General features: G+C 62.9%; 47 protein-coding genes (1 of these 47 running past the window's edge). 37 read left to right on the top strand and 10 right to left on the bottom strand.

Going from position 1 to position 57,671, the window contains the following annotated elements; genetic code table 11:
* From ACE3PP_RS16310 to ACE3PP_RS16265, 10 genes are all read left to right on the top strand, one after another.
* Nucleotides 1-213, top strand: the 3' end of a protein-coding gene (locus tag ACE3PP_RS16310; RefSeq protein WP_374384199.1) for a hypothetical protein. Its footprint begins 843 nt before the window's first position; 213 of the gene's 1,056 nt are visible here — the last part of the coding sequence; its start codon lies beyond the left edge, outside the window; the stop codon is at nt 211-213.
* A complete protein-coding gene (locus ACE3PP_RS16305; RefSeq protein ID WP_374384196.1) occupies nt 210-1,739 on the top strand; it encodes a sugar ABC transporter ATP-binding protein in 1,530 nt (509 codons plus the stop codon). Before ACE3PP_RS16310 ends, ACE3PP_RS16305 begins: the two co-directional genes overlap by 4 nt.
* A gap of 25 nt (nt 1,740-1,764) precedes the next feature.
* Nucleotides 1,765-2,895 carry a zinc-dependent alcohol dehydrogenase family protein gene (locus ACE3PP_RS16300; RefSeq protein WP_374384194.1) on the top strand — a complete coding sequence of 377 codons (1,131 nt, stop codon included), beginning with the start codon at nt 1,765-1,767 and terminating at the stop codon, nt 2,893-2,895.
* A 3-nt stretch (nt 2,896-2,898) separates the two neighbouring features.
* Nucleotides 2,899-4,398: an aldehyde dehydrogenase gene (locus tag ACE3PP_RS16295; RefSeq protein WP_374384192.1), complete on the top strand. Its 1,500-nt coding sequence runs from the start codon at nt 2,899-2,901 to the stop codon at nt 4,396-4,398.
* A gap of 111 nt (nt 4,399-4,509) precedes the next feature.
* Entirely contained in the window at nt 4,510-5,472 is a 963-nt protein-coding gene (locus ACE3PP_RS16290) for a LysR family transcriptional regulator (protein ID WP_374384190.1), read from the top strand.
* 149 nt (nt 5,473-5,621) lie between these two features.
* A complete protein-coding gene (locus ACE3PP_RS16285) occupies nt 5,622-6,764 on the top strand; it encodes a CaiB/BaiF CoA transferase family protein (protein ID WP_374384188.1) in 1,143 nt (380 codons plus the stop codon).
* Between the two features lie 24 nt (nt 6,765-6,788).
* Entirely contained in the window at nt 6,789-8,096 is a 1,308-nt protein-coding gene (locus ACE3PP_RS16280) for an MmgE/PrpD family protein (RefSeq protein ID WP_374384186.1), read from the top strand.
* Between the two features lie 41 nt (nt 8,097-8,137).
* A complete protein-coding gene (locus ACE3PP_RS16275) occupies nt 8,138-9,295 on the top strand; it encodes an acyl-CoA dehydrogenase family protein (protein ID WP_374384184.1) in 1,158 nt (385 codons plus the stop codon).
* Between the two features lie 26 nt (nt 9,296-9,321).
* Nucleotides 9,322-10,170, top strand: a complete 849-nt coding sequence (locus tag ACE3PP_RS16270; RefSeq protein ID WP_374384182.1) for a MaoC family dehydratase N-terminal domain-containing protein — start codon at nt 9,322-9,324, stop codon at nt 10,168-10,170.
* The gene (locus tag ACE3PP_RS16265; protein ID WP_374384180.1) at nt 10,164-10,988 is read left to right on the top strand and encodes a CoA ester lyase; all 825 of its coding nucleotides are present in this window, start codon (nt 10,164-10,166) and stop codon (nt 10,986-10,988) included. The genes ACE3PP_RS16270 and ACE3PP_RS16265 overlap by 7 nt, the downstream gene beginning before the upstream one ends.
* Before the next feature lie 23 nt (nt 10,989-11,011).
* Here the strand turns inward: ACE3PP_RS16265 and ACE3PP_RS16260 are convergent, their stop codons facing one another.
* Entirely contained in the window at nt 11,012-12,253 is a 1,242-nt protein-coding gene (locus tag ACE3PP_RS16260) for an ROK family protein (RefSeq protein WP_374384178.1), read from the bottom strand.
* A 212-nt stretch (nt 12,254-12,465) separates the two neighbouring features.
* Here ACE3PP_RS16260 and ACE3PP_RS16255 point away from each other — a divergent pair, with 212 nt between their 5' ends.
* Genes ACE3PP_RS16255 through ACE3PP_RS16230 form a run of 6 tightly spaced genes read left to right on the top strand, consistent with a single transcriptional unit; the run spans nt 12,466 to nt 18,663 of the window.
* Nucleotides 12,466-13,740, top strand: coding sequence for an extracellular solute-binding protein (locus ACE3PP_RS16255; protein ID WP_374384176.1), 1,275 nt, complete (start codon nt 12,466-12,468; stop codon nt 13,738-13,740).
* A 54-nt stretch (nt 13,741-13,794) separates the two neighbouring features.
* Nucleotides 13,795-14,661, top strand: a complete 867-nt coding sequence (locus ACE3PP_RS16250) for a carbohydrate ABC transporter permease (protein WP_374384174.1) — start codon at nt 13,795-13,797, stop codon at nt 14,659-14,661.
* A gap of 10 nt (nt 14,662-14,671) precedes the next feature.
* A complete protein-coding gene (locus ACE3PP_RS16245) occupies nt 14,672-15,520 on the top strand; it encodes a carbohydrate ABC transporter permease (RefSeq protein ID WP_374384172.1) in 849 nt (282 codons plus the stop codon).
* A gap of 5 nt (nt 15,521-15,525) precedes the next feature.
* On the top strand, nt 15,526-16,557 hold the full coding sequence (locus ACE3PP_RS16240; protein WP_374384170.1) for an SIS domain-containing protein: 1,032 nt from the start codon (nt 15,526-15,528) through the stop codon (nt 16,555-16,557).
* A complete protein-coding gene (locus tag ACE3PP_RS16235; RefSeq protein ID WP_374384167.1) occupies nt 16,554-17,501 on the top strand; it encodes a carbohydrate kinase family protein in 948 nt (315 codons plus the stop codon). The genes ACE3PP_RS16240 and ACE3PP_RS16235 overlap by 4 nt, the downstream gene beginning before the upstream one ends.
* A 46-nt stretch (nt 17,502-17,547) precedes the next feature.
* Nucleotides 17,548-18,663, top strand: a complete 1,116-nt coding sequence (locus ACE3PP_RS16230) for an ABC transporter ATP-binding protein (RefSeq protein ID WP_374384165.1) — start codon at nt 17,548-17,550, stop codon at nt 18,661-18,663.
* Nucleotides 18,664-18,669: 6 nt separating this feature from the next.
* Here ACE3PP_RS16230 and ACE3PP_RS16225 read toward each other — a convergent pair whose 3' ends face one another.
* On the bottom strand, nt 18,670-19,722 hold the full coding sequence (locus ACE3PP_RS16225; protein WP_374384163.1) for an isopenicillin N synthase family dioxygenase: 1,053 nt from the start codon (nt 19,720-19,722) through the stop codon (nt 18,670-18,672).
* 272 nt (nt 19,723-19,994) lie between these two features.
* On the opposite strand from ACE3PP_RS16225, the gene ACE3PP_RS16220 reads away from it, so the two are divergent.
* Nucleotides 19,995-20,435: a hypothetical protein gene (locus ACE3PP_RS16220; protein ID WP_374384161.1), complete on the top strand. Its 441-nt coding sequence runs from the start codon at nt 19,995-19,997 to the stop codon at nt 20,433-20,435.
* Nucleotides 20,436-20,453: 18 nt separating this feature from the next.
* Here ACE3PP_RS16220 and ACE3PP_RS16215 read toward each other — a convergent pair whose 3' ends face one another.
* From ACE3PP_RS16215 to ACE3PP_RS16205, 3 genes are all read right to left on the bottom strand, one after another.
* Nucleotides 20,454-20,966: a hypothetical protein gene (locus ACE3PP_RS16215; RefSeq protein WP_374384159.1), complete on the bottom strand. Its 513-nt coding sequence runs from the start codon at nt 20,964-20,966 to the stop codon at nt 20,454-20,456.
* Between the two features lie 232 nt (nt 20,967-21,198).
* Nucleotides 21,199-28,638, bottom strand: a complete 7,440-nt coding sequence (locus ACE3PP_RS16210) for a DUF5801 repeats-in-toxin domain-containing protein (protein WP_374384157.1) — start codon at nt 28,636-28,638, stop codon at nt 21,199-21,201.
* Nucleotides 28,639-28,766: 128 nt separating this feature from the next.
* A complete protein-coding gene (locus ACE3PP_RS16205) occupies nt 28,767-29,711 on the bottom strand; it encodes a DUF5801 repeats-in-toxin domain-containing protein (protein WP_374384155.1) in 945 nt (314 codons plus the stop codon).
* A 349-nt stretch (nt 29,712-30,060) separates the two neighbouring features.
* On the opposite strand from ACE3PP_RS16205, the gene ACE3PP_RS16200 reads away from it, so the two are divergent.
* Genes ACE3PP_RS16200 through ACE3PP_RS16190 form a run of 3 tightly spaced genes read left to right on the top strand, consistent with a single transcriptional unit; the run spans nt 30,061 to nt 32,821 of the window.
* The gene (locus tag ACE3PP_RS16200; protein WP_374384153.1) at nt 30,061-30,567 is read left to right on the top strand and encodes an RNA polymerase sigma factor; all 507 of its coding nucleotides are present in this window, start codon (nt 30,061-30,063) and stop codon (nt 30,565-30,567) included.
* Nucleotides 30,568-30,596: 29 nt separating this feature from the next.
* Entirely contained in the window at nt 30,597-31,253 is a 657-nt protein-coding gene (locus ACE3PP_RS16195; RefSeq protein ID WP_374384151.1) for a hypothetical protein, read from the top strand.
* Nucleotides 31,254-31,309: 56 nt separating this feature from the next.
* Nucleotides 31,310-32,821: a S8 family serine peptidase gene (locus ACE3PP_RS16190; RefSeq protein ID WP_374384149.1), complete on the top strand. Its 1,512-nt coding sequence runs from the start codon at nt 31,310-31,312 to the stop codon at nt 32,819-32,821.
* A 15-nt stretch (nt 32,822-32,836) separates the two neighbouring features.
* Here the strand turns inward: ACE3PP_RS16190 and ACE3PP_RS16185 are convergent, their stop codons facing one another.
* Nucleotides 32,837-33,760 carry a FecR domain-containing protein gene (locus tag ACE3PP_RS16185; protein WP_374384147.1) on the bottom strand — a complete coding sequence of 308 codons (924 nt, stop codon included), beginning with the start codon at nt 33,758-33,760 and terminating at the stop codon, nt 32,837-32,839.
* 220 nt (nt 33,761-33,980) lie between these two features.
* Here ACE3PP_RS16185 and ACE3PP_RS16180 point away from each other — a divergent pair, with 220 nt between their 5' ends.
* The 4 genes from ACE3PP_RS16180 to ACE3PP_RS16165 all read left to right on the top strand — a co-directional run bounded on the left by ACE3PP_RS16180 (nt 33,981) and on the right by ACE3PP_RS16165 (nt 38,510).
* Nucleotides 33,981-36,188: a CHASE2 domain-containing protein gene (locus ACE3PP_RS16180; RefSeq protein ID WP_374384145.1), complete on the top strand. Its 2,208-nt coding sequence runs from the start codon at nt 33,981-33,983 to the stop codon at nt 36,186-36,188.
* 116 nt (nt 36,189-36,304) lie between these two features.
* Nucleotides 36,305-37,654 (top strand): pilus assembly protein TadG-related protein, encoded by a 1,350-nt coding sequence (locus tag ACE3PP_RS16175; protein ID WP_374384143.1) that lies wholly within the window; start codon nt 36,305-36,307, stop codon nt 37,652-37,654.
* 5 nt (nt 37,655-37,659) lie between these two features.
* Entirely contained in the window at nt 37,660-38,139 is a 480-nt protein-coding gene (locus ACE3PP_RS16170; RefSeq protein WP_374384141.1) for a TadE/TadG family type IV pilus assembly protein, read from the top strand.
* Entirely contained in the window at nt 38,136-38,510 is a 375-nt protein-coding gene (locus tag ACE3PP_RS16165) for a TadE/TadG family type IV pilus assembly protein (RefSeq protein ID WP_374384139.1), read from the top strand. The genes ACE3PP_RS16170 and ACE3PP_RS16165 overlap by 4 nt, the downstream gene beginning before the upstream one ends.
* Before the next feature lie 12 nt (nt 38,511-38,522).
* Here the strand turns inward: ACE3PP_RS16165 and ACE3PP_RS16160 are convergent, their stop codons facing one another.
* The 3 genes from ACE3PP_RS16160 to ACE3PP_RS16150 all read right to left on the bottom strand — a co-directional run bounded on the left by ACE3PP_RS16160 (nt 38,523) and on the right by ACE3PP_RS16150 (nt 41,766).
* On the bottom strand, nt 38,523-39,695 hold the full coding sequence (locus ACE3PP_RS16160; RefSeq protein ID WP_374384137.1) for a Gfo/Idh/MocA family protein: 1,173 nt from the start codon (nt 39,693-39,695) through the stop codon (nt 38,523-38,525).
* A gap of 93 nt (nt 39,696-39,788) precedes the next feature.
* On the bottom strand, nt 39,789-40,754 hold the full coding sequence (locus ACE3PP_RS16155; RefSeq protein ID WP_374384135.1) for a sugar ABC transporter substrate-binding protein: 966 nt from the start codon (nt 40,752-40,754) through the stop codon (nt 39,789-39,791).
* A gap of 121 nt (nt 40,755-40,875) precedes the next feature.
* Complete coding sequence (locus ACE3PP_RS16150) at nt 40,876-41,766, bottom strand: polysaccharide deacetylase family protein (protein ID WP_374384133.1); 891 nt, start codon at nt 41,764-41,766, stop codon at nt 40,876-40,878.
* Between the two features lie 235 nt (nt 41,767-42,001).
* Here ACE3PP_RS16150 and ACE3PP_RS16145 point away from each other — a divergent pair, with 235 nt between their 5' ends.
* Complete coding sequence (locus tag ACE3PP_RS16145) at nt 42,002-42,850, top strand: MurR/RpiR family transcriptional regulator (protein WP_374384131.1); 849 nt, start codon at nt 42,002-42,004, stop codon at nt 42,848-42,850.
* Here the strand turns inward: ACE3PP_RS16145 and ACE3PP_RS16140 are convergent.
* Nucleotides 42,816-43,907, bottom strand: a complete 1,092-nt coding sequence (locus ACE3PP_RS16140; RefSeq protein ID WP_374384129.1) for a Gfo/Idh/MocA family protein — start codon at nt 43,905-43,907, stop codon at nt 42,816-42,818. The two genes, ACE3PP_RS16145 and ACE3PP_RS16140, sit on opposite strands and share 35 nt — an antisense overlap.
* A gap of 146 nt (nt 43,908-44,053) precedes the next feature.
* Here ACE3PP_RS16140 and ACE3PP_RS16135 point away from each other — a divergent pair, with 146 nt between their 5' ends.
* From ACE3PP_RS16135 to ACE3PP_RS16080, 12 genes are all read left to right on the top strand, one after another.
* On the top strand, nt 44,054-45,229 hold the full coding sequence (locus ACE3PP_RS16135) for an ABC transporter permease (protein ID WP_374384127.1): 1,176 nt from the start codon (nt 44,054-44,056) through the stop codon (nt 45,227-45,229).
* An 8-nt stretch (nt 45,230-45,237) separates the two neighbouring features.
* A complete protein-coding gene (locus ACE3PP_RS16130; protein ID WP_374384125.1) occupies nt 45,238-46,041 on the top strand; it encodes an ATP-binding cassette domain-containing protein in 804 nt (267 codons plus the stop codon).
* Nucleotides 46,038-47,972, top strand: a complete 1,935-nt coding sequence (gene iolC, locus ACE3PP_RS16125; RefSeq protein ID WP_374384123.1) for a 5-dehydro-2-deoxygluconokinase — start codon at nt 46,038-46,040, stop codon at nt 47,970-47,972. Before ACE3PP_RS16130 ends, iolC begins: the two co-directional genes overlap by 4 nt.
* A gap of 14 nt (nt 47,973-47,986) precedes the next feature.
* On the top strand, nt 47,987-49,831 hold the full coding sequence (iolD, locus tag ACE3PP_RS16120) for a 3D-(3,5/4)-trihydroxycyclohexane-1,2-dione acylhydrolase (decyclizing) (protein ID WP_374384121.1): 1,845 nt from the start codon (nt 47,987-47,989) through the stop codon (nt 49,829-49,831).
* A 29-nt stretch (nt 49,832-49,860) separates the two neighbouring features.
* Nucleotides 49,861-50,763, top strand: a complete 903-nt coding sequence (gene iolE / locus ACE3PP_RS16115; RefSeq protein ID WP_374384119.1) for a myo-inosose-2 dehydratase — start codon at nt 49,861-49,863, stop codon at nt 50,761-50,763.
* Between the two features lie 15 nt (nt 50,764-50,778).
* On the top strand, nt 50,779-51,591 hold the full coding sequence (gene iolB, locus ACE3PP_RS16110; protein WP_374384118.1) for a 5-deoxy-glucuronate isomerase: 813 nt from the start codon (nt 50,779-50,781) through the stop codon (nt 51,589-51,591).
* 221 nt (nt 51,592-51,812) lie between these two features.
* Entirely contained in the window at nt 51,813-52,760 is a 948-nt protein-coding gene (locus ACE3PP_RS16105) for a Gfo/Idh/MocA family oxidoreductase (RefSeq protein ID WP_374384116.1), read from the top strand.
* Nucleotides 52,757-53,452 carry a cytidylyltransferase domain-containing protein gene (locus tag ACE3PP_RS16100; RefSeq protein WP_374384114.1) on the top strand — a complete coding sequence of 232 codons (696 nt, stop codon included), beginning with the start codon at nt 52,757-52,759 and terminating at the stop codon, nt 53,450-53,452. The genes ACE3PP_RS16105 and ACE3PP_RS16100 overlap by 4 nt, the downstream gene beginning before the upstream one ends.
* 9 nt (nt 53,453-53,461) lie before the next feature.
* Nucleotides 53,462-54,748, top strand: coding sequence for a hypothetical protein (locus tag ACE3PP_RS16095; RefSeq protein ID WP_374384112.1), 1,287 nt, complete (start codon nt 53,462-53,464; stop codon nt 54,746-54,748).
* Nucleotides 54,749-54,756: 8 nt separating this feature from the next.
* Nucleotides 54,757-55,752, top strand: a complete 996-nt coding sequence (locus tag ACE3PP_RS16090) for a Gfo/Idh/MocA family protein (RefSeq protein WP_374384110.1) — start codon at nt 54,757-54,759, stop codon at nt 55,750-55,752.
* 73 nt (nt 55,753-55,825) lie between these two features.
* Complete coding sequence (locus tag ACE3PP_RS16085) at nt 55,826-56,497, top strand: HAD family hydrolase (protein ID WP_374384108.1); 672 nt, start codon at nt 55,826-55,828, stop codon at nt 56,495-56,497.
* 2 nt (nt 56,498-56,499) lie between these two features.
* Nucleotides 56,500-57,450, top strand: a complete 951-nt coding sequence (locus tag ACE3PP_RS16080; protein ID WP_374384106.1) for a sugar-binding transcriptional regulator — start codon at nt 56,500-56,502, stop codon at nt 57,448-57,450.
* Nucleotides 57,451-57,671 lie beyond the last annotated feature (221 nt).

Here is a 57,671-nt window from a genome sequence, read left to right as displayed (position 1 = left end):
GGCATTCTGAAGCCCTGGGCGCCGACGCGGTCATACGGTCTTGTGGTGGAACTCGATCGCTCCTTCACACCCATTCAAAGCTTCCACTCGCGCGCCGGCGGGCGGCGTCATGGCGTCACCAGCGTCGTCGAATTGGATGGCACGCTGTGGGCCACGTCCAAGGGCGGCGACGAAGTTCTGAAGATTGCGCTCGGGCGGGGGATGGCGGCATGAACCAGATGGCAACCGTTATGACCCCGACTTCGCCACAACCGATCATCGAGTTGCGCGGCGTCACCAAGGAATTCCACAGCGTTCCGGCCTTGACCGATGTCAGCTTCACGCTGATGCCGGGCGAGATCCATGCGTTGCTGGGTGAGAACGGGGCCGGCAAGTCGACGCTGACCAAGATCATCGCCGGTGTGCATCCGCCGACCCGGGGCGAGGTTCTGCTGAAGGGGGCGAAGCTTGCCTTTGCCAGGCCGGCCGACGCGCTCCACAACGGCATCGCGATGGTTTTCCAGGAAACCTCGCTGGTTCCTTCGTTGACCGTGGCGCAGAACATCTATCTCGGCAACGAGAAGTTTCTCAACCGGTTGCGCGGCATCTATATCGCCGCCCAGCAATTCCTGCAGTCGCTCAACTTCAATGTCGATCCGACGATGTATGTGAGCCAGCTGGGGGCTGCGCAAAAGCAGATGGTCGAGATCGCGCGGGCCGTTCATCACAAGGCGCGGGTGATCATTTTCGATGAGCCGACGGCCACGTTGACGCCGGAGGAAAAGCACCATTTCTTCGAACTGGTGAAGCGGTTGAAGGCCGACGGCGTCTCGATCATCTTCATCAGCCATGCGCTGGAGGAGGCGCTCGCCATCTCCGACCGGATCACGATCCTGCGCGACGGCCGGCATGTCATCACCGACGATGCCCGCGCCTTCGACCGGGACAAGATCATCAGCCATATGGTGGGCCGCACGCTGACCGAGGAGATCTACGCCAAGGGCGCGCGCAAGGCGCGACCCTATGGCCGGAAGATCCTGTCGGTGCAGAATCTCTCCATGGGTCGCATGGTGCGTAACACATCCTTCTCAATCTATTCCGGGCAGGTGACGGGCATCTTCGGTCTCATCGGATCGGGCCGGACCGAAACGGCGAAGATCATCTCCGGTGTCGTGAAGCGCGACTTCCTGCACGGTGGCGAAATCCGCCTGGAAGGCCAGTCAAAGCGCTACCGGACGCCGCGGCCGGCGGTGAAGGACGGCATCGTCTACGTGACCGAGGACCGCAAGCTGGAAGGTTTCTTCGAAACAAAATCGATCGCGGAGAACATCTATCTCGGCCTGCTGGGCGCCGATCTCAACCAGGCGCCGGTCATTTCCTACAGCGAGATGATGAACCTGTCGAAGCAGTGGACGCAGCAGCTCAACGTCCGCGCAATCGACGGAAATGCCCGCGTGATCGAGCTTTCCGGCGGCAACCAGCAGAAAGTGGTGATCGCCAAATCACTGGTGCAGAAGCCCAAGATCATCATTTTCGACGAGCCGACGCGCGGTGTCGATGTCGGCGCCATCGCCGAAATTCATGCTGCCATCAATGAACTGGCTGAGGCAGGATTGGCGGTCGTCGTCATTTCCTCCTACCTGCCGGAAGTCATGAACCTTGCGGACCGGGTGCTGGTGGCCCGCCAGGGGCGCGTTGTCGAGGAATTCGGCATCGAGGAAGCGACCGAAGAAAAGATCATGTACGCGGCCGTCCATTGAGGCGGCGGCGAAGGAGATGCGTTCGATGAAGATCAGAGCTGCCGTGCTGGAAGAAATCGGCCGGCCCGGCCCCTATGCCGAGACGCGCCCGCTGACGGTGGGTGAAATCGATCTCGCGCCACCCCAGACGGGCGAAGTGCTGGTCAAGATCGCTGCGGCGGGCCTCTGCCATTCCGACCTGTCCGTCATCAATGGCGACCGGCCGCGTCCCGTGCCGATGGTGCTGGGGCATGAGGGCGCCGGCATCGTGGAAAAAGTGGGCGAGGGTGTCACCGACCTAGTGCCGGGCGATCACGTCGTCTTCGTCTTCGTGCCGTCCTGCGGTCATTGCGGTCCCTGCGGCACGGGCCGGCCGGCCTTGTGCGAGCCGGGTGCGGCCTCGAACGGCAAGGGTGAGATGTTGGCCGGCGGCACGCGGCTCAGCCGCAACGGCCAGCCCGTTCATCACATGACCGGCGTCGCTTCTTATGCGACCCATGCGGTGATTTCCCGCCGCTCGCTGGTGAAGATCGACCGCGAGTTGCCGCTGAATGTCGCGGCCTTGATGGGCTGCGCGGTGCTGACCGGTGCCGGCGCCGTCTTCAACATGGGCGCCGTGCAGCCCGGCAGCCGCACCGCGGTGGTGGGGCTCGGCGGGGTCGGTCTCGCCGCGATCCTCGGCGCCGTGGCGGCCGGGGCGGAGACCATCGTTGCCATCGACACGCTGGAATCGAAGCTGGGCCTGGCGCGTGAACTGGGCGCGACGCACGCCTATCTCGCGACCGATCCGGATCTTGTCGCCAAGGTAAAGGAAGCGACATCGGGCGGTGTCGATGCGGCGCTGGAATTTGCCGGTTCGGCGCGTGCGCTCGAAGGCGCCTATGCGATGACGCGGCGTGGCGGCACCACCATCACGGCGGGCCTGCCCAACCCGAAGGCGGTCCTTAACATCTCGCCCCTCTCCCTGGTCGCCGAGGAACGCACCTTGCGCGGCTCCTATCTCGGTTCCGGCGTGCCGCAGCGTGATATTCCGCGCTTCCTGGGATTGCATCGGCGCGGGCGGCTGCCGGTTGAGAAATTGATGACCCACAGCATCACATTGGATGAGATCAACGAAGGGTTCGATCGCCTGCATCGCGGCGAAGCCATCCGCCAGGTCATCGAGTTCAAGGATTGAGACATGCGTCAAAGAGACCAGCAGGTTAAGGACTATCAGGTTTTCATCGACGGTAAATGGTCGCCGGCCGTCAGCGGTGGCCTGTTCGACAGCGTCGATCCCTTCACGGCCAAGACCTGGGCGCGCATCCCCCGCTGCGATGCGGCCGATGTCGACCGCGCCGTGCAGGCGGCGCGCGCGGCACTGGAATCGGGCCCTTGGGCCACCATGCACCCCACCCAGCGCGGGGCCTTGTTGCGGCGCCTCGGCGATCTCATCGCGCGCGATGCCGATCATCTCGCCTTCACCGAAGTGCGCGACAATGGCAAGCTCTGGGCCGAGATGCGCGGCCAATGTGGCTACATCCCGCAATGGTTCTATTATTTCGGCGGTCTTGCCGACAAGATCGAAGGGGCCGTCCTGCCCATCGACAAGCCGGACATGTTCACCTACACGCGGCACGAGCCGGTGGGTGTCGTGGCCGCCATCACGCCGTGGAACTCGCCTCTCTTGCTCCTCACCTGGAAGATGGCGCCGGCGCTCGCGGCCGGCTGCACGATGGTGATCAAGCCGTCCGAATTCACCTCCGCCTCGACTTTGGAACTCATGCGACTCGTCGAGGAGGCCGGCATTCCGCCGGGCGTCATCAATGTCGTGACCGGCTTCGGACCGGAGGCTGGTTCGGCGCTTGTCTCCCATCCGGGCGTCGACAAGATTGCCTTCACCGGCGGCGAAGGATCGGGCCGGGCCATCGCCAAGACGGCCGCCGACACGTTCAAGCGGCTGACCCTGGAGCTCGGCGGCAAGTCCGCACAAGTCATCTTCCCCGATGCCAAGCTTGAAAGCGCCGTGCGCGGTGTCGTCTCCGGTATCTTCGCGGCGTCGGGACAGACCTGCATCGCCGGTTCGCGCGTCATCGTCCATGAATCGATTCATGATCGCTTCGTCGAGGAATTCGTGAAGCTGGCTTCGACGGCGCGGATGGGCGATCCGCTCGATACGGCGACCCAGGTGGGGCCGGTGACGACCCCGCCGCAATTCCAGCGCATCCTCGATTGCATCGACATGGCGCAGAGCGGCGGTGCCACCTGTGTCATGGGCGGCGGTCGCGCCACACGCGCCGAATGCGGCGACGGCTGGTTCATCGAACCCACTGTCTTTACCGGCGTGACGGCGGAAATGGCCATCGCCAAGACGGAAGTCTTTGGCCCGGTTCTCTCGATCATGAAGTTCCGCGACGATGACGAAGCCTGGCGCCTCGCCAACGACACGCCCTATGGGCTGGCGGCGGGTGTCTGGACGCAGGATCAGAAGCGCATGTTCACGGCGGCCAAAAAGCTGCGTGCCGGCATGATCTGGACCAATTGCTACCGGACCGTGAGCTACATGTCGCCCTTCGGCGGATTCAAGGCATCCGGTCAGGGGCGCGAGAGCGGGCAGGAGGCCATTCACGAATATCTCGAAACCAAGGCGGTATGGATCGATTACGGCGCCGAGCAGGCCAATCCTTTCGTTCTGCGTTGAACCTCGTTTCCCGGCCGGGTGTGCTTGCGCGCACCGGAATAATCGCGGATAAGAAACGCGAAGATTTTGTTCTCGCGCTGCGGTATGCGGCGCCGGGACCGGGAGATGTGAATGGATTTGCGCCAGCTGCGCTATTTCGTGGCGATTGTCGAACACGGTTCTTTCTCCAAGGCGGCCAATCAATTGCGCGTGGCGCAGCCGGCCTTGAGCCAGCATCTGCGGCACATGGAGGAGGAACTCGGCATCACGCTCCTCCATCGCGGTACGCGCGGCGTGTTGCCGACAGAGGCCGGTGAAAGGCTGTTGCAGCGCGCGAAGACGATCCTCACAGAATTCGGTGAGCTGCGCGACACGGTGCGCGGTGAAAAGAGTGTGCCGGTGGGCGAAGTCCGCTTCGGCATACCGGGGACCGTCAGTGAACTCCTCAGCGTGCCGCTCATCGAAGCGGCGCAGGCGCGCTATCCGACGGTTCGCATCCGCATTGCCGAGGCGATGAGCGGCTATATCCTCGACTGGCTGCGGCGTGGCGAGATCGACCTCGCCATGATCTATGGCGCCGCCAATGTCAGCGGCCTTGCCGTGCACCATGTCCTCACCGAGGAATTGTGTCTTTTCGGCGCGCCCCAGCTGACGGCCTGCGCGGTTCCCAAGGGCCAGCCGGTGACATTGTCCGAGGCCAGCAAGCTGGATCTCATCCTGCCGGGTCCGGCGCATGGCTTGCGCGATCTCATCGAAGAGGCGGCTTTGTCCGTCAATGCGCCGATCTGGCCGGCGATCGAGATCGATTCCTACGCGCAGATCAAGCGTTTGGTCCTGCATGGCCGTGGCTATGGCATTCTTCCCCGCACGGCCATCGCGCGCGAGGAGCAGGATGGGTTCGTGATCAGTTGGCCGCTTACCGCACCGCAACTGACCCGCCGCGTATTTCTCGCTTATTCGACCGAACGGCCGCTGCCGGCGGCGGTGCGTGCGATTGGTCAGCTCGCCTGGGATACGCTGCGGGCGCTGGTGGATGACGGTGTCTGGGCTGCCAATCTGACTGAGGAAAGCAATCGCCCGTCGCTCTATCTTTGAAGTGCAGTGCGGCGCGTTTCAAAGCCATCCGCCATATCGCATTGCAGTACCGGCGATTGAACCTTTCCCTATATGATTTATCGCGAAAACATATTTGACTTAAAGGTGGGATCAGCGAGTTTCAGAGGCGACAAAATTGCGGATCTGAAATGTCTCACGCCCTCAAAGATGTTCTCGTCGTTGCGCTCGAACAGGCGGTTGCCGCCCCCATCGCAACATCGCGTCTGGCCGATGCTGGTGCCCGCGTCATAAAGCTGGAACGGCCCGACGGCGACTTCGCGCGCGGCTATGACGATTTTGCTCTGGGACAGTCTTCGTATTTTGTCTGGATGAATCGCGGCAAGGAATCCTGCCGCGTCGATCTCAACACAGCAGAAGATCGCGCACTGGTCGAAACGATGATCGCCAAGGCGGATGTCTTCATTCAGAATCTGGCGCCGGGCGCCACCGATCGTCTGGGTATCGGCAGCAAGGCGCTGCGCGCGCGCTATCCGCGCCTCATCGTCTGCGATGTCAGCGGCTATGCGCCGGGCACGCCGAGCTATTACCGCAAGGCCTACGATCTGCTGATCCAGGCCGAAGTGGGTCTCGCCCACATCACCGGCACGGATCTTTCCGGCCCCAGCCGCGTCGGCATTTCGATCTGTGACATCACAACCGGACAGGCGGCGTATGGCGCCATCCTTGAAGCGATCATCCGGCGCGACCGCACCGGTGAAGGGTCGCATCTCCAGGTATCGCTGTTCGACACGATTGCCGACTACATGAACGTCCCCTACCTGACGCGCCGCTATGGCGGTCGCGAACCGTCGCGTCTCGGTCTCGCTCATCCTTCAATCGCACCCTATGGCAGCTTTACGCTGAAGGATGGCTCCATCCTGATCGCCGTGCAAAGTGAACGGGAGTGGCAGATCCTTTGCGCTGACGTGCTACACGATCCAGCCCTGGCAAAGGACGAACGCTTCGACAGTAACGTCAAGCGTGTGCGCAACCGCGCCGCTGTCGATGCCTGCGTCCAGAAGATCCTTGCGGAACGGGCGGCGGCGGACGTCACCCAGGATCTCAACAATGCCAAGATCGCCTTCGGCATGGTGTCGACGATGGGCGATCTGCTGCAACATCAAAGTGCCGTGTTCCTGCCGATTGAGACGGAAGCGGGCACGGTCGAAGTCTTGGCCCCACCCGTCATCATCGACGGTGAGCGCCCCGCCCTCGGTCGTGTTCCGCGTCTTGGCGAGCACGATGAAGCCTTGCGTCGTGAATTCGCGCCAGCGGCAGCAACGGCTTCTTGAAAGCTTGATGGGAGCCATTCATTCATGCCGCCGCAGACACTGACAGAAGGCCTCAATGCGCTCATCCGAGGTAAGGCGATTGCGCCGGCCGATCTGGAAAGCGCCGCCCTCTTTGTCCTCGATACGCTGGCCTGTGCCATCGGTGCCCGGCAGACGAAGCCAGCCCAGATTCTCGGCCGCATATCGCCGCCCAAGGTCGACGATGTGGATAAGAGCTCCTTCTATGTGGGTGGCGTCGCTCACATCCTCGAGATGGACGATCTCCACCGCGCCTCGGTAACGCATCCGGGCAGTGTCGTGATTCCGGCAGCCTGGGCCTTTGCGCATCTCAAAGACCTTGGCGGCAAAGCATTCCTGCAGGCCGTGCTTGCCGGGTACGAAGCCTGTACCCGCGTCGGCATGGCGGTCGGCAAGGAGCATTACCGCGTCTGGCACAATACGGCGACATGCGGTCCGTTCGGCTCGGCGATGGCTGTCGCCATACTGGGCGAACTCGACGACCGCGAAACGGTGTGGGCGCTTGGCAATGCCGGCACGCAATCGGCTGGCCTCTGGGAGTTTCTCGCGGCGGGCGCCATGAGCAAACATCTGCACACGGCGCGCGGTGCCCAGGCGGGGCTGATGGCGGCGCGGCTGGCCAAGGAAGGCTTTACCGGCCCGGCGCTCATCCTTGAGGGCGAGAAGGGCTTCTTCAAGGGCTTGTGTCCCGATCCCGATCCCGGCGCGGTGCTGCGCGATGCTGACGCTCCCTGGCAGCTGGTGCAAACTTCCATCAAACCCTGGCCCTGCTGCCGCCATACGCATCCGACGATCGATGCGGCGATTGAGTTGCATCATGTTCTGGGTGGCGAAGAAATCACGCAGATCGAGGTTGGCACCTATCAGGCGGCTATCGATGTTTGCGACCGGCCGGATCCGACCGAACCCTATGGCGCGCGCTTCTCATTGCAGCATTGCGTGGCGGCGGCACTGGCGACCGGTCGTGTCATCTCGGACTCCTTCGAGAGTGCCGCCCGCGCTGACCTTGCCGATCTGCGTGGACGCGTTTCGGTCGGCGTCGATCTGCAGGTCAATGCCGGCTATCCCGATGCGTGGGGAACGGTCGTGACCGTCGAGACAAAGAGCGGTCGCCGCCTGCGGGCGCAACGGCGCGAATGCAAGGGCGATCCCGGCAACCCAGTGACGCCAAACGATCTCCGCGAGAAGTCAGCACAGCTGATGCAGGCGGCCGGCATCTCGGCGGCCGAAGTGGCACGCTTCACCGATGCCGTCTTCGCCCTTCTCGACGACCGGCCGGTCCGTGACCTGCGCCTCGAGCATCTGGTCGTCTAAGCCCAATCAACAGACAGCGTGCCTGGAAGGAACCCGACGTGGTGCAGGAAGAATTGAATTACGCCGATATCAGGGCGTCCGTCCGCAAGCTCTGCGAACAGTTCCCTGGCGAATATTGGCGCAAACTCGACCGCGAGAGCGCCTATCCGCAGGCTTTCATTGATGCGCTGACCGAGTCCGGCTTCCTTGCTGCCCTGATCCCCGAGGAGTTCGGCGGTGCCGGCCTGCCGCTCTCGGCGGCGGCCGCGATCCTTGAGGAAATTCAACACGCCGGCTGCAATGGTGCCACCTGCCACGCGCAGATGTACATTATGGGCACCGTCCTGCGGCATGGCTCGGCCGAGCAGAAGGCGACCTATCTGCCGCAGATCGCCGACGGCAGCCTGCGCCTGCAGGCGTTTGGCGTGACAGAGCCTACGAGCGGCACCGATACCGGCTCGCTGCGCACGACGGCCGTTCGCGACGGTGATGAATATGTGATCAACGGCCAGAAGATCTGGACCAGCCGGGCCGAATATTCCGACCTCATGCTGCTCCTCGCCCGCACGACGCCCAAGGACCAGGTCGCCAAGCGGACCGATGGACTCTCCGTCTTCATCCTCGATATGCGCGAGGCGCGGAAAGCCGGTCTCAGCATTCGGCCGATCCGCACCATGATGAATCACTCCACCACGGAAGTATTCTTCGACAATGTCCGCATTCCGGCGAAGAATCTGGTCGGCGAGGAGGGGAAGGGCTTTCGCTATATTCTCTCCGGCATGAATGCCGAACGCCTGCTGATCGGGGCGGAATGCGTGGGCGACGCCAAATGGTTTCTCGACAAGGCAACGACTTATGCCAAGGAGCGCGTGCTGTTCGGCCGTCCCATCGGGCAGAACCAGGGGGTGCAATTCCCGCTGGCCCGCGCTTATGCCAACATGCGGGCGGCGGAGCTGATGGTGCGCGAAGGTATCCGGCTCTATGAAGCCGGTGCCAATTGCGGGGCCGAGGCCAATATGGCGAAGATGCTGGCGGCCGATGCGTCGTTCGAGGCGGCGAATGCCTGCATCCAGACCTTTGGCGGCTTCGGCTTTGCCGAGGAGTTCGACGTCGAACGCAAGTTCCGGGAAACGCGTCTCTATCAGGTGGCGCCGATCTCAACCAATTTGATCCTGTCGTTCATTTCGGAGCATGTGTTGCAATTGCCGCGCTCCTTCTGACCGGCATCAGGGACCAGGAACACGCCATGCCATCGCAAAGCGATTTTTCGAGCTGGATCGGCAAGTCGGTGGAGGTGACGGATCTCGTCACGCCCCGGCTGGTCGAAGAGTATCGCGTGACCTTCGCACCGTTCCTGGCGCCCCAGCCGGAAGATGAGGCGCCGCTCGGATTCCATTGGTGCCTGTCGCCGTCTCTCGCGCCCGCCGATGAATTGGGAGCAGACGGGCACCCGCGGAAAGGTGGCTTCCTGCCGCCGGTTCCCTTGCCCCGGCGCATGTGGGCCGGTGGCTATATCGATTTTCACGGGCCGATCAAGATCGGCGACGAGGTCCGACGCCGTTCGACCATCGCCAGCATCGAGATGAAGGAAGGGCGCTCGGGACCGCTCTGCTTTGTCGGGGTCGAGCACGAATATCTGACACCGCGCGGCCTGGCGCTCTCTGAGCTGCACAATATCGTCTACCGAGAAGCCGCCGGCCCGGGGGGCGAGCGGCCTGCCAAAGCGGCACCAGCGGACCGGGCGCTGCCGCCAGGGGCGCAGACGTGCCGGGTGACGCCGTCGCCGACGCTCCTCTTCCGCTATTCGGCCATGACCTTCAACGGGCACCGGATTCATTACGACCGCCCCTATGCGACCGGGGTCGAAGGCTATGACGATCTGGTGGTGCACGGTCCCTTGCAGGCGACGCTGATGCTCAACCGGGCGGTGGCGGGCAAAGGGGCACCAGCCAGGAAATTCAGCTATCGCGGTTTGGCGCCGCTGACCAGTGGCGCGGATTTCGACATCGTCGTCGATCTGGCAGGCGAGCGGGCAGAGTGTTGGACGCAAAGATCCGGCGGCCCGGTGAACATGCAGGGGGAAATCCAATGGTAGCGAGCTTTCAATCGCCCATCGTGCCGCTCTTCGTTCCCGGCGACAGGCCGGAACGCTATGCCAAGGCGGTGCAAAGCGGCGCGGATGCGATCATCGTCGATCTTGAGGACGCCGTTTCGCCGGACAACAAGGCATTGGCCCGGGTTAGCCTCGCCCGTCACGAGATTCGCGGTGTGCCGGTGATCGTGCGCATCAATGCTTGCGAATCGCCTTGCTTCGAGGACGATCTGGCAGCGCTGCAGAACGTGCATTTCACGGCCATCATGCTGCCCAAGACCAACAGCGCTGCCGATATCAGGGCGGTGCACGAAGGGCTGGGGCGCATCGTGCCGGTGGTGCCGCTCATCGAGACGGCGGTCGGCCTTGCCGCGCTGTCCGAAATCATGGGCGCCTCCGGCGTCGGCGTCGTGGCCTTCGGTGCGCTCGACTATGCGATGGACCTCGGCTGCAGTCCAAGCTGGGAGCCGATGCTGGCGGCCCGCAGCGAGATCGTCTTCCGTTCGCGCCTGGCCGGCTTGGCGGCGCCGATAGACGGTGTCACCACCGTGCTCGACGATGCCGATCAGGTGCAAGCGGATACGGAGCGCGCCATTGCACTTGGCTTCGGCGGCAAGCTGATGATCCATCCGCGTCAGATCGCGCCGGCCCTGCGGGCTTTCCTCCCCAACGACGAAACCCTTCTTTGGGCGCGCCAGGTGATCGACTTGTCAGGGAGTGGCGGGGCCATGCAGTTGAACGGCGCGATGATCGACCGCCCGGTGCTTGAGCGGGCCCGGCGCATCATTTCGCTCTCCGACGCCTTCAAATCGCGCGGATAGAACCGCGCCGCCGGGCCTGTCGGTCAGCCGAGTTTCAGGATCGCCTTGAATTGCGGGTCGAACGTGCGGGAGATGGGCGCCATCGCCGCACCCTGGGCGACCGTCCACAAATCGGCCGTGCCGATGACGAGGCGCGGCAACGAGCGCGTCTGGCGATCGGCGACCGAGGGCAGCAGCGGCGGCACATGGGCGGCGATATCGCGCAGGATCCCGTCCGGCAACTGACCGCCCAGCACGATCGTCTCCGGATCGAACATCGCTTCCAGCGTCTGGACGGCTTGGCGAAGATGCGGTGCCGCCTGGCGGCACCAGTGCAGCAGGGCCGGGTGACGTGCTGCGTGCAGGCTTTCCAGATGCGTAAAGAGGTCGCCTTCTCCCGGGTCGAGGCCGAGATGCCGGCAGGCGGCCAGGATGGAGATGTAATGCTCCAGCGTTTGCGGCTGGCCGTTGGCGTCCGGCGGATCGCCAGCGGCAAAGGCCGGCAGCTGGCCGATCTCGCCCGCATTGCCGGCGGCGCCGGCATAGATCTCGCCCTGGATGATGAGCCCTGCGCCAAGGCCGTAGCCGAGAAAAAGATAGACGAAATTGTCGAGCCCGCTCGCCGCCCCGTACATCTTCTCGGCGATGGCCCCGGCACCTGCATCGTTCTGCAGACCGGCCTTCAAGCCCGTCTCTTCCTCCAACCGCTCCAGCAGCGGGAATTCATGCCAGGCCCGCATCACCCAGGGATCGACCAGCGGGTCCAGCGGCGGATGCGCCGGGTCGAGCCGCTGCCCGAACGGTCCCGGCATGGCGACGCCGAGGCCGAGCAGGCGCTCAGGAGACTCCGGATCGCTCTTGGCAAGGTCGCGGCGGATGGCGGCGATTAGGTTGAGGACGATGGCAAATCCCTTCGCCGGTCCGCCGGCGGGGAGGCGTTGCCGGCGCCGGCTCAAGGTGCGGCCGGTAAGGTCGGCGCCGATCCCCAGCACTTGGTGGCGGTCGATCTGGATGCCGATCGCATAGGCGCCGGTGGCGACGATCCGATAGGGCGTTGCCGGCTGGCCGCGCCCACCGCGCACGGGTGCGTCAGGGGCGATCAGGCCTTCCTCGGTCAAGGCATCGACGATGTTGCTCACTGTCTGCGGGGTCAGCTGGGTGGCCCGGGCGATCTCGGCCCGCGACAGGGTGCCGTTGAGGCGCAGGGCGTCGAACACCACGCGGCGGTTGTGCGCGCTGGCGCCGCCCAGATTGGTCCCCGCCGTGGCGATGATCGATCGCTTCAAAAACACCTCCCGAAATGGCCCCGGAAACGCCCCTTTTGATACCCGAAAACACCCCGCCGACGCGCCATTGACAGGGGCGCGGATTTGCCCGAGACTTATTAAGTCAAACAAATTGAATTAATAATCGGGGCGATGCAAGCCCCTCTCTGCAGAGACGATTGCCACATGCCGGCTTCCGTCGCGGGGCCGGTTTTCACGAGGGAGGTTTCAAGATGTCGCAGAAACTGCGTAGGACGATGGTGCGGGCGCTGATTGCCGGCACCGCTTTGGCCGGGTTGCAGGGCTTTGCCGTCACGGCGGCGTTGGCCGATACCACCATCAACGCCTTGTTCATGGCCCAGGCGGCCTATAGCGAGGCGGATGTGCGTGCGATGACGAAAGATTTCGAAGCCGCCAATCCCGGCATCAAGGTGAATGCCGAGTTCGTGCCCTATGAAGGCCTGCACGACAAGACCACCTTGGCGCAAGGGGCGGGCAGCGGTTACGACGTCGTCCTCTTCGACGTCATCTGGCCGGCCGAATATGCCCAGAACAAGGTGCTGGTCGATGTCAGCGACAAGATCACCGACGAGATGAAGAAGGGCGTGCTGCCCGGTGCGTGGACGACGGTCGATTATAACGGCCATGCCTATGGCATGCCGTGGATTCTCGATACCAAATACCTCTACTACAACACCGAGATGCTGCAGAAGGCGGGCATCGCCAACCCGCCGAAGACCTGGGCGGAACTGCTGGAAGATGCCGCGATCCTCAAGGAAAAGAAGATCGTCGAATATCCGATCGTCTGGAGCTGGGCGCAGCAGGAAGCGGTGATCTGCGACTATACCACACTGGTCGCCGCCAATGCCGGCCAGTTCCTGGATGAAGCGGGGAAGCCCGCCTTCCAGAACGGCGGCGGTCTCGATGCGCTGAAATACATGGTCGATTCGATCGACAAGGGCCTCACCAATCCGAATTCGAAAGAATATCTCGAAGAGGATGTGCGCCGTGTCTTCTCGGCGGGCGAGGCGGCCTTCGCGCTCAATTGGACCTATATGTACAACCTCGCCAATACCGACCCGAAGGAATCGAAGATCGTCGGCAAGGTTGGCGTGGCACCGGCACCGGGTGTTGCCGGCAAGAGCGAAGCCTCGGCCGTCAACGGGTCGATGGGCCTCGGCATTCCGACCACCAGCCAGCACCAGGATGAAGCGTGGAAATACATCACCTTCATCACTTCGCAGCCGGTGCAGAACAAGTATGCCAAGCTCAGCCTGCCGATCTGGGCATCGTCCTACAGCGATGCAGCAGTCGTGACCGGCCAGGAAGAACTGGTGAAGGCGGCCAACACGTCGCTGGGCCTGATGTATCCGCGCCCGACGACGCCGACCTACACCCAGATGTCGACTGAGCTGCAGAAGGCCATCCATCAGGCCTTGCTGAAGCAGGCGTCGCCGGAAGATGCGCTGAAGGCCGCGGCCGACGCCGCCGCCGGTGGTGGTCTCTGATCGCGCCAGTGACGTATTGAGCCGATCGGGCAGCCGGTGATGAACAATCGTTGGATGAGTATGCGCAGCTGGCTGTTGCTGGCACCGCTCCTCGCCATCATGACCTTCATCATCGGCTGGCCGATGGCCAAAACCCTGGCGCTGAGCTTCACGGACGCACAGCTCCTCAGCGGTAACGTGAATTGGGTGGGACTTGCCAACTATCAGCGGGTCCTCACCGCGCCGGCCTTCTACGAGGTCCTCTCGACCACTATCCGTTTCGTACTGATTTCGGTCGGCGCCGAATTCGTCCTGGGGCTCCTTGCGGCCCTGCTGCTTGATCAGAAATTCGCCGGGCGCAACATCCTGCGCGCGCTCCTCATCCTGCCCTGGGCGCTGCCGACCGTCGTCAACGCCACGATGTGGCGCCTGATCTTCAATCCCGATTTCGGCGCCTTCAACGCGCTGCTGACGCAGATCGGGCTCATTGATGCCTATCGGTCATGGCTGGGCGAGCCGGGCTCGGCCCTGCTTGCCGTCTGTTTTGCCGATGTCTGGAAGAATTTCCCGCTCGTGGCCCTCATTGCGCTGGCGGCCCTGCAATCGGTGCCGCGCGAGTTGAAGGCGGCGGCCGTCATCGACGGGGCTGGTGCCTGGTCGCGATTCCGGGCCGTTATCTTACCTTTTCTGGTCGGGCCGCTCACCGTCGCCATCGTCCTGCGCACGATCGAGGCGTTCAAGGTCTTCGACATCATCTGGATCATGACGCATGGCGGTCCGGCGGACAGCACCAAGACGATCGCCATCCTGGTCTACCAGCAGGCCTTCTCACTGCAACGCGCCGGTCTCGGCGGGTCAATTGCGCTTCTCATGGTGCTGGTCAGTGCCGTGCTCATCGCGCTCTATGTCACGCTGCTGCGCAAGCAGGGCGAGCTGAAATAGACGGGCCCCGATGGAACGGCAGTCTCCCCTGTTTCTTGCCTTTATCTATGTGGCTGCGTTCGTGCTGGCCATTTTCATTGCCGCACCCATCCTGTGGATGCTGGTCATGAGCGTCAGCTCGACCAGCGACCTGACGACGGTCCCGTTGCGCTGGTTGCCGCAGCAGCTCGACTTTCATCGCTATGTCGAGCTGTTGACGATTGCTGACAATAGCGCGGGCGCCGCTTTCCTCGCGGCGATGCGGAACAGCCTGATGGTTGCGGCGATGGCAACCGCCGGCGCCTTGGTGGCCGCCATTCCGGCCGCCTGGTCGGTATCGCGCTCGCCGGGGGTACAGCGCTATGCGCTATACGCCGTCGTTGCGACTTATATGCTGCCCCCGGTCGCCCTTGTGGTGCCGATCTACTTTGCCCTGAGTGCGCTCGGTGCCCTCAACTCGGTCTTCAGCCTAGCGGTGATCTATCTCACCATCCTGGCCCCCTTCACGACCTGGCTGCTGAAGAGCAGCTTCGACAATATTCCGGCCGAGATCGAGCTTGCCGCCATGATGGACGGTGCGCGGCTCGACCAGATCCTGCGCCGCATCACCTTGCCGCTGGCCGGACCGTCGCTTGCCACAGCTGCGCTCTTTGCCTTCCTGCTCGCCTGGGACGAGTTCTTCTATGCCCTGTTGTTCACATCCGATCAGCGCGCCAAGACGCTGACCGTCGCCATTGCCGATCTGGCCGGTGGCCGCATCGCCGATTACGGCCTCATTGCCACGGCCGGTGTGCTCGCGGCCATTCCGCCCGTGCTGATCGGCTTTTTCCTGCAACGCTCACTCGTCGCCGGCCTCACGACCGGCGGCGTGAAAGGATGATTTTCATGTCGAGTTCCGTCGCGGTCCAGATCGGCCCGGGTTTGGCTGCCCTCCATGCCGAAATGGCCAAGCAGCATCGCGATGCCCTGGCCTCTTTCCGCGCCAACGACGACGTAGCCGGAAAGATCGCCGCATCGCTGCGCCGGACCGGGCGGCTCGTTCTGCTGGGGATGGGTGGTTCCCACGCCGTCAATCGCATGGCCGAACCCGATTATCGGGCCTTAGGGTTGCCGGCCGTTGCTCTGTCGCTGTCGGAACAGCTCTATTCGCCGCTGTCGCTCGAGAATGCGACCGTGCTTCTGACCTCGCAATCGGGTGAATCAGCCGAGGTGCACCGCCTGTTTGCCAACAAGGCACCGCATGGCGACATGTTCGGTATCACGATGGAGGTGGGCTCGGCTTTGGCGAAGGCTTGCCCGTCGCTGATCGGCGCCGGCGGATCCGAACAGGCCTTCTGTGCCACGCGCAGTCTTCTCATCTGCCTGACCCTGCACCAGCTGGTCGTCGGAAAATTGGGTGGGGATACGCGACCGGCGCTGGCAATCCTTGAAGCCCCGCAGGAGCCATCCATCGACGCAGCCTGTGCACGCCTGAAGGATTGCACCGCCATCGTCTTTTCGGGGCGCGGCCAGCGGGGCCTTGGCGAAGCGGCGGCCCTGGGTGCGATGGAATTGGGGCGCATGCCGGCCTATGCCTTGGAAGGTGGCCAATTCCGCCACGGCCCGATGGAAATCTTGGGGCCGAAGATCGGTGCCGTCATTTTCCGCGCCGATGAGGAGGCTGCGGCCCTTGGCGACGATCTGGCGTTGCAGACCGTCACCGCCGGATCGCCGACCATTCTCTTCGATGCCAGCGGTGCAGCCAGCAAGGCAGCCGGGGTAGGGGCTTTGCACATCGCATTCAAGCCAGCGCGGGGCATGTCGGCCAGCCTTGCCATGCTGCCGGCGGCGCAACGCCTGGTGATCGGACTGGCAGCGCAGCGCGTTGCCGATGTCGGCACACCGGTCCGCAGCAGCAAAGTGACGCGCGTCGAATGAGCGGCGCGGTGAACATGGCAACGCGGCCGCTTGCCGTGATCGGCAACGTCAACGTCGATATCATCATCGGCGCGGCGGAACCTTGGCCGCAGCCGGGCACTGAGATCCTGGTCGATCATGGTGAGGTGCGCGTCGGCGGTGCCGCCGGCAATGCGGCTCTGGCCTGGCAGGCGATGGGAGTCGATTTCCAGATCGCCGGCAATACCGGCAACGATCAATTCGGCACCTGGTTGCGACAGAGTTTCCCCGATCACAGCAAGAATTGGCCGGTGGAGCAGACCCCGACGACCTTCTCGGTCGGCGTCACGCATCCGGACGGTGAGCGCACCTTCTTCACCATTCCCGGCCACATGCCGCATCTGGATTTGGGGACGGTTCGCCGCTCGCTCGACATTGACCAATTGCGAGGCGGCATCGCACTCATCTGCGGCAGTTTCCTGACCGATCACCTGACGGTCGACTATCCGGCGCTGTTCGCCTGGCTGTCGGCGCACGAGATCGAGATCGCCCTCGACACGGGGTGGCCGCCAGCAGGCTGGACAGAGGAGACCCGCGCCCGCGTGCAAAGCTGGTTGCCTGCCTGCACCCATGTTCTTCTCAACGAAGTCGAGATCATGTCGTTGACCGGCGCCGACGATATCGACGCGGCGATGGACCTTTTGTCGATTTCATCGCTCCGGTCGGTGACAATCGTCGCCAAGCTGGGTGCCGCCGGTGCCAAGGGGTGCCGCATCCTGCCCGGTGGCGCGCGGCAGATGGCTGCCGTTCCGGCGCCTTCCGTATCGCCGGTCGATACGATCGGGGCCGGCGACGTGTTCAATGCCGGGTATCTGGCCGCAGCGGCCAGGGGATTGGATCTGCAGGCGGCCTTGGCAGCGGGAGTCGGCATCGCTTCGCGCGCCATCTCCACGCTGCCGCGGCGCTATGACAGCGTTGCGGCCTGATGGGCTGAAGAGTTCGAGGGCAGGGGATTCAGGGACAGGGCAATTCATGGCAACATTGACCATCAAGAACATCACCAAGCGCTATGGTCCCGTCGAGACCCTGAAGGGGATCGACCTTGACCTTGCCGATGGCGAGTTCCTTGTCCTGCTCGGCTCGTCGGGTTGCGGCAAGTCGACCCTTCTCAATATCGTTGCGGGCCTCATCGAGCCAAGCGGCGGCGACGTGCTGATCGACGGTCAATCGATCCTGCGGGTGCATCCCAAGGACCGCAATATCGCCATGGTGTTCCAATCCTATGCGCTCTATCCGAACATGAGCGTCGCGCGCAATCTGGGTTTCGGCCTGGAAATGCGCGGTGTCGATAAGAGTGCGCGTCAGGCTGCCATTGAAAAGGTCGCCGGCATTCTGCAGATCGATCATTTGCTGGATCGGAAGCCTGCCGCACTGTCCGGCGGCCAACGCCAGCGCGTCGCCATCGGCCGCGCCATGGTGCGCGAGCCAAAGGTCTTTCTGTTCGACGAACCGCTCTCCAACCTGGACGCCAAATTGCGTGTTGAGATGCGGACCGAGCTGAAGAAGTTGCACCAGCGGTTGGGCACGACAATCGTCTATGTTACCCACGACCAGATCGAAGCGATGACCCTGGCGACGCGTATCGCCATCATGCGGGACGGCATCGTGCAGCAATTCGCCCCGCCGCAGGAGATCTATGAGCGGCCGGCCAATCTCTACGTGGCCGGCTTCATCGGCTCGCCGGGCATGAACTTCCTGCACGGCACCATCGAAGGCAGTGACGGGGGATCCAGCTTCCGGTTGGCGGAAGATGGCAATGGGCAACCGGCCCATCTACCGCTCCCGGCACACATTGTTGGTGGGGCCAAGCCGGGGCAGGCGGTCGTCCTGGGCATCCGTCCGGAGACGATCTCGCTGGCGCTTGGCCAACCGAGCGTCGCGTCGGGCATCGCCGAGATCGCGGCCTTGATCGATGTGCTCGAGCCGACCGGGGCCGATACGTTGGCCAGTTTGAAACTCGGCAATACACAAATCACCGCTCGGCTACGTCCGGCCGATGTGGAGCAGCCAGGTGCGGTGGCGCGTTTTCAGATCGAAACCGCGAAAGCGAGTCTCTTCGATCCGGCAAGCGGCCTCAGGATCAACTGACCCGCGTCAGTAGGCGCCACCGGGACCCGCTGGCTTGGCGAGCTCCTCTGCCGAGAGGAGATCGGCATGGTGCCGCCGTGCCACATCGGGATGCGAGCGCAGGCGGCCTTTCAGATAATTCTTGCCGACTTCGCGGAAGAGCGGGTTCATCGGGTCCTGGGCCACTCCCTTGGCGGCCGCAGCCAGGGCCGGCGGCAGATCCAACACTGGGACGGTTGAATCGAGCCGGGCACCGAGGAAGAAGGCAACCGACAAGCGATCGCGGCCCGCCGGAGGTGTCGTCACGCGGTGGATCGTGGCGCGGAGATAGCCGTTCGAGGCCATCTCCAGCAACTCGCCGATGTTGATGATGAAGCTTCCGCGTAAGGGTGGCGCGCCGATCCAGCCGTCAGGCCCTTCGACCTCCAGGCCGCTTTGCTCGTGCTGCAGCAGGATGGTGACGAAGCTGCTATCCTTGTGGGCGCCGACACCCTGTTCGCTCTCGGTCGCATCCCGTCCCGGATAGCGGATGATCTTGACCAGCTGGTTGGGGCGTTCGGCATAGATCGGTTCGAAGATATCTTCCGGCTGGCCGAGAGAGGCGGCAAAGGCGCGGACCAGGCGGATGGCAAGCTGGGTCGCCTCTTGCTGCCAGCGCAGGATGGCGGGCCGCAGTTCCGGCAAGGCCGCCGGCCACTGGTTGGGTCCCTGCAGGCGCAGCCAGGCCGGCTCATTGGCCGCCACCGTCACGCGTTCGCGCTCGGCACCGACGTCGAGCTGTTCGCGCCAGTCGCGCGCACCCCGCGTATGCTCCCAGCCGGTGCGCGTATAGCCGCGAAAATGCGGTGAGTTCACCATCTCGATGGCAATCTTCTCCGCCTCCGGCAGGTTGAAGAAACGGCGCGACAAGGCGAAGAGATCGTCGAGGAAGCTCCGCTCGATCCCATGCCCGGTCAGATAGAAGAAGCCGGTCTCATGGGCGGCACGGCGCAGATCTTCGAGGAATTGCGGTCTCCCCGGTCCGTCGACGCGGCGAAAGTCCAGGATCGGCAGCCGCAAAGCGGGAGTCTCGGCATTCATGGATGGTCTTTCCTCATTCGGCGGCGGCGCCAAGCAGCACATCATTCAGCCTAAGCATTATCGCTCAGTCCGTGACCAGAGGAAAACTCTTGGATTACCGGCGTTCCCAGCAGCATTTCTCGCGAAGGATGGTGGGAAGGGCCGAGCCCTGCAATCCATGTCTGCGATGCGAAAAATCCTCAGTATCGGCATAAATCGAACGCCATAAGCTGTTGGCATAAAACCCAATCTAGATCGTTGTCCGGTCGGAACCCTCGTTTTGGGATGGCACCATGCCACGGCAGGAAAAATACGAGGCGGGTACGGAACGGGATATGGATGCCTTGGACGAGGCCGCCAACACGATCACCTTGTCACTTTCGGATCTGATGCCGGATCGTACCGGCGCCGTCGTGATCCAAAGCGATGGCGAAAGCTTGACTGTGGTCCTAACCGACTATGACGGCGTCAAGCTCCGCGGGATCGCCCCGGAAGGAATCTTCGCCGAGCAGGGCGATATCTCCGGCTTCGACTTCATCACCTTCAGCAGCGGCGTCACCGTCTATTACGATGCGGGAACCGTGCGCCTGCGATTGGCGTCGATACGGCGGAGCAATGGGCCGAGACCGGTTGTTCTCTCCTCGATGACCGACCTCATCGATCGTGAGCTTGGCGGGAAGGGGGACGCCAAGGGCCGGCCCGCTGCAGAGGGAAGCCGGCGCCTCGGCGCCTAGGTTCTGGAATTCCGGATATCAGTTGATGAGATCGACGGCGGCGACGGTGAGAACGTCGAGAATGAGGTTGGTTGCGCGGCGCACCAGCATCACCTTGTTGTCGGCAATCACGTAGCGATAAGCCGGATCGAGCGCCGGCAGGCGCGAGAGCAGATCCGGCGGCAGATCACGCCCTTCCAGGCCCGGCGGCAGATGGCCGTTCCGCACCAGCTGCTTGGCCAGGCCCGGCGGCAGCTCGCCACGCTTGGCAAGGCCCGGTGGCAGGCCCTTGGCGCCCTTGTCCTTATGGCCTTTATCCTTGCCCTGGCCTTTTCCCTTGCCACCCTGTTCATGTTCCCAATCGTCATACTGGCGCTGGTAATAGTCGCGCAAAATACGCCGCTCGATTTCGCCGATGACGATATCGCCGATGCTGGGATTGCTGCCGGCAGGCGGGCTGGCGCCGGGCTCCGGCGCGTTGTCGGCAAGGGCCGGCGCGCCGCCGACGCTCAGCAAGGCCGCGACGGCCAGCATCGGAAATATCAACCGCATCTGATTCCTCCCATCTATTCAAGCGCCGGAGATGGGCTCTCCGGCAATCCAACGCAAATCGCAATGACGTGAGGCACTGCGCAGAAAAAAAGGCGCCGCGCTGTGGCACGACCCACAGCGCGGCGATTGATGCGACCGGTTACTTGGGGCGATCCCGGCCGCACCGTCTTTGGGGCGCCGGCCGGGGGCTTGTGCCCTCTCAGCCAGCGCCGCACTTGCACCTCCTGGCAGATCAGACGACCTGCACATCCTTGTCGACATAGAGCGTCACATTGTGCGTGCCGCCATTGTCGGTGAAGGTTCCGGTCCATTGGGTAAAGGTGACGCCACCGGCTTCAGGCGTAATGTCGCCGCCCTTGACCCAGTTCGTCGCGCCCTGGTTGACGCCGGTCGCATTGTCGATGTCGACCGTGTCGCCCTTGGAACCGATCACATAGATCGTGTCGTTGTCGGAGAAGTCGAACACATCCTTGGCATTGATGAGGACCTTGGTGCCGAGGGCATCGGAGCCGGACTGGCCCGATCCGCTGATCACGGCTTCCTCGGTGATGAGAATGCCCTCGATTCCGTCAATATGCGCGCCGCGCAGATCGACGGTTGCATCCGATGCCTGATCGGGGAAGAAGTCGATGCTCGTCTTGCCGCCGATCGTCGAGTTGTACAACGCACCCTGATCGATCCGAAGCAGGTCGAAGTCGGCCCCACCGTGGTAGGTGTCGCCCAAGGCCGGATTGTTGGCATCCGTCTGCAGGCCGCCATTCCACACCAGGACATCATTGCCGGCATCTCCGTTCAGGATGTCGTTGCCGATCCCGCCATTGAGGACATCGTCCTCATTGCCGCCATTCAACGTGTCGTTGCCGGCACCGCCATAGAGGTAGTCCTGGCCGGTCGTTCCGTTGTGCGCGGCATTGTTGCCGCTGGTGCCGTCGATCGAGTCCGTGACGATGACAGTGCCGCCATCATTCGGGCTCATCTGCGCATAGACGCCCATTGGTTTGTTGGAAGCGTCTTCATGCTCGATCTGGATGTTGCCGCCCGAGACATCGAGCGTGACACCTTCCAGATTGAAGTCGGTCACGATGATCTTGTGGCCTTCCAGCGCATTCTCAAGCGAAACGTTGAAGTCAGCACTGGGATTGATGTTGAAGCCGGAGTCGGCCAACACCGCGCCCTGCTGGCCCTGGGTGTCGCGGACGACAACCTGGGCGTAGACGTTGAGCGGGTGTCCATCCTGGACGAAGGTCAGGATCATCGCCTGGTCGCCCTGTTGGGCACTCGGCGTGTTGGTGACAAGCTGGCCGTTGAGGATTCGCGCCGAGACGACACCGACCGAGTCGGAAGTAATGGCGTTGTTGTTCGTGTTGGTGAACTCCGAACCGCTGCCATTGCCGTTCGGTCCGGCGACGGTCGCCTCTTCGCCCGACTTCGCGTCAACCGTGAACTGGGCGTTGGATGCGGCCGCCGCCGTGTTGGTGACATGGACGTCGAGATTGACGCTTGTCGTGGCGTCGGCAACCGCGAATGTCACCGTCCACCCGGCCAAAGCAGAGCCGGTCACGCTGAGAACGCTGACACCATTGGCGGGTAGCCCGGCCCAGCTGCTGCCGTTCCAATCGGTGAGATTGAAGCCGGCGGGCACTTTGAGGACCAGCGTGTGGGTCTCGGAACCGTCGCCATCGGCGAAGCTTGCCTTGATGTTGATGGTACCGGCCTCTCCGACACTGAAGATGCCATTGCCGCCGCTGTCGGTGAGCGTGATGTCGACGGCCGTCGGCTTGTCGGCCACGGCATCTACCTTCAGCGTCAGAGACTGACCCAACAGGACATTGGTCAGGTTGGAGTCATTGTCCTTAATCGCGACATCCATCGTGATCGGCTGATCGCCATCGACATTGGGTCCGGCAATGAACTGGACTTTCGAGAGATCCGCCGCCGCCACAACAAAGGTGGTCGGTCCGACGGCCTTCGTCGTCGCCGTTGTGCCATCCCAGAAGACCAGGGTCACGCCGGCCGGTACGCCGAAGGTGATCTGCGTGATCACTTCATTGTCGGACGGGTGGAAGGCGCCGGCGAAGTTGATACCGGACGCATTGGGCAGACCGGCAAAGCTGGTCGCGGTATCGCCCGTATGCTGATTCGGCTGACCGTCTTCATAGGTCCAGGCGACGATCGGGTCGAACGTGCCCGTCGCCGGATCCGTGACCGTGAAGCTCAAGACCGCTGTCGTCCGGTCGCCGTCGCCATCCTCGATCGTGTAGGTGAAATAGTCGGTCCCGTTGGCGTTCGCCTTCGGCGTGTAGGTATAGGTGCCGTCGGCATGAAGCACCAAGGTACCCAGGGCCGAGACAACCGACGAATTGATGCCTGTTGTCGATTGTGTGTTGCCGTTACCGGCCACGACGCCGATCAGACCACCACCGGATTTGGCGCCGTCCGCACCGAACAGATCGTTGGCGAGAACGCCATTGGCCGGGTTGGTCATGTTGATGGACGAGCCCGTGTTCACCGACCCGCCGAAATCGTTGCTGGCGATCGGCGCGTCATCGATGATGTCGATGCTGATCGTGCCGTTGGAATGATCGCCGTCGCTGTCGGTGACGACGACCTTAAGCTCGTCCTTCACCGCACCGTTGGAATGATCGACATTGTCCAGCAGCTTGTAGGTATAGCTCATGGTACCGGCGGCACTGTCGAAGGCCGTAACCTCAAGATCGCCATACTTGCCGTGGATGATCTGACCGACGCTTGCAATGGCGATTGCGTTGCCATCCTTGTCTTCGATGGTCAGCGAGCCGAAACCGTCCGGCGTGTTGAAGACCAACTGGCCCAAGGCCTTCTCGGACGTGTCGTCATCGTCGCTGCCATTGCCGTCAGCGGCTTCACCAGTGCCTGCTGGTTCGCCATTGCGGACCGGCATGCCCTTTTCGTCGACATCATTGTCGTTCTCGCCATCCGGATTGGTGTCGAGATCGGTTCCTTCATCATAGATGTTGATGGTGAGGACCGCATTCGTGGCGTCGCCATCTCCGTCCGTCAGGGTGTAGGTGAAGTGGTCGTCTTCGATCAACGGAACGCCATCGAAGCGGGTATAGGTATAGTAGCCGTCTTCATAAATCGTCAGCGTGCCGAACTCGCCGTCGATCTCAAAGCCGTTGCCATGGACCTGGTCGGTGACGGGTGTGGACGTATTGCCCGGAACTTCGACGGAAGCAATGCCCGTCACTGTGCCATTATCGGCGCCGAGCTTGTCCGAACCATTGGCAGGGTCGCTTGTCCCAACACCAGTGATGACGTTGCCGTCTGTGGTCAGCAGGTTTGCAACGCTGTCATAGTCGTTGCGGGCGATCGCCATGTCGTCGTCAACGATGACATGGATATCGGTCGAGACGTGATCGCCATCCTTGTCGGTCGCGATGACTGGGATGTAGATGTCGAGATTGTCCTCATAAGCCGTCTCGGTCACGTCGGTCGTCGACGGGTCGTCGTGGCCAGGATGATAGAGGCCCTCGTTCAGCTGGAAGAGGAAGTAGCCGGGAATCGGGCTGAGCTGGAGCTCGACCGTGAACACCGGGTCTGTCTGGCCGTCGATCACGCCTTCGATATGCTGCGGATCGACAATATTCCAATAGATCGTTTTGCCTTCCGAGTTCTTCAAACCGGTGTCGGCATCTTGGACGACATCGAACTTGAAAGAGTCGGTGGCGGCGGGACCGTCGGCGCCGAAATCGACACCGACGAAGCCCTCGACGCGGGCCGTGGTCTGCAGCCCGTTCGGGTTGACGTCGTCATCGCCCGGCGCATTGTCGCCATTGCCCTGATATTTGACGAACGGACCGGTCAAATCGTCTTCGTCGATGAGATTGCCCTGGTAGAGATGATTGGGGTCTTCGTAATCCGAGTAGATGACCTCAACGACGGTCGGGCCATCGTCACGGAAATTGAAGGCCAGGCCGATATTGGCCGGGACGCTGGCCGTATCGTCGTCCTTATCGGTGATGGTGGCCGTCAAGGTGATGAGATCGGCCGCCGACAGATGCGCCGGCGAAGTCGCTTCGTCTGGATCTAGCGGGTCATCATGTTCGACGGCGCGCGCCTGGTCGAGCGTTACGTTGCCACTGCCGTCAACCGACACGGTGAAGACGATGTCGCCGCTGGCGGCGTCCGTCGCGTCGGTGCCTTCACGGCCGACCACCTTGCCGCTTTCGATGAACAGGAACACGGCGTGGCCGGTTGCGATGTCGACCAGACCGCTCAGGGCGCCTGTGTCTTTCACACCCAGGGCGTAGGTGATGTCGCCCTTCTGGCCATCGGTGCCGCCGGACCCCTGGAACAGACCGGCGAAGGATTTGGTGTCGTTGGTCGTCAGATCCGTTTCATCGACGGTGAGGCTGGGGGCCGAGACATCCTTCAATTGAACGCTGGGGCCATCGTCCTCGAACTTGAGGGCGGAGCCGATATTGGCTGGAACACTGGCCGTGTCATTGTCTTTGTCGGTGATGGTGGCGGTCAGGGTGATGAGATCGCTCGACGACAGCGTGGCCGGCGAAGTCGATTCATCCGGGTCATTCGGGTCATCGTGCTGGACGGCACGCTGCTGATCCAGCGTTACATCGCCATTGGCGGCGACCGTCACGGTGAAGACGATTTCGCCGGTTTCGGCATCCATAGCATCGGTGCCTTCGCGACCGACGACGACGCCACCTTCAAGGAACAGATAGACCTTGTTGCCGGTGGCGATGTCGATGAGGCCGCTTTCCGCACCCGCGGATTTCACGCCAAGCACATAGGCGATGTCGCCCTTCTGACCGTCGGCGCCAGCCGACGTGTTGAACAAGCCAGCAAAGGAGGCCGTGGCATCAGCCGTCAAATCCGTTTCGTCAACCACGAGATCCGGCGTCGCCACATCTTTGAGGCCGATGGTCGGTGTGTCGTCGTCAAACTGGATCGTCATCGTTTTGACTACGAAGTCACCATCGCCATCGGTGAATTTTACGGCGAACTGGAAAGTGGCGTCGTTTTCATCTCCGCCGCCGGTATGCGGGACTGGAGCGAATTGGGTGATGCGATAGGTACCTGCGTCTTGATCAACAATCTCGACTCGCAGAATGAGCACGCCATCCAAACGGACTTCCAGAGGCGAACCGGTGCCAGATATTGTTGCGACCCCAGAACCGAAGCTCATCCCTTCGATTGGGAAGAAGCTCACGAACTGAAGCTTTGTTGACTCTGGACCATCTGACCCGAAATCGACCGGGAAGGTACCTTCGATGTAGGGATGCCCGTCATTGTCGAGCAGGAGGTCGCCGGCATTGGGCGCATCGTCATCCGTGCCGCCCGGATTGCCGCCGGGCAGAAGGTCGTCGTCGAAATAGACCGTCCCGAGATCGCCGACGGCGGGACCGTCATCTTCGAACAGGATCTTGTTGCCGAGATCGGAACTGGCGGTAACCGTGTCGCCGTCTTTGTCCGTGACCGACAATGTCGCCGCCAAATGGCCATCGGCCAGATAGGTCACTTCGTCGGGGTATGAGTTGGATCCATCCGATCCATGATCGACGGCGCGGTATTGGACGAAGGTGATGTCACCGGTTTGATCATCGACCACCAACGCAAAGACGGTCAGTTCGGTGCCATTGTCGTTGACAACGCCCCGAACCACGCCATCGCCGGGCCCCTCGACCAACGTCACGGGAAGGCCGGTCAGCGTGTCCGTGATGTTCGTCTGGGCATTGATGATATCAAGGCCGTACTCATGGCTCTTTTCGCCATCGGCACCGGCTTGATAGGAGAAGACGTTGGTCAGCGACCCGGAACTGCCACCGATGACATTTCCGTAGTTCCCAGCGAGGGCGGCCGGCTCCGTGACGAACTTTTCATCGTTTTCGACGGTGCTTCCGCCGCCGGGAACATCATAATTGTCCGCCCCGCCAACTGTCTCGTCCGAGGTCAAGAGGAACAGGGACGTGCCTTCGTCCGTGCCGATGGTCGTGATCTTCGGCATGTCGTCATCGACATTGATGGCGATGCCGGTCGTCAGCGTGTCGCCGTCATTGTCGGTCGCAATGACGGGGATCGAAATCACCAGATTGTCTTCGTAGCCAGTCGCATTCTCGTCATTCGGGTTTTCGTGGCCGTCATGCTGCAGCGGCTGGTTGAGCCAGAATTCGAAATAGCCGCTGTCGTAGATCACGGCTTCGAAAATGTGATCGTTCTCGTTGCCAGCGACATAGCCGAAAACGCGCTGATTTCCATCCACACCCCAAAGGATGACGTCGCCGGTCGCGGTGAACAATCCCGTCGGCTCGCCAACCGGGACGCTGAATTTGAACGGGTCGACATTGGCCGGGCCGTCACCGCCGAATGCGACCGAGATATGACCTTCGACGTATGACGAGCCGTCATCATCGCCATTTTCGCCGTCGCCTTGAACGCCGCCTTTCAGCGCGTCTTCGTCGATGTGACCTTGACCCGGATTGCTCTCGGATTCCTGGTAGTAGCCAACTTGCGCATCGAACGGGACGTCATCTTCAAACGTGGCCGGGAAGGTGGCTTGCGCGGTCGACCCGTTGGAATCGATGACCTCGAAGCCGATATTGGCGGTCAGCAGGTCTTGCACGTTCGGGCTTTCGCCCGTGTTCGGATGGTCCAACGGCGCGAGGAGTTCGACCAACACCTGGAAATTGCCGTCCATGCTGGGGGCGTTCAGCACCTCGACGACAACGACGTTCATGCCATTGGCCGAGCCGATGAGCGTGTGGCCGTCGAGCGAGAGTGACCAGGTGATGGGCATTCCGTCGGACTTCCAATCCGATGGCAGGTTGCTGTCGAGCAGCTTCAGATCGCCCGGAACCTCGCCGTGGAAATCGACCGTGATGCCGATGATTTTGGCCGTCGGCTCCTTGTCGGAATCGTCATTGTTGCCGGTCCCGTCGGTCGGGCCGGAAGCGCCGTCTTGATCATTGTCGTCGCTGTCGTATTGGTCGTTGCCGTTATGGCCACCGCCGCCAAAGCCGAAGCTCTGTTCGCGGGAATAGTCGTTGTATTCACCGCCGATGAAATCGTCTTCGTTGATCAGAACGGGGTCGATCTGGAGAATGGTGGGCGAATTGTCGGCCACCGTATCGTTCTCGATGATCTCGCGATATTCGTTCTGGATGAGGTTGTAGTTGAGGGCGGTCGGATTGAGGCCGCCAACCGCATTGAGACCGCCGATACCCGCCAATGGATCGAAGGGCGAGAAGAGGCCGCCATTGTTGTCCACACCCGCGCCAGCGTCGCCGGCGCCGGGGCCGGCGGCCGTCTGGATATCGAGATTGGGATCCGTCGCGGCGAGAACGGCGGCGACGTCCATCGGGCGCGCGTCGGTGCCGATGATGGTGACTTCGGCCTGACCGGTCGCTTCGGCATAGCCGAGGAGGATGACGGTGACGTCACCGACCTTCACCGCGAGATTGCCGTTTTCGCCAAGCCGAGCGACCACGGCGTCGATCGGGAAGGGGAGCTGGACCGTCTCGCCCGGTGTCACCTGGACCCGAACAACGTTTTCGCCAGCCGGGACCTGCACTTGAACCGGTGCCGCATTCGACTGAGTGAGCTGGCTCTGGCTCACGTCGCCTTCGTGAACGGTGCCGGCGGATTCGGTCGTCAGGTTGGTCGTATCAGTGGCCATGACAGGCTCCCCAAAGGCGCTGAATTCAGCGGGTTTTCCCATGCACGGACCGGTGGTCGTGCTTCGGTGGGAAAACGAGGGGAGAGGGGTGGGTATTCCGAAAATTTGAGGCGAATATCGCCGGCTGCCTACATGATTGTGTGCGGGGACTCTCTTTTATCCGCTTGACGGTGCTGGGGCCAGGAGAGGGTTTTGCCCGGCATCGGAGTCCCCGCCTGGCTGCGCGGCCGGTCGCCGAAATAGAGCGCGGAACCGATTGAAATACCGGCTCTCGCCCCGCGCCCGCCGAATTTGAGGGCGCCGGCAATATTGGCGCTGGCAGCATCGAAGGAGGTCGAAGACCCACCCATGCGGGCGGTAAGTCGGATCAGGTCAGGACGCAGCGACGCATCGCGGTTTGCCGCCTCGCGTTCATCCGTCGGCGCGACATCGCGACGCTGGTCCAGGATCACATTGCCGCTGCCGTCGACGGAGATGACGAAGACAATCTCGCCGTCTGCGGCGAGGTTCGCGTTCGTTCCACTGCGTGCGAGGATTTCCGGGCCGGACGAGAAAAGAAAAATGGCCTCGCCCGTGGCGTGGTCGAGCAGTCCGGTTTCGCTTCCGGGGGCGGCGAGACTTAATTCATAGACAATGCCCGACACATGATCATCATTGTCGTGTTCGGAATCGACCGTGTCGAACGAAACCTGCCGCGGCGTACGGCGACGTTCGATGAATGTCTGAGGTGCGGCGACATCAAACTTCAACGTGCCGCCGATCTTCGCCGCGGCCCGGTCTTCGATACCTGCCTCGCCGGTCACAATGGCGGTCAGCGTAATGAGATCGGGTGATGCGAGAATTCCTGGCGCTGTAACGGCACGCCATTGCTCGAGCGCGATATCACCATCCCGGCGGACCCTCAGCGAGAAGACAATAGGACCATCTGCCGCTTGTGCGGCATCCGTGGCGGTACGCCCGACGACTTCGTCCTGGACCAGGAACAGATAGATGTCGCCTCCGGTCGCGAGATCCGTGAGGCCGCTCGAGGCACCTTGCGATCGCACGTCGAGGCGATAGGCAACATCGACCACGGATCGGGCCAATGGATTCGCGGCAGGCGTCGCGTTCTCGGAGTGATCGACCATTTGGGTTCCCCTTCCAGCAAGGAGCGGTCAGCGCATCAGTCCTTAAACGAAGGTGCGGCAGAGCCTATTCCGACAATTCGAGACAAATACTCTTCACATCTGCAATATCGTGTGAGTGGAATTATGTTTAATCGCTTGACGCCATTCGCCAATCTGATGGTGTCAAAGAACCTGGGTTCCATCGCGGCGTGCATTTGCTGAATCTGTCCGGTATGACGGTGAAAGATCTGTGGGCTGAGTCGCCGTGCCTGTCTCCCTTACTATTTGATTCCACGCCATTCTCTGGACCGAACCATTGACGAAGCGAAAGGATATCGAGCTCGGTCTGATCAGCCTGCTGCCGCGCTTGCGGCGCTTTGCGATCGGGCTCAGCGGTTCGGCGGAAGAAGGCGACGACCTTGTGCAACAAGCGTGTCTCAAGGCGCTCGAGCGCTATACCCAATGGCAGCCGGACTCGCGCCTCGACAGCTGGGTCTACAAGATCATCATGAACATCTGGATCGATCGTCGGCGATCTGCCGCCAGCCGGCTCTCGGTACCGGGAGAAGGCTTGTGGGAGCAAATTCCAGGAGCTCCTCTCGCGGTGGAACTCGAGGCGCGCCAAGACCTTAAGCGCACTTGGGAAGCGATCAAGCGCCTGCCGGAAGAGCAGCGCCAAGTGCTGCTGTTGGTGACAGTAGAAGGCTTCGGCTATCAAGAAGCTGCGGACATGTTGGAGATCCCTATCGGCACCGTCATGAGCCGGCTTGCCCGCGCACGGCTCGCCTTGGTCAAGCAGGTTCGTGGTGCGGATGCGGAATAGAAATGACCCTCTCATCGTTGGGAATATCAATGACTGACCAGCTTCAGGAAATTGGTGACGATATGATGGTTAAAGTGATGCAGTACTGCGACGGGACCCTCTCGCCGCAGGACGCAGCCGATGTAGCGCGCGCGATCGAAGCCGATCCGGCTCTCCAGGCCCTGGCGGCCGACTTTGCGGCCGGTGCGGACCTCGCGAAACAAACGATGGGTGTGCTTGATAAGCAGCCCGTTCCCTTTGCCTTGGCCCGGTCGATCGTGGCACCGGCAACGACACCGCAGCGAGGCATTGTGCGGGAATTCCTGCACGGTCGCCTGGCAGCGGCGATCATGGGGATTGCGGTCGGCGCCGCGGCTTTGGGAATGCTGTCTTCGTTCGATCGATCCGACGACGGCATGCGCCTTGCCGGGGCCGAAGCGCCGCATGATGACGGCTTCAGCAATGAATTCCGTGGTGCGCTCTTCGCCGCCTTGCAGGCGAAGCCGGCCTTAACTGCCCATTCATATGTTCTGGTGGATGAAGGCAATATGGAAGGCCGCGTTTCCGTGCTGCGCTGGTTCGACCTGGCATCCGGCGCAACCTGCGCCGAGTTCAACCAGGAAGAAGCCGGGCAAGTTCTTGCCGGCGGCGTTGCCTGCCAAAGCAAGCAGGGCTGGGAAATCGTCACTGTCCCGGCCAAACAGTAACTGACCGACCAGCGTAGCGTATTGCCGCCGCGCCGGCGGTGAAGGAGCCAGTCGGGTTGTCGCGCTATCGTCAATTGATCGTGAGCGTCCTCGTGCTCGCTTATGCCGGTGCCTTGCAAATGGGCACCGTCGCTACAGTCATGTCTTTTGCGGACAAGGTCTGGGCCGGCAATGGAAACGGCAATGGCGGTGGTAACGGTGGTGGCAACGGTGGTGGCAACGGTGGTGGTAACGGCGGCGGCAATGGCGGCGGCAATGGCGGCGGCAATGGTGGCGGTAACGGTGGTGGCAATGGCGGCGGTAACGGCGGCGGCAATGGTGGTGGCAACAGCGGCGGCAACGGCAACGGCAACGGGGCGAACAATGCCGGGGGCAACAGCGCCAATGCTCCTGGGGCCAGCGTAAAGGGAACCAAGCCCGGTCAGGAGAAGAAGGCCAATACCGTCGCGGCGAGCACGACCAATGTGGATGCAACGCCGACCAGCAACCCGAACAATGTCGGTAGTGGCGCACGCGCGCTGGCGCATGAAATCGTGGTTGCCAATGCAAGCCCGGCGCTTGCCCAGTTCGCCCAATCCAACGGCATGTCCGTTGTGTCGCAAGAGACGATGAGCGCGCTTGGCTTTTCCGTGGCGCGCGTTTCGGTCCCGGCCGAAATCAACCTGGCAACCGCGAAGAAGAGTATTGAAGCAGCCTTCCCGGGCGCATCGATCGATTACAATCACGTCTATTCGCCTCAGGTGAGCATGTCTCTGCCGGCGGAAGATTTCGCGCGCAAGGAGATCCAATGGTCGTCTGCGCTGCAAGATTGCGACGCAGCGGCGCTGCATGTCGGCATGCTGGATACATTGGCCAAGCTCGACTCCTCTCTTCTCAAGGGCGCGCGCCTCACGCAGATGTCATTCATCGATGCTGACGCGGTCGAGGCTGCCGTCGATCACGGCACTGCTGTTGCCTCCATCCTCGTCGGTCAATCCAATTTTGGTCTTCTGCCCCGCGCGGCGCTTTCGGTCGCGGGAATTTTCACGCTGGACCAGGACGATCAACCGATTGCCAGCGCCACTTCCTTCATCAAGGGATTGAATTGGCTGGCGGAGCAGGGTGTTAAAACCGTCAATACGAGCTTGAGCGGGCCGGACAACAAGCTCGTCGCGATGGCGGTACACGCGGCTCTGAATCAGAACATGCGCATCGTCGCTGCCGTCGGAAACGATGGATTGTCGGACGTGCCGCGCTATCCGGCTGCCTATGATGGCGTCATCGGTGTGACAGCCGTCGATGCTGAGAGGCAGGTGTTCAAACGGGCCAACAAAGGAACATTTGTGGCGTTCGCTGCACCCGGCGTCGACTTGTGGGTTCCCGCGGAAGCCACAAGCAGCCCTGACGGCAAAATTCTCAGCGGTACGTCCTTCGCGGCACCATACGTCGCTGCCGCACTGGCCGCGTCGGACAACGATCTGGAATCGCTCGTCCAGAGCGCGGTCGATCTGGGTGCGCCGGGGCGTGATCCGACCTATGGGTTTGGCCTTCTCCAGGCTGCATCCAAATGTTCCCTGGCCGGCCGCTAGTTGGGCAATCCAGCCTTACTTGTTATTGCCCTTTCCGCCGCCCTTACCACCGCCGCCACCGCCACCGCCTTTCCCGGGATTATCATTGTCGTGACCGCTGGGGTTGTCGCCGTGGCCATTGTTGCCATCGCCATCGCTGTCGGAACCGCCGGCGTTGCCACCGCCCGAGTTCTCGCCACCTGAGTTGCCACCACCTGAGTTGTCGCCACCCGAGTTGCCGCCTGCATTGCTGCTGCTGGGCGCATTGCTCGCAGACCTCTTGGTGGCACCGCGGGAAGCATCGTCTCCGGTATTGGTTGGCCCGGGAGCAGCCGGCGCCGGGCCAGCCGCCGTGGAGAAATCACCGATGTTGCCGACTTTGGGCTCCTCATTCGCATTCCCCACCAAGATGCTTTGGCCTTCCAGCGCATCGACCGCCGTCGAATTGTTGATCGGCTTTGCATTCACCTTGCCGGAGAGGACATCGATCACGGTGGCGCCGTTTGCACCGACGCTCACGACGATATCCGTGCCGCGAATGCCGACCGTCGCCACCGGCGTGTTGAACGCGACACCGGTATCGTCGGTCGACGTCTCGCCGGTCGTGTAGCGGGCAATACCGCTGGGGATGTTGATGTTGGCGGCAGATTTCAGCGCGGTGGGGTCGAAGACGTATGAGTCGAGGACCAGGTCGCTGTCTGCCTCCAGGCGCAGGGTCGCACCGTCGGGGAAGCTCATCTCGATTGCAGAATCGGCCCCGGTTCGGATGGCCTCGTCGGCCATCAGCTTATCGCCGATATTGGCCGCGGCTTCATTGCCTCCCGGCGGGGTGTGGAACGCGTTCTTCACCACGTCCACAACTTCGGCGACCGGAGGTGTCTCCTGTGTGGCGGCAAGGGCAATGGCGGACGCGGCTGTCAGCAGCGCCACGCCGAAGGCTGGAGCCATAAAACCTTTCATGTTCGATCCGATCTTAGAATGGTTTTAAGGTGTTGGTTGCAGCCCCTGATCTGCAGCCTGCGTACAAAGGACGCGTACGAGTACGAATGATGTCGCCACTTATTCCGCAGGTGCGAGCGGAAAAAATATTCATGTCGACCCAGCGGTGCCTCCGAGTGATCTTCTGAGCAATTGGGCGAATGGAACGCGATCGACGGCCTGAAGGATATCCTGTGGAAAGATGAAGCATATCATCCAGCACGGCCTCCCGATCCTGGTGCTATTGGGCGCACTCCTGTTGCGGATCGATGATCCTGCCTTTCTGTCCGAAATCAGGTTGCGTACCTTCGATGTGTTCCAACGCATAAAACCACGCACCTATACCGATACGCCCGTCAGGGTGATCGATATCGACAATGAAAGTTTGCAACGCTATGGGCAGTGGCCCTGGCCGCGCAGCCGCACGGCCGAACTGTTGCACCGTCTGACCCAGGCCGGTGCCAGGGCCATCGCGCTTGATATTGTCTTTTCCGAGCAAGATCGTACGGCGCCGCGCAATGCCCTGGCCGGCTGGGGTATCGCAGAAGATGACCCGCTCGCGCGGACCATCGAGCAGCGTGTGATGGACCCGGACAAAATCTTTGCCGACGCCGTCAAATCGACCCCCAGTGTTCTCGGCTTCATCCTAGTCAACGATGTGGACGAGGGTGGTGCCATGCCCAGGCGCAAGAGCGGCATGGCCGTTACCGGTGCCGCCGCCGGTCGCGATCCGCGCAACTTCGTCCGCCGCTTCAATGCCGCCATCGCCAGCTTGCCGGACTTTCAGGCCAATGCCCGTGGTCAAGGCAGCATCAACGTCTTTACGGAGGGCGACGGCATCGTGCGGCGCTTGCCTCTGCTGATCAACGGGCGCAATACGCTCTATCCCAGCCTCGTCGCCGACACGTTGCGGGTCGCGCAAAAGGCGTCGACCATTGTCGTCAAATCTTCGGGTGCCGCCGGTTACACAGCTTGGTGGCAGCAGCTTGCCGGCGGCCTGGTGGATGTCGAAGGTATCGCCGAAGTGAAAATCGGGGCGATGAAACCGCTGACGGACGAGCATGGTCAGATCTGGCTCTACGACAGCGGCCGGATTGCGCAGAGGACTATTCCGGCTTGGCGCATTCTTGAAGGCGAGCCGATCGATCTGGCCGGTACCATTCTGTTCGTCGGTACCTCCGCGCCGGGCCTCCTTGATCTTCGCTCGACGCCCAACGACCCGGTAACGCCCGGGGTTGAAATCCACGCGCAGATCACCGAGCAAATCTTGACCGGGATCTCCCTCAATCGTCCCTATTGGACGATTCTGCCTGAGCTGGGCTTTCTGATCGTGCTGGGAACCGCTATGATCGCCTTGTTGCCGCGCGTGGGGCCGGCCGGATGCGCGGCGTTGGGGGCACTGGCCATGACCATCGCCATCGGCGCGGCCTGGTATGCCTTCAAGTTGGAAGGCCAGCTGTTCGACCCCATCTATCCAAGCCTCGCCGTGCTGCTGGTCTTCATTACCGGCGCCATGTCTTCCTACTTCCGCTCTGATACCGAGCGGCGCTCGGTCAGAACGGCCTTCAGCCACTATCTTGCACCGGAGATGGTGGAACAGCTGGCTGCGGATCCAGACAAACTGCGTCTGGGTGGCGAAATGCGGTTGGTAACCATCCTATTTTGCGACATTCGCGACTTCACCAGCATCTCAGAGCGCACCGAGCCCGAGGCGTTGACCCAGCTCCTCAACCGGTTCCTGACGCCGATGACCGATGCGGTGCTCAGTCATGGCGGCACGATCGACAAATATATCGGCGATAGCATTATGGCGTTCTGGAACGCGCCTCTCGATGATGCTGATCATGCGACGCACGCCTGTCTAGCCGCGCTCGACATGCGCCGCAGGCTCGCCTTGCTCAATGCCCAACTGGAACTTGAAGCCGAGGCGAAAGGCGTCCCGCATCGACCGTTGCGCATGGGCATCGGCATCAACTCGGACGAATGCCTCGTGGGAAATCTCGGTTCGCAGCAGCGCTTCAGCTATTCCGTGATCGGCGATGGTGTGAATTTGGCTGCGCGCATCGAGGGGCTATCGAAGCAATTCGGGGTCGACATTGTCGTAGGGCGCGCCACGGCGGCCCTTGCCCCCGGCTTTGCGACGCTTTCCTTGGGCGAAGTCACTGTGAAGGGTAAGGCGGAAAGTGCCGAGATCCTGGCATTGATCGGTGATCCGACCTTGACCTCGGGCTCGGTATACAGCGTGCTCGTCCCAATCCTCAACGATATCGTGCAGGCGGTCGCGGCTGGCGAAACGCGTGCGGCGCTGGGCCGGCTCAACGCATGCCGGGAAGCTGCGGTGGACGCTGGACTCGCTGCGCTGATCGATCACATCGACAACAGCATCGCGTTGATGCCGGCAGTGGAATAGAGGCCGAGGGAAGTATTCCTGGGGAATAAAACCAGGCGGGAATAAGACGGCCAAGCGGAATAGATAGGGTCTCGGAATCGTTCTTTCCAAAGCGATGCGGAAGGTGGCGAGATCCCATGAATCTCCTTAAAAACCCACGGAATTGTCGACTGTCCGCCCCGGGCAAATGGGCTGCGCGTCGGGCATTCCTGCGCGATGAGCAAGGCGCAGCGGCGATTGTCGTCGGCCTGTCTTTGGCCATGCTCGTTGGCATGGTCGGCTTCGGCGTTGAGGTTGGCTCCTGGTACGCCACGAAGCGTCACAACCAGACTGCTGCGGATGCGGCGGCGCTGGGTGCCGCCTACAACATGTACAAGACCGGCAATGCCGACCATGTGCAAAGCTCGGCAGAAACCGATGCGGCACTCAACGGCGTCGAGGTCGGCGACGATGTCACCGTTACGGCTGTCTCTCCGCCCACCAGCGGCAATTATGTCGGCAAGACGAGCGCCGTCGAAGTGACCATCGTCGAGAGCCCGGAGCTGTTGTTCACGTCTTTGCTCGGCAGCGCTGTCGATCTCAGCGTTCGTTCCGTGGCCGAGGTGAAGATCCTGGGCGAGGCCTGCGTGCTGTCGCTCTCGCCCTCCGCCCCGATCGGTATCCAGCTTTCCGGCAGTGCCAATATGCATCTCGACGGATGCGGCATGTTCTCGAACGCCACGTCGGCCACGTCGATGACGACGGCGGGTGGTGCCCAATTGCAGGTCGTCGCCGACTATTTCGCCATGGTTGGCGGTTACAAGGCGAACGGCAGTGCCGATCCGGTTCTCGACACCGAGCCGCCGCTCACTGGTCAAGCCCCGATGCAGGATCCGTTCAAGGATCTGCTCGATGTGCCGGCACCGGGCGCCACGAAGAGCGATCCCAAATTCGGCAAGAACGATACGTGGGAAGGCGCTGTCGGTTCCGCCAATGCCCCTTATTTCTCCAGCGGTCTGACCTTCGGCAGTCAAGCCAATGTCACCATTCCAAGCTCTGTCCGCGAGGTCTATGTCAAGGGCGAGATGAAGATCAATGCCGGTGCCAAGGTCAGTTGCACCTGCACTTTCGTTCTGACGGATTCAAGCTCGAAGGTGACGATCAACGGCAATGCCGATGTGCAGGTCAAGGCACCCGATTACGGCTCCAGCCCGGCACCCCGCTATGGCGGCATCGCCTTCTACAACGCGGCAGCGAGTTCTACGACGACTTCCTCCTTCTCCGGCACCGGTAATACGGCCATCGAAGGCGTCCTCTATTTTCCCAATCAGGAAATCGACTATCGCGGCACCAGTACGGGGGCGGTCAAATGCACCCGCATCATTGGCAAGAACATTGTCTTCACCGGCGACACGAACGCCCAGCTGACCGGTGGCGGCGCGAACTGCCCAAAAAAGAACCCCAATGCGGACCTCACAGCGAAGTCCGTGCCGGTTCTGGTGGAGTGAGTCTCATGCGCAAATTCGTCACTGGGTTAAAGCGCTTTCTGCGTGACAATAGCGGCAGTCCGGCGGTCGAGTTCGCCCTGACGGCGCCGATTCTTCTGATGCTCACCTGTGGTCTGATTGATTTTGGTCTGGCTGTCCGCGCGAAGTCCGATATCGAGGCGGCCGCGCGCGCCGGTCTGCAAAAGGGCTTCGGCAATATCTGGGACAAGGATGCGATCTCGGTGGCGGTCAAGAACGCGTACTCGACCGACACGGCCAAGCAGGACAATGTCACGGTCGACAGTTTCGCGAGCTGCTATTGCGACGGCTCCATGACCGGCTCGGGCGATAGCTGCACCAAGACCACGACCTGCGGCGGCGGTGGCTATCCGGACTATTACCTGACCGTGAATGTCACTGAGCAGTACAGCATGCTGCTCGACTATTTCCTCTTCCCGGACACCCTGTCGCTCTCCGCCAACGCGATGGCGCGGGCCCAGCCATGAAGCGTCGGCACGGTTTCCGCCGGGACAGTCGCGGCCTCATCTCGGTCGAATTCGCGCTCATTGCCCCGGCGCTCATCCTCTTCCTGCTCGGCATCATCGAGTGGGGGCGCTACATGTACGCCTACAACACGCTGGAATTCGGCTGCGCCCAGGCCGCGCGCTGGGGCGTGTTCCATATCACCGGCACCGCGTCGGCGATTGAGGATTATGCCAAGCAGGAGATGGTCGGCATCACGCCCGGCACGGTCAAGGCCACCATTGATGCCGATACGAACACGGTCGAGGTAACGGCGGAGATGACCTTCGTCTTCATGACCAGCGCGGTGGCGCCGGTGCCCAGCCTGAAGATCACCGCTCGCGCGAAGATGTGAACGGCTCGGGACTTAACCGAGCTCCACCCACTTTCCGCTGCTGGCTGATTCCACGATGCCGTGGAGCACGCGCTCGATCTCCATCGCCTGCGGAATGCTGGGATAGGCGGCAGCCCCGCCGCCCAACGTTTCCAGCAGCAAGGCAACTTCGATGATCTTCAGATCGTTGAACCCGATGCCGTGCCCCTTGGCCGGCGAGAACTTGCCATAGAAGGGATGCTCCGGCCCGATCGGAATGCGCCGATAGCCGTTCGTGGCCGGATCGTCGCTCTTCTTCGAATAGATCTGCAATTCGTTCATCCGCTCGTGATCGAGCAGGATCGATCCTTCGGTGCCGAAGATCTCGAAAGCCAGATGCGCCTTGCGGCCCCAATGGGCACGGCTGGTGATCAATGTTCCCATGGCGCCCCCTTTGAATTGGACGAGGGCGTGCGCGGTGTCTTCATTCTCCACCTTGCGCATTTCGCCGGTTGTGGCCACGGCCGAGCCGTCGCGCTTCTCGGTGCCGTCGCCGGCCGACGGCACGGGGCGCTTTTCGATAAAGGTCTTCTGGTCGGCAACCACGCGCGTGATCGGGCCGACGAGATCGCGCGCGACGCTGACCAGGTGCGAGGCCAGATCGCCAAGCGCGCCGAAGCCCGCCGTGTCCTGGCGGCAGCGCCACGAGAAGGGCGTGCTGGCATCGGCCATGTAATCCTCGTCGCAGATGCCGTGGAAATAGGTGACGTGGCCGATGGCGCCGTCGGCGATGAGTTTTTTGGCATAGGCGATGGCAGGCGAGCGCAGGTAATTGTAGCCGACCAGGCTCTTGGTGCCGGCCTTGCCGGCGGCGGCGACCATTGCTTCGGCGGATTTGAGGTCGGCCGACAGCGGCTTTTCGCAATAGACATGTTTGCCGGCGGCAAACGCCGCGATGGCGATGTCGGCATGAAGCGCGTTGGGCGTGGTGATGGCGACCAGCTCGATCTCGGGATCGGCGATCAGTTCCTGCCACGAGCCGAGTGCCTTTGCAAAGCCGAACCGCTTCGCCGTTGCCTGCGCCGCGGCCAGATTGATGTCGGCGATGGCGACCAGGCGGACGTTGACCGATGTCCCGAAGATCAGCGGTGCTGATTGAAAGGCCATGGCGTGGGCCTGGCCCATGAAGCCCGTGCCGACAATGCCGACGCCGATCGATCGAGACATGTTTTTACTCCTGACTGCGAATGGGATGCCTAGCGGATAAGAAAACCGGCGGGCTGTCGAGGCCCGCCGGTTGCGACAAATCGACTTCTTGGGTTAGCGGATGCCCTGCTTGCTCAGTTCCAGCACGGTCTTGGCATCGGCCTTGGTGATGAACGAGGGACCCGTCCGCACGGTGTCGGTCGGGAAGGTGCCGTACATCGCCTTGGTGGTCAGAAACACGACCGGCAGATAGCCCATCATGTATTGTTGGTTGTCGATGCCGAACATCATCTCGCCCTTGTCGATGGCGGTCAGCACGTCGGGCGACAGGTCGAAGGTGCCGAACTTCATCTTCGACAGGGTTCCCAGTTCGCGCAGCCGGTTGAGGATCGGCGAGGCGACGGTTGGCCCCAGGGTGAGGAGGCCGGTGGCGTCCGAATGGGCGCTGAGGTAAGCCTCGACGCGGCCGGCCGATTCGGTCGGGTCCATCGTCGTTGCCAGCACTTCAACCTTGCCGCCGCTTTCGGCGAGACCGTCGGTGTAGCCTTGGCAACGCTGATCGAGGCTGACATTGCCCACTTCATGGTTGATGCAGACGCCGAGCTTGACGCCGTTTTCGCCCATCAGTTTGCCGGCCCGCTTGCCGTTCTCATATTCCGAACCGCCGCCGACATAGAGGTCGAGCTTCCATTCGACGGCCTGATCCTCGCCGGAATCGATCACGACGATCGGGATGCCGGCATCCTTGGCACTCATGACCGATTGCTTGAGACCCGCCGCGTCGGGGATCGAGACGACGATGCCATCGGGCTTCGAGGCGACGGCGGCGTCGATCATCTGGGCCATCTGCACGACGTCCCAGACTTCCGGGGCGTGATATTCGACTTGGGCGCCCATCGCCTTGGCGGCGGCTTGGACGCCGTTCTTCACAACCGACCAATAGACGTCATTGGCCTGGCCGTGGGTGACGAACACGATACGGACATCCTTGGCTTCCTTGGCCTGGGCCAGGGCATCGCCTGCCCACAGCAGCGAAGTTGCCATGGAAAGAGCCGTGATGACCGATTTTAATCCGAACATGCGCATGCCTACCTCCCTTATATACGTTGCCCATCGGGTGCTGTTGTCGGTTACGCTTGGTGAACGCCTCGCAATTTCCGCGCTTCTTCTTGTTGGACCCCTTGGTTTCGCCGTTGGGGCCTTAGTGAACGACTTTCTCTTTCTTTCCGGCCCGCATCCGGTCGCGGAAGCCGCGCATGCCCAGCAATTCGCACCCCGCCAGTAGCGGACCGGTGAAGTGCGGATCTTGGAACAGCGCGAATTCCTCGGTGCGGATGTGCGATGATTTCGGCTCGATCGCCTCGATCTCGCCCGGCGCATTGAAATGCATGGCAAGGAAGGTGAGACCCGGCTCGATCCGCGCCATCAGCGCGTCATAGGCGGGGCGCGCCGCGCCATTGCGGCCGAACGGTGTTTCCAGGACCTGATCGGCCGGGACGATTCCAGCCGTCTCGGCAAGCGCCAGGGCGCGCGCCATCGGTGCCGTGTCGCTGAGATCGCCCAGATTGTGCCGCGGATCGTAATCGGCATAGGAGCGCGTCAGCAGCGCAGGCAGCGCGTAATCCAACGCCACCTTCACATAGGTCTCAACGAATTCCGGGCAGATCAGCGCGCCCATATGGCTGTCGACATGCGTCACGTCGATGCCGGCGGCGATCGCCGCGTCGATCTGGGCGCGCAGCTCCGTCTCGACCGCCTCCGGCGCGGCGCGGCGGCGCAACTCACCGACGGTCCGCCAGCAATAGCCGTCATCGTCGGCAAGGCCGGCGGCGCGGCTGGTTTTGGTGAGCGGCCGCCAGCGATAGAATGATTTTTCCGCGTTGAGCGTCAGATGGACGCCGATATCGAGCTCCGGATGCTCGGCCTGCATCGCGGCAATTTCCAGGAACCAGGGGCAAGGCACCATGACAGAGCCCGCCGTGCAGACGCCACGCTTGGAAAGATCCAGAAAAGCCGCGTTGGCGCCGTGGCACATGCCGAGATCATCCTCGTGCACCACAATCTGCTTCGCGGCCGCTTGTTGCTGCTGCATGTTGAACCGGTCTCCCCGCCGTCTGCGCCCACAAGTTCTCGCGCCCGGTCTTCGTGCCGCATTGCGAAAACTTATTCTGTCGGCTGGACGATACAGAAATTTTGTTCCATTATCAACAGAGCATTTAAGTATTCATTCCGGCGTTGGATTGGATCGCCGCCAGGCACTTGATTTCGCGGGTGGCTCGCGGCATTAGCACGGCGCCCCCGGAATTGGACGGGGCCAGGAGAAACGTGTGGAACGCAATTACGAATCATTGAAGCAGGAAATCGCCGAGCGGCACGACCAGTTGCCCAAGCGTTTGCTGCAGATCGCCCAGTTCACGATGGAGCAGCCGGATTTCGTGGCGCTCGAAACCGTGGCCAACATCGCCGACAAGGCCAAGGTGCAGCCATCGAGCCTCATCCGCTTTGCCAAGCTGTTCGGCTTCGACGGCTTTTCCGACATGCAGCAGGTTTTCCGCTCGCGCCTGATCGACCGGGTCGTCAGTTACGGCGAACGCATCCGTGCCGCGGAATCCGACGATGCGGTACCACCTTCCGACAATGTGCTCGAACAACTCATTGCGGCCGATGCGAACTCGCTTGAACGCCTGCGCCGGGACGTGCCGCCAGCCGATCTTGAGCGCGTGGCGGAACTCCTGGCCAACGCGCGCATTGTCGGCGTCACGGCGCAGCGACGCTCCTTTCCGGTGGCGTCCTATCTTTCTTATGCGCTGTCGCATCTTGGCCAGCGCGCCGTGCTGCTCGACAGCATCGGCGGCATGAGCGGCGAGCAGGCGCGCCTCCTCTCCGCGGGCGATGCCCTCATCGCCGTGAGCTTCACGCCTTATGCGCCGGAGACGCTGTCGGTCGTCGGCCAGGCCAAGGCGCAAGGGGCCAAGATCATCGCCATCACCGACAAGGGGCTGAGCCCCCTGGTCTCGCTCGCCGATATCCGCTTCGAGGTGGAGGAGGCGCAGATCAAAGGCATCCGCTCCCCCACCGCGACGACCTCCCTGGCAGTGGCGATCATTCTCGCCCTCGGCCACCGCCTCGAAGCGGCCGCTCTCAAGCGGCAGCCAAGCGGCCGATCGAAGCGATAAGGGCCATATCTTTGCGCGCGTGCGCGATCCCGGTCCTCACCGGTGCTCCTTCTGTGACCGCTGCGTGGAAACCCTCCAGTTCCGCGATATATGGCTCGACATAGCCATCGCGGATCTCGGCCTGCTCATAGCGATGACCGTCGGATCGTTGCACGATGAGCCGCGTCGGCTGATGGTTGAGATAGGGCGCCGGGAAGATCAGTTCCAGGATCCGGTCGTCGAAATGGATCGCCACGCGCTCGCGATACTCGGCGAGATGTGGCACGTTGAGATGCGTCAACTGCCACAGCGCTTGATCGTTGTTGATGCGCAGGGTGGCGCTGGCACCTTCGGCATCGGCAAAGACCTGCGCTGCGACCGCTTGCACATCCTCGATGCCCATGTGATCGAGAAGGCCGTGCACCAGGTTGAAATCGTGGACCAGGCTTGAACAGAAGGCGCCGGTATAGCCGCGGAAGACCGCGCCGCTGATGCTGCGGCCGAGGGCCGCCGTCACTTGCCGCTGCGTCTCCGCGCGTCCTTCCGCGATCATCTCCGCCGTCACGTCATCGCTGGGGCGATAGAAGTGATGGCCCATCTGGTAGACTGCGTCGGGTTCCGTTTTCTCGACCGAGATGTAGCGCAACCGTGCGCCCATGCCTTCGACCAGGGAAAGGGCTGCGAGATAGCTGGTGTCGAATCGCTTCATATAGGCGACCTGCACGAGCCGGCCTGCCGCATTCTGCGCGTGGGCCAGGCGGTCGGCATCGGCTGGGTCATAGCAGAGCGGCTTTTCCGCCATCACATGAAGGCCGGCTTTCAAGGCCTTTTCGACGGCGCTCACATGGCAGAAGTCCGGCGCCGCGATGAGCAGCGCATCGAGTTTGCGCCCGAGCAGGGCATCAAGCGAAGGGTCGGTCGCAACACCGAAACGGCTCTCGATGAAGGCGCGTGCCTTGGAACTGGGGTCGGCGACGGCGACCAGATCGAACTTCTCGCGCAGGTGCAGCAGATTGGGCACATGCTCCACCTGCGCCACCATGCCGGCGCCGAATACTCCGATACGCAAACGAGTCATAGCGTCTCTTCCCATTTTGTCGGCCGCAAAACGCGGCGCGCGATTTTTGTTGAAATTTGGAAATTTTGTTCCATCATGGCCAGTAAATAGAAACGACAGCCGCAAATCAAGCGCGACACGCATTGCGGCAGACAGGGGAGCATATGATGAGCCAGCCGGAAAATCCCGCCGCCGCGGTCCCGATTCAGGCGGCGCCGGTCCAGGCCGCACAGGTTCAGGCAGTGCCGGGCAGTGCCCGGGGGGACGAGCGGCTGCGGCACGTCTCAACCTGGCGCAAGGTGATGACTCGGCCGGAACTCGGGTCCATTGCCGGCACCATCCTCGTCTTCATCTTCTTCCTGATCGTCGCCGGCGATTCCGGCATGTTCAGCGCCAAGGGCATGATGAACTTCCTCGAAGTCTCGGCCCAGCTCGGCATCCTGGCGGCGGTTGCCGCCCTCCTGATGATCGGTGGCGAGTTCGACTTGTCCGTGGGCTCGATGATCGCCTTCTCCGGCATGGTCATCGCCATTCCCTCATTGATCTGGGGCTGGCCGCTCTGGGCTTGCATCCTCTTCGCCTTCGCCTTGTCGGCGCTCATCGGCTTTATCAACGGCCTCATCGTCGTGCGCACGGGCCTGCCGTCCTTCATCGTTACTCTGGCCGGTCTCTTCGTGCTGCGCGGCCTCACCCTGGCGCTCACCCGCGCCATCACCAACCGCACCCAGGTATCGGGCGTTTCCGAGCTGGTCGCCACGGATCCGATCGGCCATTTCTTCTCCGGTGACGTGCTTCAAGGCTTCTTCCAATGGATGGCCAGCGTCGGCTGGATCGAGGCGCGCGCCGATGGCCTGCCGCTCGCCACGGGCCTGCCGGTTTCAGTGGTCTGGTGGGTGGGCCTCACCGCCCTTGCCACCTGGATTCTGCTGCGGACACGCTTCGGCAATTGGATCTTCGCGACCGGCGGCGATCCGGTGGCGGCGCGCAATGTCGGCGTGCCCGTGGCGCGCGTGAAAATCCTGCTCTTCATGGCGATGGCGATGACGGCGACCCTCTTCGCCGCGATCCAGGTGCTCGATTCGGGTTCCGCCGACACGCTGCGCGGCACGCAGAAGGAATTCGAGGCGATCATCGCCGTGGTCGTCGGCGGCACGCTGCTCACGGGCGGCTATGGTTCGGCGGTGGGGGCTTCCTTTGGCGCGCTCATCTTCGGCACCGTGCAGATGGGCATCTTCTATACCGGCGTCGACACCGACTGGTTCAAGGTCTTCCTCGGCATCATGGTTCTGGTCGCCGTTCTCTTCAACAATTACGTCCGCAAACGCGCGACGGGCTCGCGGTGAGGTGAATCATGACCCAAGCCATGACTGAATCGACCCCCGTTCTCGCGCTGCAGAATGTCAGCAAGTTCTTCGGCACCGTCATCGCCCTGCGCGATGTCTCCATCGCGGCCAAGGCCGGCGAGGTGCTGTGCCTCCTCGGCGACAATGGTGCCGGCAAATCGACGCTGATCAAAACCTTGTCCGGTGTCCACAAGCCCAGCGAAGGCAGCATCCTCATCGACGGTGCGAAGGTCGAACTGGAATCGCCGCGCGATGCCCTCGATCGCGGCATCGCCACCGTGTTCCAGGACCTCGCCACCGTGCCGTTGATGAGCATCGCCCGCAATTTCTTCATGGGTCGCGAGCCGACGACGGGGAAGGGGCCGTTCCGCCGCCTCGATTGGGATTTCATGTGCAACACCACGCGTGACGAGATGGCCGACCTCGGCATCGACGTGCGCGATCCGACCCAGGCCGTGGGCACGCTCTCGGGGGGGGAGAGGCAATGCCTCGCCATTGCCCGCGCCGTGCATTTCGGCGCCCGCGTGCTCATCCTCGACGAGCCGACCTCGGCACTCGGTGTCCATCAGGCCTCCGTTGTGCTCCGCATCATCGTCCGCGCGCGGGCGCGGGGTCTTGCCGTCATCTTCATTACGCACAATGTGCACCACGCCTATCCCGTCGCCGACGAGTTCACGATCCTCAATCGGGGCCGATCCGTCGGCACCTTCCGCAAGGCCGACGTATCGCGCGATGCCGTTCTTGAGATGATGGCGGGCGGCAAGGAACTGGTCGATCTCGAAGCCGAGTTGAAGGCGGCGAGCGCCGCATGAAGTTCCCCTCCGCATCCGAGCGCAAGCTCGACATCATCACCCTCGGTCGCTCCTCCGTCGACCTCTATGGTCAGCAGGCCGGTGGCCGGCTCGAAGACATGGCGTCGTTCGCCAAATATGTCGGTGGCTGTCCCACCAACATCGCCGTCGGTGCCGCGAGGCTGGGCCTGCGCTCGGCCGTCATCACACGCGTGGGCGACGAGCATATGGGCCGCTTCATCCGCGAGCAATTGCAGGCCGAAGGGGTCGACGTGCGCGGCGTCGCCACCGATCCCACGCGCCTGACCGCCCTCGTCATCCTCGGCATCCGCGACAAGGAACATTTCCCGCTTATCTTCTATCGCGAGAATTGCGCCGACATGGCGCTCGAAGCCGATCAGATCGACCCCGCCTTCATCGCCGAGGCGCGCGCCGTCCTGGTGACGGGCACGCACCTTTCCAAGCCCAATCTCGCGGCCGCCAGCCGCCGCGCCATGCAGCTCGCGCGCGGGAACAAGGCCGTCACCATCCTCGACATCGATTACCGCCCGGTCCTCTGGGGCATCGGCGGTCACGGCACGGGCGAAGTGCGCTTCGTCGACAGCGCGGCGGTCAGTGCTCATCTGCAATCGATCCTCTCCGATTGCGACATCGTGGTGGGAACCGAGGAGGAGGTGCACATCGCCGGCGGTTCGACCGACACGCTGACTGCGTTGCGCAACATCCGCGCCAAGACACCAGCCCTCATCGTCATGAAGCGCGGCCCCCTGGGTTGTGTCGCCTTTCCGGGCGCCATTCCGGCCTCGGTCGACGGCGCCCTGGTCGATAACGGCTTCCCGGTCGAAGTCTACAATGTGCTGGGGGCCGGCGACGGCTTCATGAGCGGGCTCCTGCGTGGATTGCTCGGTGGTGAGAGCATCCCAGCGGCGCTGCGCATGGCCAATGCCTGTGGCGCCCTGGTCGTCTCGCGCCACGGCTGCGCGCCCGCGAGCCCCACATGGCGCGAACTCCGCCATTTCCTTGATCGTGGCAGCACCTATCACGCGCTGCGCAAAGACCCGATCCTTAACGATCTCCACTGGGCGACCACGCGGCGCCATGTCTCGCCGGAGATCTGCGCGCTGGCCTTCGATCACCGCGTCCAGTTGGAACGCCTCGCCGGTCAGGTGGGTGCCTCGCAGACCCGCATCCCGGTCTTGAAGCGGCTCATCTATGACGGTGCCGCCAAGGCTTTCGGCGACGATTCCGCCTTCGGCATCATCCTGGACGACCGTTTTGGCGATGACGTGCTGGCCCATGCGACGGGGCGCGGCCATTGGATCGCGCGGCCGGTCGAACTCCCCGAGCAGATCCCGCTCGTCTTCGAGAACGGCCGCGACATCGGCAGCGTGCTGCGCGAATGGCCGCTCGAACATACGGTGAAGTGTCTCGTCTACCAGAAGCCGGATGACGCCCCCGCGATCGCGGGACCCCAGGAAGATCGCCTCCTCGCCTTGTTCGAAGCCTGCCGTGCCACTGGCCATGAACTCCTGCTCGAAATCATCCCCGATAAAAGCAAACCCGGCGATGGGGCGATGGTCGCCGCCATGATCCGCCGCTACTATGAGGTCGGGCTGAAGCCGGATTGGTGGAAGCTCGCGGCACCGGACGATACGACTGGCTGGGCGGCGATCACCGACGCGGTCACATCCCACGATGCCGATTGCCGGGGCGTGCTGCTGCTGGGCCTCGATGCGCCGGAGCCGGATCTGGTGCGGACTCTCACGGCCGCCGCTGCGCAGCCGATCTGCAAGGGCTTCGCCATCGGCCGCTCGGTCTTCTCGCAGCCGGCCGAAAGCTGGCTGCAGAACCGGCTGAGCGACGCCGAATTCGTGGCCGAAGTGGCGGCGCGCTATCGTCGCCTGATCGATGTCTGGCGCGGCGCCCGAAACGGCCGCAGCGCTGTTGCTTGAAGGACCGTCTCTCCATGAAGACCATCCGATTGACAATGGCCCAGGCCCTGCTGCGCTATTTCCGCGCGCAGGAGGTCGAGATCGACGGCGTGCGCCAGCCCATTCTGGCTGGCATGTTCGCGATCTTCGGGCACGGCAATGTGGCGGGCCTGGGTGAAGCGCTGGCCGATGTCGCCGACAGGTTCCCGACCTATCGCGCCCAGAACGAACAGGCGATGGCCCACGCCGCCATCGCCTTCACCAAGGCGCAGAACCGCCGCCGCATCCTCGGCTGCACAACCTCGGTCGGGCCGGGCGCCACCAACATGGTGACGGCCGCCGCCGTCGCCCATGTCAACCGCCTGCCGCTGCTGCTGCTGCCCGGCGACATCTTCGCCAACCGCCGACCCGATCCGGTGCTGCAGCAGATCGAAAGCTTCCAGGACGCGACCCTCTCCGCCAACGATTGCTTCAAGCCCGTCTCGCGCTATTGGGACCGCATCACGCGGCCCGAACAGCTGCTCGCGACCTTGCCGCAGGCCATCCGCGTGCTGACCGATCCGGTCGAATGCGGTCCGGTGACGCTGTGCCTGCCGCAGGATGTGCAGACCGAGGCCTTCGACTATCCCGCCGCCTTCTTCGAGACGAAGCTGCACCATTGGCGCCGGCCGTCCCCGGACACAATGGAACTGGCGGCAGCCCTCCAGGCGCTGAAATCCGCTAAGGCCCCCCTCGTCATTGCCGGCGGCGGCGTCAAATACAGTCTCGCCGGCGACGCCTTGTGCAAGCTCGTCGAGAGCTACGATCTGCCGCTTGCCGAGACGCAGGCGGGGAAAGGCGTGCTCCCGTGGGATCATCCGCTGCAGATGGGCGGTGTCGGCGTCACCGGCTCCAGTGCCGCCAACGATCTGGCCCGCCATGCCGATTGCATCCTCGCCATCGGCACGCGCCTCCAGGATTTCACCACCGGCTCGCACGCCCTCTGGGGTGGCGGGGCCAAGCTCATCCAGCTTAACACGACCCCCTTCGACGCGGTGAAGCAGGGCGCGCTGCCGCTCGTCGCCGATGCCAGGGCCGGGATCGAAGCGCTGCAGGCGGGGCTCGAAGGCTGGAAAGTGCCCGGCAGCTGGTCCCTGAAGGCGCAGCAAGGGGCGAAGGCCTGGAACGATGCTGTGTCGGCCCGTACGGCGCCGCGGCAATTGAGCGGCAATGCCCTCCCTAGCGATGCCGAGGTGCTGGGTGCCGTCAACCGCACGGCTGCGCCGGAAGACATCATGATCAACGCGGCGGGCGGCATGCCGGGCGAGCTCCACAAGCTGTGGCGCGCGCATCGGCCGGAGGGCTATCACCTCGAATACGGCTATTCCTGCATGGGCTACGAGATTGCCGGCGGCCTCGGCATCAAGCTGGCGCATCCGGATCGTCGCGTCATCGTCTTCGTCGGCGACGGCTCTTACCTTATGATGAATTCCGAGATCGTCTCCTCGGTGATGATGGGGGCGAAGCTCGACATCGTCATCACCGACAATAGCGGTTTCGGCTGCATCAACCGCCTGCAGCAGGCGTGTGGTGGCCGGCCTTTCAACAACCTCTTTGAAGACGTGAAGCGCGTGCGCGACGTCAAGATCGACTTCGCCGCCCATGCCGCGGCGATGGGCGCCGTCGCCGAGAAGGTGAACTCGATCGCCGATCTCGAAGCGGCGCTCACCCGCGCCAAGGGCCACGACCGGACCAGCGTCATCGTCATCGATACCGACCCCCTGGATTCGACACCCGATGGCGGCGCCTGGTGGGACGTGCCGGTGCCGGAAGTCTCGACGCGGGCGCAAGTCGATGCTGCGCGCGCCAAATACGAAAAAGCCCTCACCGGGCAGAAGTAAACACACCAACCCCAACGGAAAAGAAGATCATGACCGTCACACTCGGCATCAACCCTATCGGCTGGACCAACGATTGCATGGCCTGGCTCGGCGATCTCATCCCCTTGAACACGCTTCTGTCGGAAGCCCGCGCCGCCGGTTTCAGCGGTGTCGAGCTGGGGCGCAAATATCCGAAGGAACCGAAGAAACTCAAAAGCCTTCTCGACAAGCATGATCTGACGCTCGTTTCCGGCTGGTATTCGGCGCGCCTCCTTGAACGCGATACCAAGGCCGAGATTGCCGCGATGCAGGACCATCTCGCCCTCATGAAGGGCTGTGGCGCAAAGGTCATGGTCTTCGCCGAAACCACCGGCGACATCGTCCTCAATGTTGCCGCCGGCTTCTCCCAGCGCCCGAAGGTCAGTAGCGCCGCCGAGTGGAAGAAGCTCGGCCAACGCATGAATGAGGTCGCCGATTACATGCTGGGGCAAGGTGTGCAGATGGCCGTCCATCACCATATGGGAACGCCGATCGAGAGCCAGCAGGATGTCGACCGGCTGATGGAGAACACCAATGCGGCGGTCGGTCTCCTCCTCGATACCGGCCACATGACGGTGGCGGGCGGCGATCCCGTGGCGGTCGCCAAGAAGCACGCCAAGCGCATCAAACACGTCCATTGCAAGGATGTGCGCCGCTACGCCCTCGAAGCCTGCCGCAGGCGCGACACCAGCTTCTCCGAGGCGGTGCTGTGCGGCCTCTTCACCGCGCCCGGTGACGGCATTGTCGATTACGCAAAGGTGCTGGGGCACCTCTCCAAGGCCGGCTACAAAGGCTGGCTGGTGCAGGAGGCCGAGCAGGATCCCCGCCTGTTCAATCCCCGGGTCTATGCCGAACTCGGCAATGCTCATTTGCGTGCGACGGCCAAGGCTGCCAAGCTCAAAGTTGTTGGCTGAAAGAGAGAGCCGATCATGCCCCAGCGCGACCTCCTGGTGAAGGCGAAGGCCCCGGACGAAGCGGGACGCGTTCATCACATCACTCCGCAAAGTGCCGGCTGGGGCCATGTCGGCTTCGATCTCTATCGGTTGAAGAACAAGCAGACCCTCGATCTGCCGGCGGACGGGCGCGAGCATTGCCTCGTCCTCGTCGCCGGTAAGGCCGATATCAGCGCCGGCAACGAGGCCTTCCGCAATATCGGCGAGCGCAACTCACCCTTCGAGGGGAAGGCGCCATATTCCGTCTACGCGCCCGCCGGCATTCCATGCTCGGTCACGGCCATCGGCGATGTCGAACTCGCCATCTGCTCGGCGCCCGGCGGCAAGGGCAGCTCGCCCGTGCGCCTCATCGCGCCCAAGGATGTTGGCTATGAGGAACGCGGCAAGGGCTCGAACATCCGCCACGTCTACAACATCCTCCCCGAGACGGCCGCCGCCGACAGCCTGCTGGTGGTTGAAGTGGTGACGCCCGGCGGCAATTGGTCGTCCTACCCGCCGCACAAGCACGACACGTCGGCGGCACCGACCGAGACCAAGCTCGAGGAAACCTATTACCACCGCCTCAACCCGTCCCAGGGCTTCGCCTTCCAGCGCGTCTATACCGACGACCGTTCCATCGACCAGACGATGGCGGTCGAGGATGGCGACGTGGTGATGGTGCCTGAAGGCTATCACCCGGTCGGCGCCCCACATGGCTACGACCTCTATTACCTCAACGTCATGGCCGGCCCGGAACGCCGCTGGTGCTTCAAGAACGACCCCCAGCACGAATGGATCGTGAAGAAATAGGGGGGCGCTAGGGTAAAAATCCAATCGCGACGAAGGGATAGGGTTGGGAGGGGCGGCTGGGACGGCTGGCCGCGGCGCGTCGGCGCGCGCGTGCGATGTTCGTTGACAAATACCGGGTCGGATGGGCAAGTAGACCTCTGATTTGTTAGAAATTCGTCTCTGCTCCCAACAGGTTGCCGGAAATGCTTGGTTCGGCAGCAGACCGCGCCGCCGATAGCCTTATGCCGCAAACCGTTACCCCAGCCGCTGCAACCTCGCCACAGCCCCTCCGATTGGGGGTCATCGGTTCCAGTCCGGGTAACGGGCACCCCTATTCCTGGGCAGCGATTTGCAATGGCTATAACGACAAGGCGATGGCCGATTGCCCCTATCCGGGCATTCCAGCCTATCTCGCCCAACGCCGTTTCCCCGAGGACCGGCTGAAGGCGGTGGCCGTCACGCATCTGTGGACCCAGGATCCTGCCCAGTCGCGCCATATCGCGGCCGCGAGCCTGATCCCGCAAATTGTCGAAAATCCCGAGGATATGATCAGCGCCGTCGACGGGCTCCTGCTGGCGCGGGACGATGCCGAGAATCACCGCCGGTTCGCGCTGCCCTTTTTGCGGGCGGGCCTGCCGGTCTGCATCGACAAGCCGCTGGCGCTCAGCCGTCAGGTGGCTGACGAATTGCTGGCCGAGGAACGCTATCCCGGCCAGATCTTTGCCGGGACGGCGGTGGCCTGGGCGGCCGAGATGACCCTTTCGGCAGAGGAACGCCGGCAACTCGGCGGCGTCCGCCATGTCAGCGGCGTCACCCCGAAATATTGGGACACGTACGGTGTCCACATCATCGAGCCGGCGCTGCAATTGCTGGGGCTCGAGCGGGCGCCGGACGAACTGATGGCAACCGGGCACGGCACCGTCCGGCTGGTGAACGCCGTCTGGCATGATGAGGGTTTTAGCGCTCAATTTGCCGCGATGGGCGGCCTCAATGCCCCGATCGCCTTGACCGCGCATGGCGAGACAGGCCATCGTCAGTTGGTCTTTACCGATTCCTTTTCTGCGTTCCGCAATGCGCTCGAACAATTCTGCGAGGGCGTGCGTCACCGGGAGCGCCGCTTCAACCTGGCACGGACCTTGGCCGTGACCGACATTATCGAGCGCGGACGGGCGCAGGAACTACGCGCATGATGATTCCTGACAGCATTGCCATCATTCCAGCGCGCGGCGGATCGCGCCGCATCCCCAGAAAGAACATCGCCGAATTCATGGGCAAGCCGCTGATCGCCTGGTCGATCGAAGCGGCCCTGAAGAGCGGTCGCTTCGAGACCGTGCTGGTCGGCACCGACGATCCCGAGATCGCCGAGATCGGCCGCGCCTATGGGGCGAGCGTTCCGTTCCTGCGGCAGAAGACCGGCGACGATCATTCGCCGGTGTCGCTTGCGACCATCGAGGCGCTGGAGCAATACGCGGCCTGGCGCGGCCGGCCGGCCGAACTGGTGATGCAACTGCTGCCGACCTGTCCCTTGCGCAACGAACAGCATGTGCGCGACAGTCTCGATGCCTTCCATCGCGGCTATGCCGATTTCATGTTGAGCTGCACCGATTACGGTCCCTTGAACCCCTGGTGGGCGATCTCGATCGCCCAGGACGGGACGCCGCGCCCGCTGCATCCGCAGGCGATGACGACGCGCTCGCAGGATCTCGAAACGGTCTATTGCCCGTCGGGCGCCATCTGGATCGCCCGGGTGCCGGCGCTCCTGCAATCGCGCACCTTCTATGGTCCGGGCCATCGCTTCTGGGCGATGGATTGGCGCGACGCGATCGATATCGACACGCCCGAGGATATCGCCCTGGCCGCCGCTCTTGCCACGAAGGCCTAAACCCAGGCGATGCCGTTCAGCGATCTAGCATATGCCGCGCGCGCCGCGTTCGATCATGCCAGCGGCCGGCTCGACAAGGCGGCGCGTGAAGTTGCCGACGCGATCAAGTGGGGCGATTGGCGTCCCGGCCGGCCGACCGTCCTCTGCCTCGAGCGCGCGCTGTTTGCCAAGGACATCGCCGAACTCAAGAAGCGGACCGATCTCAATCTGCCCTGCATCCATGTGAACGCGGTCAAGGCGCCGCAGGAGAAATGGGTGGGCCCCTTCTGGCGCCGTCAGGCGTGGCTCTGGCACGATCTCAACGCGCATTTGCCGCGCACCCGCGACCGTCTCGAAGCCTTCGGCACGGCCTTTCTCAAGGCGGCCGGCGCGCGCCATCCGATCGATGCGGTCGCTGCCGCCAACACCGACTACTGGCAGGATGAAGCCGTGCGCATGGGATGCCGTAAGCTGGGCATACCTTTCATTGTCCTGTCGCGGGAAAGCTACGGCATCGGCCGCGGCCGCGAGTTCGTGTCCAAGAACTACAAGGATGGAAACTTCTACTTCAACGGCACCGGCTGTGCCGTCGCGTCCGAGGTTTGCCGCCAGTTCATGCTCGGCCAGCCGGCGATGCGCGATGCCGCGATCTCGGCCACCGGCTGGCCGCGCTACGACGCCTGGCGCGATTATCCGGTCCCGCCGCTCTCCGAGCGGCGCTGCATCACGCTGATGGCCTATGGCGACCCGATCCAGGTCCAGTATGCCGCCGCCAATTTCCGCGACGTCCTGCAGGTCTTTGCCGCCGCGGCTGAGCGGCAAGCGGCCTTGCCACCGGCCGAGCGGCTGCGCTTCGTCATCAAGATGAAGAAGCGCAACGAGGATGGTTACATCCGCGACATCCGGCCCGATATCGATGAGCTGGGCATCGAAATCGTCGCCGATACGCCGCTGCCCGAGATCGTGACCAATTCCCGGGTCATCATCGGCTTCAACACCCTGGCCGTACTTGAGGGTTTGCTCGGAAGCTGCGCTGTGGTAGTCCCGGTCTGGAGTGATTCCGAGCGCGACCCGTCTGCCAGTCTCCTGCACCCCGGCAATGCCGATGATGCCGGGGTCTGCTACTTCCCGCGCTCGATGGCGGAACTCGACGCCCTGCTCAAGGAAGCCGAGGCGGGCCAACTGGCCCCCAAAGGCACGCTGGAGCAACGCCTGGCGCGGTTCAGCCGTCATTCCCTGGTCGAAGCGGATACCACCGCCTCGGCCCGGTTCGAGACTTTCGTGCGCTCGCTGTTGGCGCCAGGATCGGGGAATTGACACAAAGAATGCGCGCCATCGTTACCGGGACCGGCAGCATCGCCAAACGCCATCTGCGCAATCTGCGCCAGCTTTTTCCGGACGCCCGTCTGGTCGTGGTCGAGCGGCTGGCCGGCGCGGTGATCCCGCCTGAAATCGACGCGCTGGTGGCCGAGCGGTACAGCGATCTCAACGCGGCGCTCGAAACGCCGGCCGACCTGGCGGTGGTCGCCACCCCGGCGCCCTATCACGTGCAGCAGGCGATTGCACTGACCCAGCGCGGGATTCCCACCCTCATCGAAAAGCCGCTTGGCGCCGACACCGCCGAATGCGCGCCGCTCCTCGCCATCGACGCGGCGGGCAAGGCGCCGATGCTGGTCGGCTACTGCCTGCGCTACCATCCGGTCTTCCAGGCGCTCGAGAAAGCCTTGGCCGACAAGGTGATCGGCCGCGTCTACAACCTGCGCGCCGAAGTGGGCCAGTATCTTCCCAATTGGCGGCCCGGCACCGACTATCGCTTCGGTGTCAGCGCGCAGAAGATTCTGGGCGGCGGCGCCCTCATGGAACTCAGCCACGAGCTTGACCTGGTCCGCGCCCTGCTCGGGACCCCGCACGCGGTCACCGCCGTGCTCGCGCGCATCAGCGAACTTGAAACCGATGTCGACGACGTGGCTGAGATCATCACGCGCCATCGCTATCACGGGCAGGAGGTCGTGGCCTCGGTCCATCTCGATCTCTATCGCCGGGTGCCGCGTCGTTTCATCTATATAGACGGCGATACCGGCAGTCTGGAGCTCGATTTCGTACAGGCGAAGCTCACGCACCGGCCGCTGGGCGGCGAGCCCAGCTCCGTCGGCGCGCCGGACGGTTTCGCCATCAATGAAGTCTATCTCGACGAATTGCGCGATTTGACGGCCGGTCACGGCAAGCCGCGCGTCGGCCTCAGGGACGGTTTCGAAACCATGCGCATCGTCGAGGCCGCCGCAACGTCCGCGCGCGAGGAGCGCACCGTCCGCCTCGGCTGAGGCGCCGGTTTTCCGGGGGTTCCCGGCGTGGTTTAATGCCCGCCAGGGATTATGCGAAGGAAGCTGGCGGCGGATGCGCGCGTTCGACCTCATCATCTTCGATTGCGACGGCGTGCTGATCGACAGCGAGGTGCTGGCCTGCGAAGCCGTGCGGCAACAGCTCTCCCGTCACGGTATCGATCTCGCCCATGCCGACATCATGGCCCGCTTCCTGGGGCGGAGCTTTGCCGAAGTCCAGCGCTACTATGAGGCGCATTGGAGCCAGCCGCTGCCGGCATCCTTTGTCGCCGCGCTGCGTGACGAGATGCGCTTGGCCTTTACCGAGCATCTGGCAGCGATGCCCTATGTCTCGACGCTGCTGCAGCATCTCGACATTCCTTTTTGCCTCGCCTCGTCGAGCGATCCGGAGCGCGTCGAATTCTCCTTGCGCTTGGCGGGTCTTTACCCCTACTTCAAAGGCCGCATCTTCACCGCAAGCGAGGTGGCGGCCGCGAAGCCGGCGCCCGATCTCTTTCTGCTGGCGGCGAAGCGCATGGGGTGCGATCCCGGGCGCTGCCTGGTGATCGAAGACAGCGTCAGCGGCATCGAGGCCGCGAAGGCGGCGGGAATGAGCGTCTGGGGATTTGTCGGCGGCAGCCATCATGCCGGTGAAGCCAGTGTGGTACGCCTTGAGTGGGCCGGGGCCGCGCGCATCTTTGCGCACATGTCCGATATAGAGGCCGCACTGCGGTTCAACGAGGGTTGATCATGGCGATCGGCGATGGCGACAATTCCAGGCTCGACGATGCCGCGCGCGCGGGCTGGCTCTATTACATCGCCGGCCATACGCAGGACGAGATCGCCAAGAAACTCCATGTCTCGCGCGCAACCGCACAGCGTTTGGTTTCGCTCTGCCTCTCCGAACGGCTGATCACCTTCCGCCTTGAACATCCGATTGCCGCCTGCATGGAACTGGCGCGGCGCCTCAAGGATCATTTCGGCCTCAAATATTGCGAAGTGGCGCCGACCGATCTCGCCAACCCCGCCAATCCGGCGGGCATCGCCGAACGCGCGGCGGCATTGCTCGAACAGACCTTGCGCTCGGAAAAGCCCGTCATCATCGCCATCGGCACGGGCCGTATCATGCGCGCCGCCGTCGAACAGCTGACGCCGATGGACTGCCCCAACCACCAATTGGTCTCGCTGGTCGGCAACATCTCGCCCGACGGCTCGGCAAGCTTCTTCGATCCCCTGGCGCGCCTCGCCGATCTCACCAAGGCGAGGCATTATCCGACACCGCTTCCCGTCATCGTCGGCAGCGATGGCGAATGCCAGCAATTGCTGCGGATCTCGGCCGTCGCGCGCGTGCGCGCCATCGCCGAGAATGCCGATTTGCGTCTCGTCGGCATCGGCCAGATCGACCAGGGGGCGCAGCTCCATGTCGACGGCTTCATCTCGCGCGAGGAACTCCTCGAACTGATGCGCCTCGGCGCGGTCGGTGAAGTGACCGGCTGGGCCTTCGATGCGGCCGGCAAGGTCATCGACGCCGGCACCAACCGCCGCGTCACCTCGGTCCCCTTGCGCGTCCCCGCCGAGGCCCTCACCGTCGGCGCCGCCTTCGGCCCCGGCAAGGTGACGGCCATGCGCGCCGCCCTGAAAGGCCGCATCCTCAACGGCCTCATCACCGACGAAACCACCGCGCAAGCCCTCCTGCGCTGAACGAGCTTGGCGGTTTCCGAACAAGTTCCTATTTTGTTCTTGACAAAGAACTAGGAATGTTGTACTAATAGAGCTGTGCACACACATCACCCTGGCTCCCCATCCGGAGCCGCTCGGTTGTCCCTCGGCGCAAGTCCAGCGATGGGCGCAGGCCGAATGCATCGGCCCCTGTTTGAGAGGGGCAGGCTTGGTCGGCGGCCACAAGGCCCGATCCCCCGGAT

The organism is Dongia sp. (genome assembly GCF_041910485.1).
Lineage (GTDB): Bacteria > Pseudomonadota > Alphaproteobacteria > Dongiales > Dongiaceae > Dongia.
Note: the sequence above shows the minus strand (reverse complement) of the source record. Positions and strands in the feature narration are given on the sequence as shown.

Coding starts and splice junctions, on each gene's coding strand:
- iolD (WP_374384121.1), top strand. CDS start 47,987: ATGAAGACCATCCGATTGACAATGGCCCAGGCCCTGCTGCGCTATTTC.
- ACE3PP_RS16295 (WP_374384192.1), top strand. CDS start 2,899: ATGCGTCAAAGAGACCAGCAGGTTAAGGACTATCAGGTTTTCATCGAC.
- ACE3PP_RS16270 (WP_374384182.1), top strand. CDS start 9,322: ATGCCATCGCAAAGCGATTTTTCGAGCTGGATCGGCAAGTCGGTGGAG.
- ACE3PP_RS16140 (WP_374384129.1), bottom strand. CDS start 43,907: ATGACTCGTTTGCGTATCGGAGTATTCGGCGCCGGCATGGTGGCGCAG.
- ACE3PP_RS16285 (WP_374384188.1), top strand. CDS start 5,622: ATGTCTCACGCCCTCAAAGATGTTCTCGTCGTTGCGCTCGAACAGGCG.
- ACE3PP_RS16085 (WP_374384108.1), top strand. CDS start 55,826: ATGCGCGCGTTCGACCTCATCATCTTCGATTGCGACGGCGTGCTGATC.
- ACE3PP_RS16180 (WP_374384145.1), top strand. CDS start 33,981: ATGAAGCATATCATCCAGCACGGCCTCCCGATCCTGGTGCTATTGGGC.
- ACE3PP_RS16305 (WP_374384196.1), top strand. CDS start 210: ATGAACCAGATGGCAACCGTTATGACCCCGACTTCGCCACAACCGATC.
- ACE3PP_RS16220 (WP_374384161.1), top strand. CDS start 19,995: ATGCCACGGCAGGAAAAATACGAGGCGGGTACGGAACGGGATATGGAT.
- ACE3PP_RS16105 (WP_374384116.1), top strand. CDS start 51,813: ATGCCGCAAACCGTTACCCCAGCCGCTGCAACCTCGCCACAGCCCCTC.
- iolB (WP_374384118.1), top strand. CDS start 50,779: ATGCCCCAGCGCGACCTCCTGGTGAAGGCGAAGGCCCCGGACGAAGCG.
- ACE3PP_RS16130 (WP_374384125.1), top strand. CDS start 45,238: ATGACCCAAGCCATGACTGAATCGACCCCCGTTCTCGCGCTGCAGAAT.
- ACE3PP_RS16175 (WP_374384143.1), top strand. CDS start 36,305: ATGAATCTCCTTAAAAACCCACGGAATTGTCGACTGTCCGCCCCGGGC.
- ACE3PP_RS16250 (WP_374384174.1), top strand. CDS start 13,795: ATGAGTATGCGCAGCTGGCTGTTGCTGGCACCGCTCCTCGCCATCATG.
- ACE3PP_RS16230 (WP_374384165.1), top strand. CDS start 17,548: ATGGCAACATTGACCATCAAGAACATCACCAAGCGCTATGGTCCCGTC.
- ACE3PP_RS16255 (WP_374384176.1), top strand. CDS start 12,466: ATGTCGCAGAAACTGCGTAGGACGATGGTGCGGGCGCTGATTGCCGGC.
- ACE3PP_RS16225 (WP_374384163.1), bottom strand. CDS start 19,722: ATGAATGCCGAGACTCCCGCTTTGCGGCTGCCGATCCTGGACTTTCGC.
- ACE3PP_RS16100 (WP_374384114.1), top strand. CDS start 52,757: ATGATGATTCCTGACAGCATTGCCATCATTCCAGCGCGCGGCGGATCG.
- ACE3PP_RS16235 (WP_374384167.1), top strand. CDS start 16,554: ATGAGCGGCGCGGTGAACATGGCAACGCGGCCGCTTGCCGTGATCGGC.
- ACE3PP_RS16265 (WP_374384180.1), top strand. CDS start 10,164: ATGGTAGCGAGCTTTCAATCGCCCATCGTGCCGCTCTTCGTTCCCGGC.
- ACE3PP_RS16165 (WP_374384139.1), top strand. CDS start 38,136: ATGAAGCGTCGGCACGGTTTCCGCCGGGACAGTCGCGGCCTCATCTCG.
- ACE3PP_RS16290 (WP_374384190.1), top strand. CDS start 4,510: ATGGATTTGCGCCAGCTGCGCTATTTCGTGGCGATTGTCGAACACGGT.
- ACE3PP_RS16155 (WP_374384135.1), bottom strand. CDS start 40,754: ATGTTCGGATTAAAATCGGTCATCACGGCTCTTTCCATGGCAACTTCG.
- ACE3PP_RS16135 (WP_374384127.1), top strand. CDS start 44,054: ATGAGCCAGCCGGAAAATCCCGCCGCCGCGGTCCCGATTCAGGCGGCG.
- ACE3PP_RS16150 (WP_374384133.1), bottom strand. CDS start 41,766: ATGCAGCAGCAACAAGCGGCCGCGAAGCAGATTGTGGTGCACGAGGAT.
- ACE3PP_RS16195 (WP_374384151.1), top strand. CDS start 30,597: ATGACTGACCAGCTTCAGGAAATTGGTGACGATATGATGGTTAAAGTG.
- ACE3PP_RS16095 (WP_374384112.1), top strand. CDS start 53,462: ATGCCGTTCAGCGATCTAGCATATGCCGCGCGCGCCGCGTTCGATCAT.
- ACE3PP_RS16280 (WP_374384186.1), top strand. CDS start 6,789: ATGCCGCCGCAGACACTGACAGAAGGCCTCAATGCGCTCATCCGAGGT.
- ACE3PP_RS16170 (WP_374384141.1), top strand. CDS start 37,660: ATGCGCAAATTCGTCACTGGGTTAAAGCGCTTTCTGCGTGACAATAGC.
- ACE3PP_RS16300 (WP_374384194.1), top strand. CDS start 1,765: ATGAAGATCAGAGCTGCCGTGCTGGAAGAAATCGGCCGGCCCGGCCCC.
- ACE3PP_RS16215 (WP_374384159.1), bottom strand. CDS start 20,966: ATGCGGTTGATATTTCCGATGCTGGCCGTCGCGGCCTTGCTGAGCGTC.
- ACE3PP_RS16210 (WP_374384157.1), bottom strand. CDS start 28,638: ATGGCCACTGATACGACCAACCTGACGACCGAATCCGCCGGCACCGTT.
- ACE3PP_RS16160 (WP_374384137.1), bottom strand. CDS start 39,695: ATGTCTCGATCGATCGGCGTCGGCATTGTCGGCACGGGCTTCATGGGC.
- iolC (WP_374384123.1), top strand. CDS start 46,038: ATGAAGTTCCCCTCCGCATCCGAGCGCAAGCTCGACATCATCACCCTC.
- ACE3PP_RS16240 (WP_374384170.1), top strand. CDS start 15,526: ATGTCGAGTTCCGTCGCGGTCCAGATCGGCCCGGGTTTGGCTGCCCTC.
- ACE3PP_RS16090 (WP_374384110.1), top strand. CDS start 54,757: ATGCGCGCCATCGTTACCGGGACCGGCAGCATCGCCAAACGCCATCTG.
- ACE3PP_RS16185 (WP_374384147.1), bottom strand. CDS start 33,760: ATGAAAGGTTTTATGGCTCCAGCCTTCGGCGTGGCGCTGCTGACAGCC.
- iolE (WP_374384119.1), top strand. CDS start 49,861: ATGACCGTCACACTCGGCATCAACCCTATCGGCTGGACCAACGATTGC.
- ACE3PP_RS16080 (WP_374384106.1), top strand. CDS start 56,500: ATGGCGATCGGCGATGGCGACAATTCCAGGCTCGACGATGCCGCGCGC.
- ACE3PP_RS16245 (WP_374384172.1), top strand. CDS start 14,672: ATGGAACGGCAGTCTCCCCTGTTTCTTGCCTTTATCTATGTGGCTGCG.